The sequence below is a fragment of the Streptomyces albus subsp. albus genome (assembly GCF_000725885.1).
Lineage (GTDB): Bacteria > Actinomycetota > Actinomycetes > Streptomycetales > Streptomycetaceae > Streptomyces > Streptomyces albus.
This window is the reverse complement of record NZ_JODR01000021.1, coordinates 114,120-169,619: the sequence shown is the minus strand read 5'-3', so window position 1 is coordinate 169,619 and position 55,500 is coordinate 114,120. Positions and strand designations below refer to the sequence as shown.

Here is a 55,500-nt window from a genome sequence, read left to right as displayed (position 1 = left end):
CGCGCCCGCGCCGAACGCGAAGGGCTCGCCTCCCGCATCACCACCCGCCGCGCCGACCTGCCCGCCGACCTGCCCGGCCTGGGCACCGCCGACCTCGTGTGGACCAGCAACGTCGTCCACCACCTGGGCGACCAGCGCGCCGCACTGGAGACCTTCGCCGGCGTGCTGCGCCCCGGCGGTGTGCTGGCCGTACGGGAACGAGGGCTGCCCACCCGCTGCCTGCCCCGCGACATCGGCATCGGCCGGCCCGGACTCCAGGCCCGGCTGGACGCCGCCGAGGAGGACCGGTTCACCGCGATGCGGGCCGAACTGCCGGGCCACACCCGCACCGTGGAGGACTGGCCCGGCCTGCTGGTGGCCGCCGGACTGACCCCCACCGGCAGCCGCACCTTCCTCACCGACCTGCCCGCACCGCTGGACCCCGTCGCCCGCGCCCACGTACGCGAACGCCTCGCCCGCACCCGCGACTCCCTGGCCGGGGTGCTCGACGCCGAGGACGTGGCCACCCTCGACGCGCTGCTGGACGACGCCTCACCCGACGGCATCCTGCGCCGCCCCGACGTCTTCTACCTCACCGCGACGACGGTCCACACCGCCGTGCGCGCCTGAACCCCGCCGCGGACCGCCTGTTGACCTTGCCGTGGCGGCAACGTTTCTACTGAGCCCATGCGGATCGGAGAACTGGCCGCGCTCGTGGGTGTGTCCCCGCGTACCGTGCGCCACTACCACCACCAGGGCCTGCTGCCCGAGCCCCCGCGCAGAGCCAACGGCTACCGCGAGTACCGGCTGGCCGACGCCGTCCGGCTCGCCCGCGTACGCCGCCTCACCGCGCTCGGCCTCGGCCTGGACGAGGTGCGCGACGTCCTCGCCGACGACACCGGCACCGAACTGCGCGAGGTGCTGACCGAACTCGACGCCGAACTGCGCCACCAGGAGGAGGAGATCCGCGACCGCCGCGCCCGCCTCGCACAGCTGCTGCGCCAGGCCGAGGAGGGCGCCCTGCCCCCGAACGCGCCGCTCTCCCCGGAACTGACGGAACTCCTGGGCCGGGCCGCGGCACCCGCACCCGGCCCGGCACCCGGCGGTGTCTCCGCCAAGGACGGCGAGGTCCTCGCCCTCCTGGAGACCTCCGCGCCGCCCGAGGCGCACCGCGAGGTGGTCGCCCTCGCCGGTACCCTCACCGCCGACGCGGCCTCGGCCAAGCGCACCCGCGAGGCGTACGCGCTGCTCGACGGACTGGCCGACGCCGCACCGGACGACCCCCGTGTCGCCCGCGCGGCCCGTGCCGTCGTCGACTGCGTACCGCGAGCGGCGCTGCGCCACATGCCGCTCGGCGCCTCCATGCGGGACCCCTCCCTGCCCGCCGTCTTCGCCCAGGCCCTCTACGACGATCTGTCCCCCGCCCAGGCCGAAGCCGTACGGCAGGCCGTCACCCTGCTGACCGAACGCGCCCGCGCCGCCCGGGAGGAGCGGTGAGCCGCGCCCTGCGGGCAGCCCGCCGGCTCGCCGCCCACGAGGCCCGGTCCCTGTCGAGCATCCCCCTGTGGCTGGCCCGCCGCCGCGCCGGAGTGGGCCCCGGGGACCTCGCCGCCCCCTACTCCGCGGCCCAGGCCGCCACCCTGCTGGGGCTCGGATTCGTGTGCGTCGTCGAGACGGTCGTGCTGGCCCTGCTCGTCACCTCGCCGCCGGTCCACGCCGTGCTGCTGGTGGTGGACGGCTACGGCCTCCTGACGGTCACCGGACCGCACGCCGCCTGCGTGGTCCGCCCGCACGTCGTGCACCCCGACGGCTCACTGCGCCTGCGGTACGGGGCGCTGCTGGACGTGGCGATACCCGCCGGGCTGATCGCCTCCGCGTGCGTCGACCGGCGCTTCGACGGAGGGCAGCCGGCCGTGTCCGAGGAGACGCTGACGGTGCCGGTGGGCGGCCAGACCTCGGTCACCGTACAGCTGACCGGACCGGTCACCTTCCGCCGTCCGCTCGGGGCCGTCGGCACCGCCCGCACCCTGCGCCTGCACACCGAGGAGCCCGACGCCATGGTGCGGGCACTGCTCCGCGGCCGGGCCCGGGAGAGCCGTCCGGTGCCGCCGGGCGAGCGCTGACCAGCCGCCCGCGGCGCCGGTCCTACGGCACCGGGGGGTGCTCGGCGGGATCGGCGGCCAGCTCCTCGTGCAGGCCCTCCAGCGCGGTGCGGTCGTCGTCGTTGCCGGTGTGCGGCGCCTCGAACCATTGCGCGTACTCGACGATCTCGGAGAGCCGCCAGTCGAGCGCGAACAGTTCGAGCATCTCGGCATCGGAGTCCAGGCCGTCCGCACCGGCGGCGAGCAGAGCGGTGTGGTCCCGTTCGCGCGGAGCCAGGGCCAGGGACTCCCAGTCGACCAGCTTCAGCCCGTCGGGGCCCACGATCTGATTGGCGAAGTGCGGCTCCCCGTGGGTCGGCACCCAGGTGTCGCGGGCGGAGCGCGCACGTTCCGCCAGCCGCAGATACCGCTGCGTCCAGCGCGCGACGGCGTCACAGTGCTCGGCGAGCGCCGTCCTGGCCTCCTCCGCCAGCGGGCCCGAGGACCAGGGGCGCGCGGTGCGGGCTCGCAGCTCGTCGGCGAACGCCGGGCCGACCTTCGGGGCCCAGCGCGGCAGACCGTCCGGCGGCGTACTGCGGTGCAGTGCCGTCACCGCGGCGACGACCTTGTGCACATGGCCCGGCTCGCGGGCCTCCTCCTGGCCGGGGGAGCGCCCCTCCAGCCACGGTGTCGCACTCAGCAGGCCGGTGCCGATGTCCACGGTGAAGCGCCCGGTGGCCGCGGGCACCGGCGCGCACACCACTTCGAGACCGGCGGCGGCGAGCGCGGCGGCCCCCGTGTAGGCGGCCTCCAGCGAGGCGGCGGTGTGCCGGGGCGAGGGCTCGTCGAGCGTCACGAACAGCGTGCGCCCGCCGCCGTCCGCCCGCCAGTGGTGTGCGCCGAAGCCCCAGGGCAGATGGGTGACTTCGACGGACCCGGCCGCGGTCAGCCAGTGCGCGGCGACCGCCCGCGCGATCGTCTCGTCGGTCGTGGAAGCGGGACGGGTGAACACGGGACCCGATCCTAGGGCGCCCGGGGCGTGCCCGTCCGCCCTACCGCAGGGTCTTGCCGAATCCGCTCGCCAGCGGCATCCGCAGCCCCAGTGGCGGGGGCGCGGCGAAGGCGTCGGCCAGTGGCCGGCAGAAGTCGCGGGCGCACAGGGTGCCGAGGGCGAAGTCGCAGGTGAGGGCGGCGACTTCGGCGGCGAATCCGCGCAGTCCGTGCCCGTCGGTGTGCACCTCGAACCGGCACACCTGCGCGTTGATCTTCTTGGCGCGCTCCGCGAAGCGGAAGGACAGCTTCGGCTCGGTGCGGGAGTCGTCGGCGCCGTGCACCAGCAGCACATGACGGCCCAGCAGTTGCCGTACCGGTTCCGTCTCGGCGCCGGCGTCGTCGGCCAGCGCGGGGCCCAGCGCGGCGACGGAGGCCACCGCGGGGTGCCCGGCGGCGCGCAGTGCGGCCCGGCCGCCGATGTCGGTGCCCACCAGGCACACGGGGATGTCGCCGTAGCGCCGTACCACTTCCCCGACGGCCCACTCGGCGTCCCGCGCGGGGTGGGCGGCCTCGCCGTGCCAGCCGCGGTACCGGTAGTGCACGACGTGCGCCACCAGCGGATCGTCGCGCGAGGCGGCCCGGCCGAGCCGCCTGGCCAGCGGCACCGCCATGGCCGCGGCCAGCGCCGAGCCGCGCCGGGCGCTGCTGGTGGTGCCGCCGCCCGGCAGCACGAGGACGACGGCGTGCGGGGCCTGCCCCACGGCCCCGTGGGGCCGTCCCAGGCGTGGTTCCCTTGCGGGCAACGCTCGCTGAGCCATGGCGCAACAATGGCACGACGCCGCGCCGCAGGCAGGGGGTTGGGGCAAGGAGGCTGGGAAACGACAGCGGGCCTCCTGCCTTCTACGCGCGTAGGCGCTACAGTGCCGAGATGGTAAGCGAAACCGAGAACACCGTCCCCAAGGGCACCGTTCCCGCACGTGCCGTCCCCACCCCGGACCAGATCCACCGCGCCCCCAAGGTCCTGCTCCACGACCACCTCGACGGCGGCCTCCGCCCCGCCACCATCGTCGAACTGGCCCGCGAGACCGGCTACGACGCGCTGCCCGAGACCGACGCCGGCCGGCTGGAGACCTGGTTCCGCGAATCCGCCGACTCCGGCTCGCTGGAGCGGTATCTGGAGACGTTCACGCACACCGTCGGCGTGATGCAGACCCGCGAGGCCCTCTTCCGGGTCGCCGCCGAGTGCGCCGAGGACCTGGCGGCGGACGGCGTCGTCTACGCCGAGGTCCGCTACGCACCCGAACAGCACCTGCTGGGCGGCCTGACGCTGGAACAGGTGGTCGAAGCCGTGGACGCGGGCTTCCGCGAGGGCGAGCGCCGCGCCCGCGCCGCCGGGCACCGCATCCGCGTCGGGGCGCTGCTGACGGCGATGCGGCACGCCGCCCGCGCCCTGGAGATCGCGGAGCTGGCCAACCGCTACCGCGACCTGGGCGTCGTCGGCTTCGACATCGCCGGCGCCGAGGCCGGCCACCCGCCCACCCGCCACCTGGACGCGTTCGAGTACCTCAAGCGGGAGAACAACCACTTCACCATCCACGCCGGCGAGGCCTTCGGGCTGCCGTCGATCTGGCAGGCCCTCCAGTGGTGCGGCGCCGACCGGCTCGGCCACGGTGTGCGCATCATCGACGACATCCAGGTCGCCGACGACGGCGCCGTCAAGCTGGGCCGCCTGGCCTCCTACGTCCGTGACAAGCGCGTCCCGCTGGAGCTGTGCCCCAGCTCCAACCTCCAGACCGGCGCCGCCCCCTCGTACGCCGAGCACCCGATCGGGCTGCTGCGCAGGCTGCACTTCCGGGCGACCGTCAACACCGACAACCGCCTGATGAGCGGCACGAGCATGACCAACGAGTTCACTCAGCTCGTCAGGACGTTCCACTACACGCTCGACGACATGCAGTGGTTCACCGTCAATGCGATGAAGTCCGCGTTCATCCCTTTCGATGAACGTCTCGCCATGATCAACGATGTCGTCAAGCCGGGCTACGCCGCCCTCAAGTCCGAGTGGCTGTTCCAGGACACCGCCGACTGACCCCCGGTGACCAGCGGTTCGGCCGCCGCCGCGCACCCCGCGCGCGGCGGCCGGCCGTCCTCGCGGCCCCGCCGCCGCCCGCCGCCCCGCCGCGACGGGCGACACGGCCGGGGTGTTTGCGACCGCTCGGAATTCCTGGCTACGTTCGCCGGACCGCTCAACCCCTCCGGGCTGCCAAGCCCCTCCCCTGAGCTGTTCACAGCCCTTCCGGGCTGCGCGAATCCCCCGTTCCGAGGATGTGGACACTGATGATGCAGGTAGCCAAGAAGACCCTGGGCGCCGTCGCGACGGGCGCCGCCCTCGTGCTGGCCGGCGCCGGCACCGCCGCCGCGGCCCCCACCGACGCGCTGGCCGCCGCCCCGGGCGGCCAGGCGCTCGGTCCGGTCACCGAAACCGCGGGCCGCACCGTGGGCAACCTCCCGGTCCGGGAGGCCACCCAGGGGCTGCCCGGCGGGCTCTCCCAGCCGGTGGGCGTCGCCCACGAGGCCCTGACCTCCGCCCTGACCGGCACCCCGCTGGACGCCAGCGAGACGGTCGCCGAGAACGCTCAGAAGTCCGCGAAGGGCAAGAAGTCCTCTCCGGGCGGCGGCATGCTCGGCGGCCTCCCGCTCGGCCAGGTCCTCCCGGTCGGCGGTTCCCGCTGAGCGGGGCCTCCACCGGGCGGACGCCGAGGAGCGGACGCGGCCGGCCGGCGCGCTGACGGACGCGCCGGGGACGGCGAAACGGCGGCGGGCACCCCCTGGTCCGGGGGTGCCCGCCGCCGCGTCATGTGCGGGTCACCAGGTGGACGTGCCGCCCGGGCGCTCGTTGGGCAGCAGCACCCACAGGGCGAGGTAGAGCAGGCACTGCGGCCCCGGAAGCAGGCACGAGGCCACGAAGAGCACCCGCATCGTGGTCGGTGTGGTGCCGAAGCGCCGGGCGAGGGCGGCACAGACGCCACCGATCATCCGGCCCTGGCTGGGGCGGGCAAGCGTTGCGGCCATGGAGGGCTCCTTGTCTCATCCGGTCCGCCGTCCGCCGGTCCGCCGGTGCGGATCCGCGGCGGCTGCCGGGCCGGGGCCGTTCTCCGGCTCCCGGGGTCGGCTTCCTGTCTTCGACGGTAGACCGGATCAACAGGACAAACATCCCACTACGGGGCCGTACCGACCCTGGTCGTTCTCGGGGTCGTCCCCCCGGCGCTCTCCTCCCGCAGACGGACCCCGGACGTACGGGCCTCAGCCTTGCGTTCCACGGCGGCGCCCCGCCCCGAGGCCGCGTCCCGCTCCCGGCGGCTGCCCCCGAGCCGGCTGCCGTACCCGCCGTCCCGGTGCCGCAGCCAGCGGCGGACCGGCGGGAAGACGAGCGCCACCGCCAGCGCGACCCCCATGGTGTTCAGCAGCACCGAGTCGACGTCGACGACCCGGCCCGGCACCCCCGTCTGCGCCAGCCGGAGCAGCACCGAGAGCATCGCCCCCGCGAACACCGTCCGGGCCACGGTGCCCGGCAGCGGCCGGTGCAGCCGCCCGGTGGCCAGCGGCAGCAGCACCCCGAAGGGGGCCAGCATCAGCAGATCGCCGCCCATCCCCTCCAGCGCGGCCCGCGGCCCGTCCGCCAGGTCGGAGCGGATCGTGGCGAGGGGGTGCAAGTTGGCGGGCGCCACCCATGGCACCGCGAGCGGGCGCAGCGTCAGCCAGCCGACGAGACACAGGTGTGCCGCCAGCAGGAGAAGTCCCGCGAGGCGGATTCGGGAGGCGGAGGACGGTCCGCCGGAGCCAAGGCGCTGCACGTCCCTAAAGGACGCCGCCGCATTCCGCCGTGGTTCCGGCGGCAGTGTGCCCAGCAGGTCAGGACTGTGTCACACGCGTGTCCCGGCATTCCCCATGAACACCGTCAACACCACCGGCACCACCCGTACCGGACATCCGTGCGCGAACCGCCCCGGCACCGTCCCCGGACGGGAGCGGCGCGCGCCTTGCGGGTGCGCCCCGGGCGGCCGTCGCGACCTCCCGCGCGTGGTGCCGAGGTTCAAGGCCCGGCGCGGGCCGTCACGCCTCGGTGCCGGAGCCCACGGCCTCCTCCGGGCTGGTACGCAGCGCCGCGTTGCACTCGTAGCGCTGGAGCGGGGCCGCCGCCCGGTCCGCCCCAGCGTCCCCGTCGTCGCCGTCGTCACTCCGCGAGCGGCCGTCGCCGGCCGGGCCGCCGAGGATCACCCCGTCGTCCGCGTCGGCCACCGCGGTGTCCGCGTAGGTGCACACGAGCTGCGCCAGCGCGAACGGCGGCAGCTCGCCCAGCGGCCGGTTCAGCCGCAGAGCCTCATCCGGGTCGCCGTCCGCCGCTCCGTCGACCGTCAGATCGTCCGGCACCGCCGTCTCGAACCCGGCGGCCTCCTCGGTGGCACGCGGCTGCCGCTTCAGCTCCGCCAGCAGCTTGCGGGCCACCGGCAGCCGCTCGGCCGCCGAACGCCCGCCCGGCATCCGCACCTCCCGCTCGACCGGCGAGACCCGCGACCCGCACACCAGATAGACGCGTACGAACGCGTCGCCGTCACCGCCCGGCGGGCTCTCCTGGTCCGTCGGCAGCACGCAGCCGACCCGGGAGGGCGCAGCGCCCGCGTCCACGGGCACCGACGTGGCGCGGATACCGCAGCCGGCCGCCAGTGAGGCCAGCACGCACAGCAGGGCCAGCGGCCCGGCCCGGCGCATGGAACGGCCGGCGGCCCGGCGGGGACGGGAGGGGCGGGCGGGAGCGGAGGGGACGCCCGGGGTGTCGGCGGCGTCCTGCACCGCCCGGCGGCGCGGCGACCAGCGGCTCATCGTCCCCCTCCCTTCGTCCCGTTCCCGTTCCCGTCCTGGTTCTCGTTCTGGGTCTCGTCGCCGTCGCTGCCGTCCTGTTGCCGGCCGCTCCCCCCGCCGCCGGGGTTCCGGCGCCGGCCGCGCCAGCCGGTCCTGCGGCGCTTACGGACCTTCTCGCCGCCGTCGCTCCCGTCGGAGCCGTCGGAGCCGTCGGAGCCGTCGGAGCCGTCGGAGCCGTCGGAGCCTTCGGGGTCGGCGTCCGTCTCGCCCTCCGGGCCGTCGCCCTCGGGGTTCTCGCGCTCCTCGGCGACCCGGCGGGCGTCCCGCGGCAGGACGAGGGTGAAGACGGCGCCGCCCTCGCCCTCCGGGGCGTTGCGGGCGGTGATCTCCCCGCCGTGGATATGGGCGTTCTCCAACGCGATCGACAGCCCCAGACCGCTGCCCTCCGAACGGGGACGGGAAGCGCTGGCCTTGTAGAAGCGGTCGAAGACGTGCGGCAGGACGTCCTCGGGGATGCCCGGGCCCTGGTCGGTGACCTCGATCACCAGTTCGTCGTCGAAACGGTCCTCCCCGGCACCGCCCTCCCGCTCGCGGGTACGGACCGAGACCCGCACCGGGGAGCCGCCGTGCTTGAGCGCGTTGCCGATCAGATTCGCCAGGATCACATCGAGCCGGCGCGGATCCAGCCGCGCCATGATGCCCCGGTCCGCGTCCAGCTCCACCGCGTCCAGCCAGGCCCGCGCGTCGATGCAGGCGGTCACCTGATCGGCCACGTCCACGTCGTCCAGCACCAGCTTCGCCGTGCCCGCGTCGAAACGGGTGACCTCCATCAGGTTCTCGACCAGATCGTTGAGACGCCGGGTCTCACTGACCACCAGCTGCACGGCCGGCGCGATCATCGGGTCGAGGTTGTCCTGCTCCTCCTCCAGCACCTCGGTGACCGCGGAGATCGCCGTCATCGGCGTCCGCAGCTCGTGCGACATGTCGGCGACGAACCGCCGGCTGGAGGCCTCCCGCGCGCTCAGCTCGGCAACCCGCTGCTCCAGCGAGGCCGCCGCGTCGTTGAACGTCCGCGACAGCTGCGCCAGCTCGTCCGTGCCCGACACCCGCAGCCGCGTCTCCAGCTTGCCCTGGCCCAGCCTGCGCGCCGCCTCGCCCAGCCGCCGCACCGGCCGCAGCACCGTGGTGGCGGCGGCCTGGGCCAGCAGCATCGCGCCGATCAGCGCCAGCCCGGTGGCGATCCCCAGCGACCAGGCCAGCGAATTGAGGTCGTCACGCTCCGGCGCCAGCGACTTGAGCAGATAGCCGGTCGGCGTCGGCTCCTCACCGATCACCTTCGCACCGCCGACGAGGAACGGATCGCCGTCCAGCGTGATCCGCTGCCAGTACAGGTGGTACGGATGCTTGTTCTGCTTGGTGACCGGACGCTTCTTCGCGACCGCGCTGCGCAGCCGCTCCGGTACGTCCGCCAGGGAGAAGTCGTCCACGTTCGAGGCCGCGGCGCAGCGCCTGCCGTCCGCCGTCTCGCCGACGAGCAGCACCTGGTAGTTCTGCGAGCTGCGGGACATCCGCGCGGCGGCCTCGCGCAGCTCCTGGCAGTCCACCTTGCGGGGCAGATTGCCGGCGTTGTCCTCCATCGCCTTGCGGAAGTCGTTCAGCGCCGCGTTCTGGGCGCGGGTGAGAACAGCGTCGCGGTTGAGCCAGTAGGCGATGCCCGAGGCGGAGACGGCGGCCGTGAGCGCCACCAGCGCGAAGACGACGACCAGCCGCAACCGCAGCGAGGGCAGCATGCCGGCGAGCCGGGCGCGCAGGCGCTCACCGGCGGAGGGCGCGTCGGTCACTCGGCTGTTCCGTTCTCCGTACTCGGTTCTTCCTCACGGGGCACCCCCGCACCCGGACGGCCCACCAGGCCCGTACCGGGGAAAGCCGCGTGACCGCGGCACCGGGCGCGCGGCGGACCCGCGCTCACTGCGGCGGATCCAGCCGGTAGCCGACGCCGCGCACCGTGCGGATCAGAGTGGGGGAGGAGGGCACGTCCTCGACCTTGGCCCGCAGCCGCTGCACACACGCGTCCACCAGCCGCGAGTCGCCCAGATAGTCGTGCTCCCACACCAGCCGCAGCAACTGCTGCCGGGAGAGGGCCTGGCCCGGGCGGCGGCTCAGCTCCAGCAGCAACCGCAGCTCCGTCGGGGTCAGTTGCAGATCCTCGCCGTTCTTGGTGACCGTCATCGCCGCACGGTCGATCACCAGCGAGCCGAACGTCGCCGCATCGTTGGACTCCCGCTCGCCGCGCCGCATCACCGCGCGGATCCGCGCGTCCAGCACCCGGCCCTGCACCGGCTTGACGACGTAGTCGTCGGCGCCGGACTCCAGCCCCACCACGACGTCGATGTCGTCGCTGCGTGCCGTCAGCAGGATGATCGGCAGCTGGTCGGTGCGGCGGATGCGGCGGCACACCTCGAAGCCGTCGATGCCCGGCAGCATCACATCCAGCACGATCAGGTCGGGGCGCTGTTCGCGCAGCAGTTTGAGGCCGTCCTCACCGGACGCGGCGGTCACCACGCGGTGCCCCTGGCGGGTCAGACCCATCTCCAGGGCGGTACGGACGGCGTCGTCGTCCTCGATCAGCAACAGGAAAGGCACGCGCGCCATTCTGGCCCATGGCGCCCCCATACTTCGACCGGCGGTCCGCGCCCGGCAACGACACGCCCGTTGGCCTGGGCATTGTGTGACCCTCCAGCCCTTGTGACACCGCTGTGACAGACGGGGGACCTCGCCATGAAATCGGGACGGCAGGGTTGTCGTCATCAAGCAAGCGACCGGGTCTGCTCCGAGGGGGCGCGAGATGAACACACTGCACGGAACCAACACGAGCGCAGTCCTTCACACGCGTCTGCACGTCCCTTCGGTTCCCGCTCAGACCTGGCCGGAGAAGTCCGGTGTCGTGAGCGGGCGGGGGTGCGCTCGCGGCACCGGACGGATGCGTCCGCGGACCGTGTTCGGCCCCGCGGTCGAGGGGCTCAGGGGAGAAGCCCCGCAGGGGGAAACGGGGGACCGGGGGGAAACGGGGAACACGGGGGACCGCGGAAGCGAGGGGGACTTCCGCACGAGTGGCGAACACAGGGAGGCGGCAGCGCTGGGACCCGTCGAGGAGACCGGCACCGCCGAGGTGGACGCGGACGCCGAAGCGGCGTTCACCGCGTACGTCCGCGAGCGCCGCGCCTCCCTGTACGCCACGGCCTACCACCTGACCGGTGACCGGTACGAGGCGGAGGACCTGCTCCAGAGCGCGCTGTTCTCCACCTACCGTGCCTGGGGCCGCATCAGCGACAAGGCGGCCGTCGGCGGCTACCTGCGGCGCACCATGACGAACCTGCACATCAGCGCCTGGCGCCGCCGCAAGCTGAACGAGTACCCGACGGAGGAGCTGCCGGAGACCGCCGGCGAACAGGACGCCATGCGCGGCACCGAACTGCGGACCGTGCTGTGGCAGGCCCTCGCCCGGCTGCCCGAACTCCAGCGCACCATGCTGGTCCTGCGCTACTACGAGGGCCGCACCGACCCGGAGATCGCGGACATACTCGACATCAGCGTCGGCACCGTCAAGAGCAGCATCTGGCGCTCCCTGCGCCGCCTCCGCGACGACGAGGTCCTCAGCTTCGGGCGCAACCAGGAAGAGAGCTTCGACGAACTGGTCGCCTGACACACACGTCCACCTGACCCCTCGGGGACATGGGGCACAGGGGGATACGGGGGAAACGGGGACAACGGGGGAACGGGGAAAGAGAGCGGTTCCGCCAGGACAGGGGGTCCTGACGGGACCGCTCTCTTGTGTGCCGGGGCCGTCGCGCCTGGGGGGGGGGCGGGTCAGTTGCCTGCGAGTTCCCGGAGGTGACGACGCCCTTTTTCGGTGATCGACAACCAGGACAGCGCCCCTCGTGGTTCCCAGTCGTAGGATTCGAGATCGGCGAGGCACCGGTCAACGGCTTCCAGGGGAGGAAGGTCCCATGGCCTGAAACCCTCCTCGGCAAGGTCGCCGATTTCCATCAGGTCTTCCCCGAGAAGGGTCGTGAGGAATTGCTTCGTGACGTCCTCCGGCGCCGTTCCCGAGGCCTCGGCGTGTTCCAAGGCGTAGGCGACCACGCTGTCGACCATTACCCAGTCTTCCTCGCCGTCCTGGAGGATCTCCCTTGCGAGGGGAGTCAGACGCTCGCTCATCCCGCACTGTTCCTAGGTTCCGTCATCGATGTGCACCTTCTTCGGTTTCGCCTTGCCCGGGTGTTTTTCTGGAGTCTCATTCTCCGTCCCCCGGCAGAGTTCACGGTGACGTAGCTATCGTGAGGTCGGGCGTTCGCAGGGGGCATTGATTGTCTTCCTGCGGAGAGGAGGCGTCGAGTGCGTCGAGCTCCTCCAGGAAGCGCCGGATGCGGCGGGTAAGTTCGTCTTCTGTCAAGTCGCCGGGTTCGGCCAGAGCAGGCGTAGGCGGGAAATCATCCACAGTGGTGAACACCAGGTCAAGAATCCTGGCCAGGTGTTTATGGGTCCTTTCACCGTCTTGCGCGGCTGCGCGTCGTTCGGTAAACCAGGATGTCGAGAACTCGTAGGGATCGATATTTCCCGCTGCCAGTTCCCTCATAAGTCCGATCTGCCGGGCCGTATGGCTTCCAGGATCCACTGCTCCAGGGGTTGCCCAAGCGGCATGGCTCGGAAAGAATTGGGTTGCGACATTCGGGAGGTTGGGCCACCGCCCGGCCAGTCTCCGTGCGTACCTGCTGAACCTCGCCCGTGCGGTGTCGACCCCTTCGGGACACGCCTTTTCGAGGAAGGGGGAGGTTTCTCCGAGTACGGCATGCCCCGGAGAGGTGAACAGCAGCGCACCTGAGAAGTCCTGGGCTGCCGCCAGAAGTTGCGGCGGCTGTCCGGCAAGGTGGGATTCGAGTACCTCCTCGGTGGCTGGTAGCGATGGAAGCGCCTGGCCTGGCTGCTCTCCGTCAAGGCGGGTGATGAGCACGTGGTTCACCCCGGCGTTGCGGATACCCAGGTAGAAGCGGTTGATCAGACCAGAGTCGAGTTTCATGCCCACCGGTACCGGAAAGTTCGGTGGGTGGGAGTTCCCCTCCCAAGATTCATGATGAAGTGTATTGCCGTCCGCCAGAAGGGATCTGACTAGGTATTCCCGGTCTGGGAAATACACACGGTCCTCCTGCTACAAGAAGCTACGAGGGCCGCACCGACCCGGAGGTTGCGCGGACATACTCGACGTCAGTGCGGGCGCCGTCAAGAGCAGCATCTGGCGTTCCCAGCGCCGCCTCCGCGACGACGAGGTCCTCAGCTTCGGGCGCAACCAGGAAGAGAGCTTCGACGAACTGGTCGCCTGACACACACGTTCACCTGACACCTTGGGGGCATGGGGCACGGGGGGATGCGGGGGAACGGGGAGAGAGCGGTTCAGGCAGGACAGGGGATCCTGACGGGACCGCTCCTGCCTTCTGCGGCGCAATGATGATCAGTTCGCCGGCAATGTCTCAGTGTGTTGGTGAGTCGATATTCAACCGGAGGGTGATGTGGGAACTGGTGCTGAAGCATGCGACATTTGTTTCCCTGTCGAAATCGAGGCGTGTGACCGGGTTGGACTGCTCGAAGTAAATGAGCCATCGGATGTCATCATTCGAGTCCACTCTCGCAGCGAAACCTTCTGACCCGTAGGATCCTTCACCGCCGCACAAGGCTCCTCCGTCGGGGAGGCAGAGGCGATTCGTTTCCATTAGCGAGGTGATCTCGTCCGGACGTCTGGACAAGAATTCGGCGAGATCGAACCCGTGTAAAGTGCGAAAACCGGCCCGTGTGTCTGCGTCCAGCTCGACCCTCAATGAGGGACCATCCGTCCGATGAAGAACGTCGCAGATGGGAAGTTCTTCGCGGTGCCAGAAATGGTTGATTGTTGTCAACCTTTGCGGCCTTTCGTGGCGTGGGTAGGGCGGTTATCGGTTCCTCTGCGCGGAACTGCCCCTCCCGCTTTTATTTCTAGGATCATTTGAGGTGCTTGTCGAATTCCTCTCGCCAGGTGATTCCCTTTGTTGAAGGGGGAGACGCCGTTTTCGGATCCACGCGTTCGACAGGGACAGGTTTTCCTATTTCAATGCGCTGTGTCCAGTCTACGGTTGTCGAAAGTCACAATCTGCCCATCGACTTCCACTACGCGCAGCGCACTGCCAAGTTGGCGCCAGTCCCACCCCGGTTCGCCCTTGAGACCCCAGGGGCCCGGCCATGTCAGAGGATTGTGGACGTGAACATGGTTGTTTGGCCCCGGTTCCAGGCTGGTCGGGTCCGGTGTCAGGTACCGGGGCGTAGTGCCGGAAGTAGGTGTAGTGGAGGCCGGTTTCCGGGGCGGCGTATTGGCTGAGAAGCGGAGGGGGCATGTGTGCTCGTCCCCCTGGCCCCGGTGACCGCCATGAGGCGGAGGAGCTGCTCCAGGGTGCGTTGTTCTCCACCTACCGTGCCAGGGGGTCCTGGCAGGACCACACCTTTGTGTGCCGTGATTTTCTCCGGCGAGCTCCGAGCGACGATCATTGTGTCGCTGTCCGAATTGGGTGCCGGGTGCCGACGTGTGGAGCTATGCGACCGACACATTTTCCAGGAATTCCTGGAGCCACTGCTGGAACTGTTCTTTGCTGTGCATCGGAGTGTCCGGGTCCAGCATGAGATCAGCACCGCTGAGCTGATCCAGGGCGTGCCAGACATTTTTGTCCGCGAGCTCCGGCGCATCTCCCTCCATGACCGACAGAGCCCACGCCGCAGCCTCTTCCCGAGAGCCTTCCCCCGCTGCCAGCGCCCGTAGCCTGTCGGCCACTTCCTGTGTGATTCCCATTGTCTCCCTCCGTGTCCGCCAGCTGGCGGGGGCCTGTCCGCATGCGGTTCGGGGAATTGCAGACGACACTGCCTTCTATTGGCGAGCGGACCTTGAAGTCGCTCATCCAGGTAGGGAGTTCGACGGCGGTGTTGTTGAAACTGGGGACGGTTCCATCGTGAGATTCTCCGCCCGATGGGTGGCGTACCGGGAAGGACCCATTGTTGACTTCTCCCCGAGGGGCATTCACCTCGTGATTCATTCATTCGAGATCGTTTATTGCTTCTCGGGCTTCTCTGAGGGTATCCGCCATCTCCGCGACTCCGTAGTAGGGGGCGCCGCAGCCGGGCCGGTAGAGGGCGAGCGGCTCTGTCAGTTCTTCGAATACGCTCGTCTCCAGATAGTGGTCGACAAGGATTCCTTCAATTTCGTTGACCAATCGCATCGATTGGTCTTTTCCCTCGATGAAGGCGTCAACCAGTTCGAGGAGCCTGGCCTTCTGGCTCACGGCACGTGCACCTCCTTCGGAATCATCACGGTCACCACATGGTTCGGGTCCGTTGCGCTCACTGCGACATACGGTTTACCCGGCAGATTCATTGCTCTGACCTGGATGGTTTGTCGGATAGGGTCGTATTTCACTTTCGTTCCATTATCCAGGATGTGGTCGACGGCCCGAAGGCTTGTCGGGGGGCGGCCAGGGCCGGTTCCGGCCACCCTTTCGGCCGCATGCCAGGAGAGCGTTCGTCCCCGCGGGGTCGTGAGGTCGGGGAGATGCTTCCCGTTCTTCTGCCGGTTCGCAAAGCCTGGGTTGTAAGGCGCTACTTCTTTTCCTGGCTGCCGTCCGGCAGAACCTGGCGCACATGTCGGTGCAAGCCCCAGGGGGTCGATCCACAGGTGCGGGTTATCGACATACGTGGTCGGATTGGGTGCGGGTGCCAGGCCCAGCGGGTCCGGTGTCAGGTACCGGGCCGTCTCCGGGTCGTAGTGACGGAAGTAGTTGTAGTGCAGGCCGGTTTCCGGGTCGGCGTATTGGCCTGGGAAGCGGAGGGGGCAGGTGTGGTCGGCGGCCGGGGTGGTGCCGGGGAGGGGGGTGCCCCACAGGGTGGTGCGGTGCTGCCAGGTGATCTCGCCGTCGGGAGTGATGAGCTCGGTGGGGGTGCCCGTCAGGTCGGTGAGGACCGACTGGAAGCGGGGGCGGACGGCGGTGGGTTCCGTGAGTTTGGTGAGGAGGGAAGCGCCCGGTTCCTGGACGAGCGGGGTGTGGTCCGTCTGGGCGACGGGGCGGTGGGTGCCGGGTGCGTGGTCCCAGGTGGTGGTGCGGCCGTCCGCGGTGGTCTGCTCGGCGAGGCGGGTGCCGTCCCAGGAGAAGAGGATCTTCTCGCCGTCCGGTCCTTCCTTGAATATGCGGCGGCCCAGCGGGTCGTAGGTGTAGGTCCACAGTCCGCCGTCCGGTGTGGTGACCGAGGTGAGCTGGTCCTCCGCGTTCCAGGTGTATGTCCAGGTGCGTTTGCGGCCGTTCAGCAGGCGGACTGTCTTGGATATGCGGCGGCCTGCCGCGTCGTGGGTGTAGGAGGTGCGCCCGGCGCGGTGGAGGAGTGTTCCCTCGATCGTGCGTTCGCCGGGTGCGGGGTGGTCGGGGGCCTGCGCGGTGGTGATGTTGCCGGCCGTGTCGTAGGCATACGTCTCGTGCCAGCCGTGGGCGCGGACGCCGGTGACGCGGCCGGAGGGGGCCAGGGTGAAGCGGCGGGTGCCGGTCGCCAGTTCGCGGATCTCGGTGAGGTGGCCGTCGGGGCGGTAGGCGTAGTCGCGGTGCTGGAGGAGTGCTGATCCGGCGCGGGCGACCTGGCTGGTGAGCCGGTCGGCGCGGTCCCAGGCCTGGCGCAGTACCAGTGCCCCGGCGCGGCGTTCCGTCTCGCGTCCCGCCGCGTCGTGGGTGAAGGCGAGGGCGCCGTGGTCCGTCACCAGTTCGGCGGGGCGTCCCTGGGCGTCGTACCGCCAGGAGGAGGTGAGGCCGGAGGGCGTGGTGCGGGTGGTGCGGCGGCCCAGTGGGTCGTAGGCGAAGGTCGTCGTGCGGCCGTTGACCGTCTCGGAGAGGACGTGCCCCACGGCGTCGTACGACAGTTCCAGCTCGGCGTCGGGGCGGGTGGCGGCGGTCAGCTCCCCTGCCGCGTCGTAGGTGAAGGTGGTGACCTCGCCCGTGGTCTCGTCGCGCTGCTCCGTGACGCGGCCGAGCGCGTCCCGCTTGTAACGCAGCGTTTGTCCCTCGGCATTGGTGCGGGCAGTCAGCCGGCCGGCGGCATCGACCTCGTAGGTGAGCCTCGCGCCGTTGAAGTCGGTTTCGGCTACCAGGTTTCCTGCCGCGTCGTACTCGTACACCCACTCCCGGCCCTGCGGGTTGGTGACCCGGGTGAGCCGCATCTCGGTGTCGTAGGAGAAGGCGTAGCGGGCGCCGTCGGGTTCGGTGCGGGTGGCCGGTGCGTCGAACGGGCCGGCGGTGTGGCAGGTCGTGCCGCCCGCGGGGTCGGTGTGGCGGATGAGGTTGCCCTCGCCGTCCCACTCCCAGGTCTCCCGTGCGCCTTCGGCGTCCTCCCGCCAGCTCGGTCTGCCCTCCGTGGTCCACCCCATGCGTGTGGGGTGACCGAGCGGGTCGGTGAGTTCGACGACGCGGCCGAAGGGGTCGCGGCGTACGTGTGTGGTGTGCCCGAGCGCGTCGGTCACGGAGACGGGGAGGCCCGTGGCTTCGCTGGTGAGGTGCTGCGTGTGGCCGAGCGCGTCGGTGACGGTGGTCAGGTGGCCGCGCTCGTCGTACCCGTAGCAGGTTGTGGCGCCGGTCGGGTCCGTGGTCCGCGTCAGGTTGCCGAGCTCGTCGTAGTCGTGCCGCCACACGGAACCGTCCGGCTCGGTCACCTCCACCGGCTGGTTCAGGGCGTTGTACGCCGCGGACGTGCGGGTGCCGTCCGGGTGCTCGACGGCGGTGAGGTTGTCCTCCGCGTCGTAGGCGTAGCGCGTGGTGTTTCCGAGGGGATCGGTCACCGACAGCGGGGCGGTGCCGCGGTCGTTCCACTCGGTGCGGGTCGTGTTGCCCAGCGGGTCCGTCTCCGCGACGACCTGGCCGTCGGCGTTGCAGCGACAGACGGTGCGGTGGCCGAGGGAGTCGGTGTAGACGGTGGTTCCGGCCGGCTCGTCGTAGGAGAAGGCGCCGTCGTAGATGCCGTCCGGGCCGGTGGTGCGCACGACGCGGCCGGCGGTGTCGTACTCGTAGCGGAAGGTGGTGCCGTTGCGGTCGGTCCACGAGAGCATCCGGCCCTCGTCGTCGTAGGTGAAGCGCAGTGCTTTCCCACTGGAGTTGACGACCTCGGCGAGGTTGCCGGCCTCGTCGTAGCCGTAGCGCATCACGAGCGTGCTCGGCACCGGGTCGCCGGTCTCGGCGGCGTACGGGTCGGGCCGCTCGTGCAGCAGCCGCAGTGCGGTGACGCGTTGGTTGTCGGTCTCGACGCTCAGGTGGTAGCCGCCCGAGTGGCGGACGGCGACGGGGGTGCCGTACGGGCCGCGGTCGATCTCGATGCCGGCGCCGTTGCGGTTCCTCAGCGTGGCGAGGGGGAGCTGGGCGGCGCTGGGGTCGCCGCAGGGCTGCGGGTCGGCGAAGGTGCGGACGAGGCCGCTCACCGGGTCGGTGATGGTGATGGTCCCGTCCGGCTTGCCGTCCCACTCCATCGGCCAGCGGGGGCCCTTGGCGGGCAGGACGGGCTGGTGCGCTTCCGGGACGGGGTAGACCAGGCGCATGCCGTCGGCGGCGACGAAGACGACCCCGTCGGTGTCGATCTGGACGCGCTCGTCCAGCGTGGAGGTCCAGCTCGGCCCGAAGCAGATGCCCGCACGGTACGAGGACAGATGGGTCCGGGAGACGACGAGGGGCAGGTCTCCGGGCAGTGAGAGGTCCGTCTGCTCCATCAGCATCGTGCCCGTGGCCACATCGACCGGTTCCCCCTTGGTGGGGGTGCGGCCCGGCGACCGGGAGACGAGTCCCTCGTCGATGAGGCTCGGCCGCAGGGACGGGGCCTGGAGGGAAGGCGGTGTCTTGGGCAGGAACATGCGGCCCGCGCCGAAGACACCGCCCAGCAGCATGCCGTCCTCGGCGGCCCTGTTGACCTCGTCCAGGCTGATGCCCTTCTGCTGTCCGGCCAGGATGCGGACCGGCTGGGCCACGGCGAGGTTCAGTGTGACGCTCTCGACCCCGCCGAACGCCGCTCCGACCAGCGCACTGGCCACAAGCCGCGCGGCGGTGGACGAGATGGCGATGCTCAGCGTCTCCCCGAGCGCGATGATGCCTTCCGCCGCCGCGCCCGCCGCCACGTCGGAGATGCCGAACGTGGGGCCGGTCAGCACGATCCCGGCGACGATCACCGTGGCGCTCGCGGCGATCTCGGTCCAGAGCCGCTCCTTCGCGTTGTCGATCTCCTCCGCGAGGTCGTCCAGGGCCTTGGCCATGGACCGCGCCGATTTCGGCAGGTCCTTCAGCCACCCCTTCTCGCCCCTGCCCACGTAGCGGGACCAGAACTTCTCGAAGGCGTCGACGGCCTCGCCGCTGTTCACCTCGATGAGGGTGCGCGCCCTGTGGTCGGTCTCCCGCTTCACCTCGTCGCACGTCTTGGCGAAGGCCCGCCACGCCTTCGCGGCCTCCCGCAGTTTGTCCGGGTCGCCGTCGGGCCAGTGCAGCCCCATCTTCTCCAGGATGTGGCGGGCCTCGTCCTTGACGCTCATCCGCCGTGCTCCCCGCCGTCACCGTCCCGCGCGGCCTTCTTCGGGGCGACCTTGGTGAAGATGCCTTTGATGACTTCTTCGTTGTCGACGTGACCGTCCTTCAGGTCGTCCATCGCCTCGTGGATGCTGACCAGCCCGAGAACGAGCGTTCCGGCCGAGCTCTCGATCGCCCGCTGGTTGGCCTTGTAGCGTTCCTCGAACTGTGCTCCGGCGTCCTTCCCCCACGGTTCGCCCAAGCCGTCCAGCGCGGTGATCAGCGTCGTCAGGGCCCCGCTGAGTTTTCTGGCCTGCGCACCGAAGACCGGGGCGGCCAGTTTGAGTTCGGGGACGGCGATGCCCAGGACGGTGCCGCCCTTGCCCGCGCCGGCCCCGTAGTCCGAGCTGGTGGTGTGGTTGATCCGGGTGTGCACGGAGCCTTCCGGCTCGGGCATCGGTCCTCCCCCTAGAGGCGCGGCGCGTCGTCGGAGCCGCCGGTGGCGGGCGTCCGAGTGTAGTCAGCCGATTACCCGAAAGCATATGTGATTCATGCATCTGCCCTCGGCGCGGGCGCAGCCGTCGTGCGGAGCCGGGTGATGCGGGAGGCGGCCTCTTCGTGGGTGCAGGGGTGGGCGCCCAGGGAGCGGTGGCGGGCCACCAGGGCCGGCTCGGCGCGCAGGAGGCGCCAGCCGCGGCGGAGCAGGACGGGGAGGGGCTTGCGGGATTCGCGGATGTCGCGCAGGAGGCGGCGCCGGAAGGTGGTGGTGGGGCGCTCCCGCAGACAGATGGCGTCGGCGAGCAGGCCGAGGGCGGCGCAGCGGGCGGCGATGTCGGCGGCGAAGATGCCCTCCGCGATGAAGAGGGGCGAGCCGGCGAGGTCCAGGTGTTCGTGGCCGGTGCGGGCGCTGCGCGCGATGTCGTAGCGGGGGGTCGTGGCGGTGCCGTGGTGGCACAGGTCGCTGATCGCGCGGAGGGCGGCGTCCGCGTCCCAGGAGCCGGGGGAGTCCCAGTCGACGGCGGTGCCGAGGCGGGGGAGGGTGGGGTCGTCGCCCTCCTTGTAGAAGTCGTCGAGGCGGAGGACGGGCAGTCCGCTGCGGCCGGCCAGCCGGGTCTTGCCGGAGCCGGACGGTCCGGTGAGCAGGACGACCCGGGCGGTGGCCGCCCCGGCGGCGGAGAAGGAGGATGCCGCAGCGGCGGAGACTGCGGAGACGGCGGAGATGGCGGACGCCGCGGTGGCGGAGGCCGCGGCGGAGGTTGCCCCGGCGGCCGGGACGGCGGATGCCGCCGCGGTCGCGGTGGCGGACGAGGCCGCTGTCGCGGTGGCGGTGGAGGCCGTGGTGGCGGACGAGGCCGTGGCCGCCCCGGCGGCGGAGGCCGTGGTCGCGGCGGTCGCGGGGAGGGGCCGGGCCGGCGGGGCGCTCAGGGGTGCGTCGCGAAGGTCGCTGGAGTCGGTCACGGGCAACGATTGTCCGTCATGGACCCCGCTCGTTCGAAGGTGCGTGCGGAAGTGGAGGGCGGCTTCCGGCTGCGGCGGGGCTACGGCGGCACCCCCGCAGAACCTCGGCGGGCCCTCGGCGGGACCCCGGCGGGAAATCGCCCGGCGCGGCCCGCACCCGCCCCTCCCGGAAAGCGCCCCTGGACAGGGAGAATGGCGCCTCGCGCCCGAGGGGCACCAAGCACCCGAGGGACCCGATGCATCGAGTGGAAAGGGAGGCCCTCACGTATGGCACAGGAAGTACGCGGGGTCGTGGCGCCGGGCAGGAACGAACCGGTGCGGGTCGAGACCATCGTCGTGCCCGACCCGGGGCCCGGCGAGGCCGTCGTCCAGGTGCAGGCGTGCGGCGTGTGCCACACCGACCTGCACTACAAGCAGGGCGGGATCAGTGACGACTACCCCTTCCTCCTCGGGCACGAGGCGGCGGGTGTCGTGGAGTCGGTCGGCGAGGGGGTGACCGATGTGGCCCCGGGCGACTTCGTGATCCTCAACTGGCGTGCCGTGTGCGGCCAGTGCCGGGCCTGCAAGCGCGGCCGGCCCTGGTACTGCTTCGACACGCACAACGCCGAGCAGAAGATGACCCTCAAGAGCGACGGGCGGGCTCTGGAGCCGGCCTTGGGCATCGGTGCGTTCGCGGAGAAGACGCTGGTGGCGGCCGGCCAGTGCACCAAGGTGGACCCGTCGGTCTCCCCGGCGGTCGCCGGGCTGCTGGGCTGCGGCGTCATGGCGGGCATCGGTGCCGCGATCAACACCGGGCACGTCACCCGGGGGGACACGGTGGCCGTCATCGGGTGCGGCGGTGTGGGGGACGCCGCCATCGCGGGTGCGCGCCTGGCGGGCGCGGCGAAGATCATCGCGGTGGACATCGACGACCGGAAGCTGACCACGGCGGAGAAGATCGGCGCCACGCACACGGTCAACTCCTCTACGGCCGACCCGGTGGCCGCGATCCGCGAGCTGACCGGCGGCTTCGGCGCGGACGTCGTCATCGAGGCGGTGGGCCGCCCGGAGACGTACAAGCAGGCGTTCTACGCCCGTGACCTGGCCGGCACCGTCGTTCTCGTGGGCGTGCCGACGCCGGAGATGAAGCTGGAGCTGCCGCTGCTGGACGTCTTCGGGCGGGGCGGCGCGCTCAAGTCGTCCTGGTACGGGGACTGTCTGCCCTCCCGGGACTTCCCGATGCTGATCGACCTGCACCTCCAGGGTCGGCTCGACCTGGGCGCCTTCGTCACCGAGACGATCGCGCTCGACCAGGTGGAGGAGGCGTTCGACCGGATGCACGCCGGTGACGTGCTGCGTTCGGTGGTGGTGCTGTGATGGCCGCCCGTATCGACCACCTCGTCACCAGCGGCGTCTTCCGCCTCGACGGGGAGACCCACCAGGTGGACAACAACGTGTGGCTGGTCGGGGACGACGACGAGGTCGTCGTCATCGACGCGGCGCACGACGCCGACGCCATCGCCGAGGCGGTGGGCGGCCGGACGCTGCGCGCGATCGTGTGCACCCACGCGCACAACGACCACATCGACGCGGCCCCCGAGCTGGCGGAGCGCACCGGCGCCCCGGTGCTGCTCCACCCCGACGACCGGGTGCTGTGGGACATGACGCACCCGGACCGCGCCCCCGACGGCGAACTGGCCGACGGGCAGCGGATCACCGTCGCCGGCACGGAGCTGACCGTGCTGCACACCCCGGGTCACGCGCCGGGCGCCGTCTGCCTGCACGCGCCCGGCCTCGGCACCGTCTTCACCGGTGACACCCTCTTCCAGGGCGGTCCCGGCGCCACGGGGCGCTCCTTCTCGGACCATCCCACGATCGTCCGTTCCATCAGGGAGCGGCTGCTGACGCTGCCGCCGCAGACGGTGGTGCGCACGGGGCACGGCCCGCAGACGACGGTGGGCGAGGAGAGCGCGAACGTGTGAGCCGGCCGCTGGTGCCCCGCCGCGGGCACCAGCGGTCCGCCCGGCCTACTGCCGGTAGCCCTCCAGGAAGCGCCCGATGCGGGAGATGGCGGCGTCCAGGTCGTCGGCGCGGGGGAGGGTGAGGATGCGGAAGTGGTCGGGGCGGCCCCAGTTGAAGCCGGTGCCCTGGACGACCTGGATCTTCTCGCGGAGCAGCAGGTCGAGGACGAAGCGCTCGTCGTCGTGGATCGGGTGCACGTCGGGGTCCAGCCGCGGGAACGCGTAGAGGGCGCCCTTGGGCTTGACGCAACTGACGCCGGGGATCTCGTTCAGTTTCCGCCAGGCCACATCGCGCTGTTCGTGCAGCCGGCCGCCCGGGAGGACCAGCTCCTCGATGGACTGGCGGCCCCCCAGGGCGGCCTGGATGGCGTGCTGGGCCGGGGCGTTGGGGCACAGCCGCATGGAGGCGAGCATGCCCAGGCCCTCCAGGTAGTCGCGGGCGTGCTGTTTGGGGCCGGAGACCAGCAGCCAGCCGGAGCGGAAGCCGGCCACCCGGTAGGCCTTGGACAGCCCGCTGAAGGTCAGGCACACCAGGTCGGGGGCCAGCGCTCCGACGTGGTGGTGGACGGCGCCGTCGTAGAGGATCTTGTCGTAGATCTCGTCGGAGAAGACCATCAGCCCGTTGCGGCGGGCCAGGTCGAGGATGCCTTCGAGCAGTTCGCGCGGGTAGACGGCGCCGGTGGGGTTGTTGGGGCTGATGATGACGACGGCCTTGGTGCGGGACGTGATCTTGGCGGCCATGTCGTCGAGGTCGGGCAGCCACTCGGACTGCTCGTCGCACACGTAGTGCACCGCCTTGCCGCCGGCCATCGTGGTCACGGCCGTCCACAGCGGGAAGTCCGGGGCGGGGATGAGGACTTCGTCGCCGTCCTCGACCAGCGCCTGGACGGCCATCGAGACCAGTTCGGAGACGCCGTTGCCCAGGTAGACGTCGTCCACGTCCGCCTCGGGGAAGCCGCGCTGCTGGTAGTGCTGGGCCACCGCGCGGCGGGCCGGGAGGATGCCCCGGGACTCGGTGTAGCCGTGCGCCTGGGGCAGCATCCGCACCATGTCCTGGATGATCTCCTCGGGTGCCTCGAACCCGAAGAGCGCGGGGTTGCCGGTGTTGAGCCGCAGCACGCTGTGTCCGGCCTCCTCCAGCGCGTCGGCCTGTTCGATCACCGGACCGCGGATCTCGTAACAGACCTCGCTGAGCTTGTTCGACTGCCGGAACTCCATGCTCGCCCGCCTCCTGGTCCACGTTGGTCACTTGGTTCTACCAAGCCGGCACTTGGAAAGTCCAACCACATGTCTACACTGGCGCGCATGCCGACGAGCCACGCGAGCGAGAACAGCCCGACGGGCGGCGCCGCCACCGGCGACGCGACGGAGCGCGCCACGGACGACGTGTCCGGCCGCGCCACAACAGACGGCGCACGCCGCGCCCCGTCAACCGGACGCGCCACGACGAACGGTGGAACGACGAACGGCGCGACCACGAACGGCGCGACCACGAAGGGGGCGACAAGGGGGACGACGAGCGGCGCGGACACCACCGGCGGGACGGGAACGGGGGCGGGCACGGGCGGCACCGCCGGCAGATCCGGGGGAGGACGGTCGTCCCGCCGCAGCTACGACCAGTTCTGCTCCGTGGCCCGCGCCTTGGACGCCGTCGGCGACCGCTGGACGCTGCTCGTCGTGCGCGAACTGCTGGCCGGACCGCGCCGCTACACCGATCTGCACGCCGACCTGCCGGGCGTGAGCACGGACGTCCTCGCCGCACGGCTCAAGCACATGGAGGCCGAGGGACTGACCGCGCGCCGCCGTCAGCCCCGGCCCGCCTCCGGCCACGTCTACGAACTCACCGAACGCGGGCGCGCCCTGCTGCCCGTCCTGACCGCCCTCGCCACCTGGGGAGCACCCGCCCTCGGCACCCCCCGCCCCACCGACGCGGTCCGCGCCCACTGGTGGGCCGTACCCCTGCACGCCGTGCTCTCGGCCGAGCTGGCGGACCGGATGGGCCCCGTGGACGTCGCCCTCCCCGAGGGCACCTTCCATCTGCGGCTCGGCCCCGGCACCGCAGGCGGCCCCGCCTACGCCGAGGGCCCCGCCCCCGAAGGCGCCGGGCTCCGCCTCGAGTTGGACGCCACCGCCTGCGCCGCCCTCGCGGACGGCACCCGCACGCTGGCCGAGGCGGTACGGGACGGCACCGTGCGGGTGACGGGCGACGGCGAGTTGCCCCAGGCCCTGCGGAGCGCGTGACCCGCGGCGGGACGGCACCCGGAGTGGAGCGACACGGCGAACCCGCCCGGCACGAGTGAGGGCCCCCGGCCAGCCGTGCGGCCGGGGGCCCTCAGCCCCGGAAAGGGAATCCCGGCAGGTCGCCGGGGGCGCCGGTGCAGGCGGCCGGGGCGCCCGTTCAGGCGCCGACCGGGTGCCAGACCGTCTTGGTCTCCAGGAAGGCGGACATCCGCTCCAGACCGGGTGTCGCGGACCAGTCGCCGGAGCCGGGCCGCAGGACCCGCTTGAGGTTCTCCGCCGCGCTCGCCTCCAGTTCGGCGGCCAGCTCGGGCCCGGCGCCGGCCAGATCGACGGCGTTGACGTCCTGGTGCGCCGCCAGCGGACGGGCCAGCTGAGCGGTGTCGCCGGAGAGCACGTTGACGACGCCGCCGGGCAGGTCCGAGGTGGCCAGCACCTCCGCGAGGGAGAGGGCCGGCAGCGGCGCCGTACGGGAGGTGACCAGGACCGCCGTGTTGCCGGTGACGATGACCGGCGCCAGGACGGAGACCAGGCCCAGCAGCGAGCAGCGCTGCGGGGCGAGGACGGCCACCACACCGGTGGGCTCGGGCGTGGAGAGGTTGAAGAAGGGGCCGGCGACCGGGTTGGCCCCGCCGAGCACCTGCGCGATCTTGTCGGACCAGCCCGCGTACCACACCCAGCGGTCCACGGCCGCGTCCGCAAGGGCGCGGGCCCGGTCCTGGGACAGCCCCTCGGCCGCGGCCACCTCGGCGGCGAACTGCTCGCGCCGGCCCTCCAGCATCTCGGCGACGCGGTAGAGGATCTGGCCCCGGTTGTAGGCGGTCGCCCCCGACCAGCCGGGGAACGCCTTGCGGGCCGCGACGACCGCGTCCCGCGCGTCCTTGCGGGAGCCGAGCGGGGCGTTGGCCAGCCACTGGCCCTCAGCGTCGGTCACCTCGTACACCCTGCCGCTCTCGGACCGGGGGAACTTCCCCCCGATGTACAGCTTGTAGGTCTTCAGCACGGACAGCCGGGCGCCGCCGCGCGTCCCGGAGGTGTTCTCAGGCGTGCTCAAGGTAGCCCTCCAGACCGTGCCTGCCGCCCTCGCGGCCGTAACCCGACTCCTTGTAGCCGCCGAACGGGGAGGCCGGGTCGAACTTGTTGAAGGTGTTGGCCCACACCACGCCGGCCCGCAGCCGGTCCGCCATCATCAGGATGCGCGAGCCCTTCTCCGTCCAGATGCCGGCCGACAGCCCGTAGGGCGTGTTGTTCGCCTTGGCGACCGCCTCGTCGGGCGTGCGGAAGGTGAGCACGGACAGCACCGGGCCGAAGATCTCCTCGCGCGCGATGCGGTGAGCCTGCCCGACGCCGGTGAAGACGGTCGGCGCGAACCAGTAACCCCTCTCGGGCAGTTCACAGGGCGCGCTCCAGCGCTCGGCGCCCTCCTGCTCGCCCGAGTCGGCCAGCTCGGAGATACGGGCCAGCTGCTCGGCGGAGTTGATGGCGCCCACGTCGGTGTTCTTGTCGAGCGGGTCGCCGACGCGGAGTGTGGCCAGCCGCCGCTTGAGGGCGTCGAGCACCTCGTCGTGCACCGACTCCTGGACCAGCAGCCGGGAGCCGGCGCAGCACACCTGGCCCTGGTTGAAGAAGATGCCGTTGACGATGCCCTCGACGGCCTGGTCGAGCGGAGCGTCGTCGAAGACGATGTTGGCGCCCTTGCCGCCGAGTTCCAGGGTGAGCCGCTTGTCGGTGCCGGCGACCGTACGGGCGATCTGCCGGCCCACCGCGGTGGAACCCGTGAAGGCGACCTTGGCGACATCGGGATGGGCCACCAGCGCCGCGCCGGTGGCGCCGTCGCCCGGCACGATGTTGACGACGCCCTCTGGCAGCCCCGCCTGACGGCAGATGTCGGCGAAGAAGAGCGCCGAGAGCGGCGTCGTCTCGGCCGGCTTGAGCACCACCGTGTTGCCGGTGGCCAGCGCCGGGGCGATCTTCCAGGCCAGCATCAGCAGGGGGAAGTTCCACGGGATGACCTGCGCGGCGACACCCAGCGGACGGGGGTCGGGGCCCAGCCCCGCCCAGGACAGCTTGTCGGCCCAGCCGGCGTGGTAGAAGAAGTGCGCCGCGACCAGGGGCAGATCGGCGTCGCGGGTCTCGCGGATCGGCTTGCCGTTGTCCAGCGTCTCCAGGACGGCCAGCTCCCGGGACCGCTCCTGGATGATGCGGGCGATGCGGAAGAGGTACTTGGCGCGTTCGGTGCCCGGCAGCGCCGACCACGGACCGAAGGCGGCACGGGCGGCGCGGACGGCCGCCTCGACGTCCTCCTCCCCGCCGTACGCCACCTCGCTGAGCACTTCCTCGGTGGCCGGCGAGAGCGTGGTGAAGGTCTTGCCCGAGGCGGCCTCGCGGAACTCGCCGTCGATGAACAGCCCGTAGGAGGGCGCGAGGTCGACGACGGCGCGGGACTCGGGCGCCGGGGCGTACGCGAACAGCTGTGAGGGGGCCGCGGCGGCCGGCTGCGACGGTTCGGTCATGGCTCAGTCCACCGTTACGTAGTCGGGGCCGGAGTAGCGGCCGGTGGTCAGCTTCTGCCGCTGCATCAGCAGGTCGTTGAGCAGGCTGGAGGCGCCGAAGCGGAACCAGTCGGGGCTGAGCCAGTCGCCGCCCGCCGTCTCGTTCACCAGCACCAGGTACTTGAGCGCGTCCTTGGCGGTACGGATGCCGCCGGCCGGTTTGACGCCGACCTGCCGCCCGGTGGCCGCCCGGAAGTCGCGGACCGCCTCCAGCATGAGCAGGGTGCCCGGCGGCGTCGCGTTGACGGAGACCTTGCCGGTGGAGGTCTTGATGAAGTCGGCGCCCGCGAGCATCGCCAGCCAGGAGGCGCGGCGGATGTTGTCGTAGGTTGCCAGCTCGCCGTTCTCGAAGATCACCTTGAGGTGCGCGTCGCCGCAGGCCCGCTTGACCTCCTGGATCTCCTCGAAGACGGCGAGGTAGCGGCCGGCCAGGAACGCGCCGCGGTCGATCACCATGTCGATTTCATCGGCCCCGGCGGCGACCGCGTCCCGGGTGTCGGCGAGTTTGACCGGCAGCGCGGCGCGGCCGGCCGGGAAGGCGGTGGCGACGGAGGCGACGTTGATGCCGTCCGCGCCCAGGTCGGCCAGCGCCCGCTTGGCGGTGGCCGCCATGTCCGGGTAGACGCAGACCGCCGCGACGCGGGGCGCGGTGCGGTCGGCCGGATCCGGGCGGGCGGCCTTGGCGCACAGGGACCGGACCTTGCCCGGGGTGTCGGCACCCTCCAGCGTCGTCAGGTCGATCATGGAGATGGCCAGATCGAGCGCGTACGCCTTGGCGGTCGTCTTGATTGAGCGGGTTCCCAGCGACGCTGCCCGGGCCTCCAGCCCGACCGCGTCGACACCTGGGAGCCCGTGCAGGAAGCGGCGGAGAGCGGCGTCGGAGCTCGCGACGTCGGAGAGGGTGCCCCTCCCCGCGTCGCGAGGGGCCGCATCGGTTGGCATGCTCACCAGAGCACCATATCTACGCGCGTAGTGACTGTCACCCCTGACGACGACGCCCACCCCTCGCGGGGCCCCGCAGGAACGGCGGCCTCCCCACGCCGCCCACCGTGAGTCCCGGGCCCTCCCCGCCACACCCTCACTCCACGACGCCCGCCCCGCCCTCCCCGGCGGAAGAAGGGAGGCCCGGGAGGCGGAGCAGCATCACGTCATGCACCACCGCCCCCGGCCAGGGCCGTGTCGAGCCCACCTTCTGATACCCCCAGGAGCGGTACGCGGCGACGGCGGCTGCGCTGTCCGGGCGGATGTTGAGCAGCACCCGCTCGGTGCCCGGCCCGTCGAGCAGCGCCGCGTGCAGCCGGCGTGCGACACCCTGCCCGCGCCGGCGTTGGCGCACCGCCAGTTCCATGAGGCCGAACGTCCGGCGCCCGTCCTCGTGCCGCATCGCGTCGGACACCGGCTCGCTCATCCCCTCCCACCAGCGGGTGTCCGCGGCCGGCGGGTAGCCGTACGCCATGCCGACGGGTTCGTCGCCGGGCCCGCGGGCCAGAGCGGCACGGAAGCCGGGTTTCCGGGTCTGTGACCGGAACCGCCGGAAGGCCGCCGCGACCGCGTCGCCGGTCTCGCCGTACGGAGGCTCCGCGAACACCTCGGCGTAGACGCTCCGGGAGGGTCCCTCGTCCCGCGCGGCACCGGCCCCGTCCAGCCGCGCCACCGTCACGGCTCTCGACTGCGTCATCCCGCGCCCCCTTCCGAGGCGATCCGCCCCGGCCGGTGGCCGGCACGGTGGCTCCCTCCGGACCGCGGCGACGCCCCCCTCCCATGGTGACGGCCGCCGTCGCGCGGGGTGCCGGGATGTGCGTCGGCAAGGGCGAACCCAAGGGTGTTTCGATGCCGTACCGCAATGTCCGCCATGCGGACGGTCGGGCACAATCGTTCGCATGACGAGCGAGGACAAGCGTCAGGAGCCGGACGGCGGGGCGGACGGGAGCGGGGGCGGGCAGTTTCCCGACCGGGTCTACCGGTCGCCCGCCGGCATGGCCGGCGGGATCGTCCTGCTGGCCATCGGGGTGTGGCTCGCCGCTGACGCCGTCCTCGGCGGTGAGGGCCGCACCCCCTGGCTGGCGCTCGCCGGGCTGCTGCTGGCCGTGCCGCTCGTCGTGGCCTTCACCCTGCGGCCCGCCGTGTTCGCGGGGGAGCGGCGGCTGCGGGTGCGCAACCCGTTCCGCACCATCGTCGTGCCGTGGGGCGCTGTCGAGGCGGTACGGGCCGGCTACTCCAGCGAAGTGATCGCGGACGGCGTGAAGTACCAGCTGTGGTCGATTCCCGTCTCCCTGCGGGCGCGGAAGAAGGCGACGCGGCACAACGAGCGGATCGACGCGGGGCACCCGCCCGTCGCCAGGGGCGGTCTGTTCGGCGGGCGTGGTGTGCCCGACCTTCCCGCCGGCGAGGAGGCGCAGCACAAGCGTGCGCCCTCCGACCGGGCCGTCGACGAGCTGCGCGAACTGGCCGAGACCCACGGGAGCGAGGAGGAGGCCCAGGGCAAGGTCTCCGTCCGCTGGTCGTTCGAGGTGCTGGCCCCCGCGGTGGCCGGCGCCGTCCTCCTCGCCCTGCTCCTGGCCACGGGCTGACGCCCGCCCCGGCGCGGCGCCCCGCGGCCGGCCGGCATGCGGCTTGCTGAGTACGGCAACTCATGTGCCGCCCCCGGCGACCGCCGTACCGTCCGAGGACCGACGAAGAACCGTTCCGCCGCACATCCCGGCGTCCCGGAGGAGGTCCGATGCCGACGACCGTCGCAGTGACCGGAGCCGGCGGGTTCTGCGGCTCGTACGTTGCCGCCGCCGCGGCGGCCCGCGGGGCCCGGGTGCTGAGTGTGGGCCGCCGCGGCGGGCCCGTCGGCCGGCACGTGCCGTGGGACCCGGCCTCCGGGAGCGCCCCCGACCTGGCCGGTGCGGACGTGGTGATCCACTGCGCGGGCGCCGTCGGTGACCCGCTGCCCGGCTCGCCCGCCGCCGCACTGCTGCGGACGGTGAACGTCACCGGTACGGCCCGGATGCTGGAGGCCGCCGCCGGCCGGCCCGTCGTCTGGCTGAGCAGCGCCGTCCTGTACGCGCCCGCCCCGGGACGGGACCGCGTCCGCGAGGAGCACCCGCTGGACGACCGGCTCGGCGTGTTCGGGCTGACCAAGGCGGCCGGCGAGGCACTGGCCCTGGCCGCCGGGGCCGTCGTGCTGCGACCGCGCGCCGTCTACGGCGTCGGCGACGGCCACCTGGCACCCCGGCTGCTGGCACGGGCACGGCGCGGACTGCTGCTCCTGCCGGGCCGCGACACCGAACTGAGCCTGACCGCCGTGGAGAACCTCGCCGACGCCTGCCTGTCCGCCGTGGACGACGCCGCGCCGTGGCCGCCCGGCGCCTACAACATCGCGGACGAGAGCCCCTACCGCCGGGACGAGGCGGTGCGCACCCTGCTCGCGGCTCACGGGGTGCACGCGCGGGTCGGCCACCTTCCGCTGCTGCCCGCCCGGACGGTGGCGGCGGCAGTCGAAAAACTCTCCCTGCTGCGCCGCCGTGCCGAGCCGTTCCCGACCCGGCACGCCGTGGACGCACTCGCCCGCGGCGTGGTGCTGGACGTCACCAAGGCCCGCAGGCAGGGCTGGACCGCCGCGCGCACACTGGCCGGCTACGCCGAGGCGGTGGCGGCCGGCTCCGCACGGCGCCGCTGACGGCTCAGCGGGCGCGCTCGGCCCGTTCCGTCCGCTCCACCAGGAGTTCCGCCTCCGCGTCGGGCAGATCCTGGCCGAAGGTGTCGGCGAGCACCTTGGGCAGTTCGGCCGGCTCCAGCAGGCGTTCCTCGTCGGGGGAGAGACTGGTGGCGGCCGTGGTCGTCCACGTCAGACCGTCGAGTTGGTCGGTGCGCTCGGGCCGGATGCGCTGGACGAAGGGGCGGGAGACGAACGGCGAGTGGGAGCTGGTGGCGATGAAGTGGTTGCCGACCCGGTAGTCGGCCGGGTACTGGGGGTTCTCCGTGAAGGTGTGGCGTGCCGTCCAGCCGCCTCCGGCGTCCCGGTGGTGCAGGACCCAGCCGTCCGCGCCGGGGGTGATCTCGGTGCGGCGCAGCAGGAACCGCCGGCCGTCGATGACCGGCTCGTTGCCGTCGGTCAGTTCGATGACGTCCAGCGGGCTCGCGCCGAAGCCGATGTCGCTGAGCCAGCGCCGGCCGTCCACGGTGACGAGCAGCATCGCGTGCGTGGCCGGGAGGATCTTGTCGGTCCCCATCCGGATGCGGCCGGAGACGCCGGTGAAGGTGAAGCCGAGCCTCTCCAACGCCGCCGCGTAGAGCAGGATGTGTTCGAAGCAGTAACCGCCCCGGCCCCGGCGGATCAGCTTGTCCTGGATGTCGGCCAGATCCAGGGACACGGACCCGCGCAGGAAGGCGTCGAGGTTGTCCCAGCGCACGGTCAGCACATGGGCGCGGTGCAGGGCGCGCAGCGTCTCCAGGGTGGGCGCGCGGTCGCCCTCGTACCCGAGGTGTGCGAGGTACGCGTCGAGGTCGAGCTGGTCACCGTGCCACATGGTCGCGCCTTTCCCTGGTTCCGTTCCGCGGTCGCACGGTCCGGCAGCGGACGCACGACCACACCTCGCAACAACCCGTGACAAAAGGCGGCTATTCCGGTGTCCGACAGTCGAACACCGGAACAGCCGCCTGTTGCCGCCGGGAGCCGATGGGCCTCCGGCGGTGTGCGCTCACAGCCCCGTGGCCTGCTTCAGATCGTCCTTGAACCGGGCGAGCACCGCCGCGGCGCGCTCCCGCGCGGCACCCAGATCGGCCGGCCCGTCCACCGGGGCGACGACCTCCAGATAGCACTTGAGCTTGGGCTCGGTGCCGCTGGGACGGACCACGATCCGGCCGCCGCCGATCCCGTCGGCGCCCGCGAGCCGGTACCGCAGCCCGTCGGTGGGCGGCAGCTCGGCGGAGCCCTGGCTCAGATCGTCGGTCTCGGCCACCTCCAGCCCGCCGAGCGAGACCGGCGGCCGGCCGCGCAGCCGTTCCATCGCGGTGGGGATCAGCGACAGGTCCGCGACCCGGACCGAGAGCTGGTCGGTGGCGTGGACGCCGTACTCGACGTCCAGGTCGTCCAGCAGGTCGGTCAGGGTGCGCCCGGCCGTCTTCAGCTCCGCGGCCAGCTCGGCCACCAGCAGCGCGGCCGTGATGCCGTCCTTGTCGCGGACGCCCTCGGGGTCCACGCAGTAGCCCAGCGCCTCCTCGTAGCCGTAGCGCAGCCCCTCCACCCGGGCCAGCCACTTGAAGCCGGTCAGCGTCTCCGTGTACGGCAGCCCGGCGGCCTCGGCGATACGGGACAGCAGCGACGAGGAGACGATGGTGGTCGCGAACGTGCCCTTGGCGTGCTTGTGGATCAGATGGGTGGCCAGCAGGGCGCCCACCTGGTCGCCGCGGAGCATCCGCCAGCCGGCGTCGGCGGCCGGGTCCGGGACGGCGACACCGCAGCGGTCGGCGTCCGGGTCGTTGGCGATGATCACGTCCGGCCGTTCGCCGTGCTCGGCCTCCCAGGCGCGGGCGGTGGCGAAGGCCCGGTCCATCGCGCCGGGCTCCTCCGGGTTGGGGAAGGCCACGGTGGAGAAGTCCGGGTCCGGCTCGGCCTGCTCCGGCACCGGCACGGGCGCGGGGAAGCCGGCCCGCTCGAAGGCGAGCTGCGCCGTACGGTGGCCGACACCGTGCATCGCCGTGTGGACGATACGCACCTGCCGCGGCGATCCCTCCGTGAGGACGGCACCGGTGCGCGCCAGGTAGGAGTCGAGCACGTCGTCGCCGAGCACCTCCCAACCGCTGTCGGCGAGCGGCACCCCGGACAGCGGACCGACCGCGGCGATCTCGGCCGCGATCTCGCCGTCCGCGGGCGGCACGATCTGCAGACCGTCACCGAGGTAGACCTTGTAACCGTTGTCCCGGGGCGGGTTGTGGCTGGCGGTGACCATGACCCCGGCGGCGGCCCCCAGATGGCGTACGGCGAACGCCAGCACCGGGGTGGGCAGCGGCGCGGGCAGCACGGCGGCCCGCAGCCCCGCGCCGACCATGACGGCGGCGGTGTCGCGGGCGAAGTCGGCGCTCTTGTACCGGGCGTCGTACCCGACCACGACGAGGGGCTGCTCCCCGTCGGCCTCGCGGGCGCGCAGATGGGCCGCGATCCCGGCCGCCGCCCGGATGACGACGGCACGGTTCATCCGCATCGGACCCGCGCCCAGTTCGCCGCGCAGACCCGCCGTGCCGAACTGGAGAGTGCCCGAGAAACGGTCCCGCAGCTCGTCGGTGCGGCCGTCCTCGATCAGCGCGGCCAGCTCCTGACGGGTCTGGGGGTCCGGGTCCTCGGCCAGCCAGTCACGGGCCCGGGCCAGCAGCGCCGCGTCGGCGTCCGCGGTCGCCTCCCGCGCGTCGGTCACGTCGTCCCGCAGGCCGTCGCTCATGGTGTCTGTCCTGCCTTTCGCGGTGGGAAGGGAAGGGGGCGAGGCGGAGGTCAGAGCCGCTGGAGCACCTGCGCGAGCAGGGTGCCCATCCGGGCGGCCGACTCCCGGCCCGCCTGGAGGACCTCCTCGTGGTTGAGGGGCTCACCGGTCATGCCCGCTGCCAGATTGGTGACCAGCGAGACGCCGAGCACCTCGGCCCCGGCCTCGCGCGCCGCGATGGCCTCCAGGACAGTGGACATGCCCACCAGGTCACCGCCGATCGCCCGGACGAAACCGATCTCCGCGGGGGTCTCGTAGTGCGGCCCGGGGAACTGGACGTAGACGCCTTCCTCCAGCGTCGGGTCGATCTCCTGGCACAGCGCCCGCAGCCGCGGCGAGTACAGGTCGGTCAGATCGACGAAGTTGGCGCCGACGATGGGGGAGGTGGCGGTCAGATTGATGTGGTCGCTGATCAGCACCGGCTGGCCGGGCCGCATGCCCTCGCGCAGGCCGCCGCAGCCGTTGGTGAGGATGATCGTCTTGCAGCCCGCCGCCACGGCCGTACGCACCCCGTGCGCGACGGCCGCGACCCCGCGGCCCTCGTACGCGTGCGTACGGCCGAGGAAGACGAGCGCGCGCTTGTCGCCCACCCGGTGCGAGCGGATCTTGCCGGCGTGACCTGCGACGGCCGGCGGCGGGAACCCCGGCAGTTCGGTGACCGACAGCTCGTGGTCGGCCACCCCGAGCGCGTCGGCGGCGGGCACCCAGCCGGAGCCCATGACGAGGGCCACGTCGTGGGTCTCCTCGCCGGTCAGGGCCCGCAGCGCGGCGGCGGCTTCCTCGGCGGAACGGTAGGGGTCATCGGGGATGTGCGTCGTGGCTGATGCGTTCACGCGACGAGGGTAGCCCTTTTTCGCCTACGCGCGTAGACACCGGGTGGAAGTCCGGACGAACACACGGACGACCCCACCCGGGCCACTGCCCCGTGTGTGCGTTCCACCGGCTAGCAGGGCCGCTTGCGCAGCCCCATCACATAGTCGTGCGGCGCCCCCGCCGACTCCGCCGCATCGGCGATGTCCCCCAGATAGCGCGCCGAGGGCAGCCCGCCCTCGTACCCGTTCAGGACGTAGCACCAGGCCGCCTCCTGCCCCTCCAGCGTGTCCACCCGCACCCGCATCCGCCGGTACATGTCCAGACCGACCCCCTCCCAGCGGTCCATGGACTCCTCGTCCGGCGGCGCGATGTCGTACAGCGCGACGAAGACCTGCGACCCAGGCGCCTCCACCATCGTGGCCAGCGCCCCGTCCCAGCCCATGTGCTCGCCTCCGAACGTGAGCCGCCAGTCGGTGATCCAGCCGGTGCCGTGGAGGGGGCTGTGAGGTGCGCGGCGGGCCATGAGACGGGCGTCGAGGTTGGCCGCGTACGCGGCGTAGAGCGACATCCCCCGAGCCTAAGCGAGCACCCCCCACTCCCTCCCCCTCACCGAACAACACCTCACCCGTCCTGGCACCTACCGCTTGGTACCCCAACGGAAAGCAACAACGAACATCAACGGAGTCACCGGCCTTACCAAGGTCGTCCGCCGCAGGGCGGGGCTCTTTCACGTCCACGGGCTTGCGCTCTTTCGGCCGGGGGTCCTAGGGGGCGAAGCCCCCTAGCGGGGGGCCGTTGGGGGGCGGAGCCGCCCCAACGCCCGTCCGGCGAGGACCGGGGGTCTGGGGGCGGAGCCCCCAACAAATGGGGGATCACGGGGCCGGAGGCCCCAGCCATGGGGATGAGGGCCCCACCACAGGGGGGAGCCACGGGGCGGAGGCCCCAGCCAAAGGAATGAGGGCCCCACCCGACGAGGGAGAACAAGGGCTGGGCCCCACCCACAGGCCCCAGGGGGCGAAGCCCGGCAGCCGGGGAGCGGGCCCCCAGCGTGCCGCCCCCGCATGGGGTGCGGGACAATGGTCCCGTGACTCGGATCGTGATCATCGGCGGCGGCCCCGGCGGATACGAAGCGGCCCTGGTAGCCGCCCAACTCGGCGCAGAGGTAACCGTCGCCGACTGCGACGGCCTCGGCGGCGCCTCGGTACTCACGGACTGCGTTCCGTCGAAGACGCTGATCGCCACCGCCGAGGTGATGACGAACTTCGACTCCTCGTACGAGGAGCTCGGTATCCGCGTCGAGGACAAGACGTACGACCCGAGTGATCCGGCCCGCGTCGTCGGGGTGGATCTGGGCAGGGTGAACCGCCGGGTCAAGCGCCTGGCGCTGGCCCAGTCGCACGACATCACGGCGGCGGTCACCCGTGCGGGCGGCCGGGTGATGCGGGGTCGGGGCCGGCTGGAGCCGGGTCAGGCCCCGGACGGTTCGCGGGTGGTGACGGTGACGGCGGCGGACGGCAGCCAGGAGCGGCTGACGGCCGACGCGGTTCTGGTGTCCACCGGCGGGCATCCGCGGGAGATACCCGATGCCCGTCCGGACGGTGAGCGCATTCTGAACTGGACGCAGCTCTACGACCTGGAGGAGCAGCCGGAGGAGCTGATCGTGATCGGCTCCGGTGTGACGGGTGCCGAGTTCGCGGGGGCGTACCAGGCGCTGGGTTCGCAGGTGACGCTGGTGTCCTCGCGGGACCGGGTGCTGCCGGGTGAGGACCCGGACGCCGCCGCGGTGCTGGAGGACGTCTTCCGCCGCCGCGGTATGAACGTGATGAGCCGTTCGCGTGCGGCGTCGGCCCGCCGTACGGAGGACGACCGGGTGGAGGTCACTCTCCAGGACGGCCGGACGATCACGGGTACGCACTGTCTGGTGGCGGTCGGGGCGATTCCGAACACGTCGGGCATCGGTCTGGAGGAGGCCGGGGTCCGGCTGAAGGAGTCCGGTCACATCTGGACGGACAAGGTGTCGCGCACGTCGGCGCCGGGTGTGTACGCGGCGGGTGACTGCACCGGTGTGCTGGCGCTGGCCTCGGTGGCGGCGATGCAGGGCCGTATCGCGATGTACCACTTCCTCGGTGACACGGTGAACCCGCTGGATCTGAAGACGGTGTCGGCGAACGTCTTCACGGATCCGGAGATCGCCACGGTGGGCTACACCCAGGCGGACGTCGACAAGGGGCTGATCGAGGCCCGGGTGGTCAAGCTGCCGCTGCTGCGGAATCCGCGGGCGAAGATGCAGGGCATCCGGGACGGCTTCGTGAAGCTGTTCTGCCGTCCGGGTACGGGGATCGTCGTCGGGGGCGTGGTCGTGGCGCCCCGGGCGAGTGAACTGATCCATCCGATCTCGATCGCGGTTGACAACAATCTGACCGTGGAGCAGATCGCGAACACCTTCACGGTGTATCCGTCGCTGACCGGTTCGATCGCCGAGGTGGCCCGTCAGCTGCACAACCGTAAGATGGCCGAGCTGCACTGACGGGTGGCCGGGCGGGGACCGCGACACTGTCCTTGTCCCAAACGGACCCCTATACCACGTTCGGTGCCTCCGTACGAACAACTTCTGTTAATCGGCGCATAGCGCTGAAACAAGACGGTCGTCCGCGTTACTGTCAGTTTCGTGTTCGCTGCGGAACGTCGTCAATTGATCCTTGAAATGGTGCGGGCCAACGGTGCCGTCTCGCTCCGGGAGCTCGCCCGTGTCGTCCAGACCTCCGAAGTGACCGTACGCCGTGACGTACGGGCGCTGGAGGCAGAGGGACTCCTCGACCGCCGTCACGGCGGGGCCGTGTTGCCGGGCGGCTTCACCCGGGAGTCCGGCTTCCCCCAGAAATCGCATCTGGCCACCGCGGAGAAGACGGCGATCGCCGATCTGGCCGCGGGGCTGGTCTCGGAGGGCGAGGCCGTCGTCGTCGGTGCCGGTACGACGACGCAGGAGCTCGCGCGGCGGCTCGCGCGGGTGCCGGGCCTCACCGTCGTCACCAACTCGCTGCTGGTGGCCCAGGCGCTGGCCCACGCCAACCGGGTCGAGGTGGTGATGACGGGCGGCACCCTGCGCGGCTCCAACTACGCGCTGGTCGGCAGCGGCGCCGAGCAGTCCCTCCAGGGGCTGCGGGTCTCCCGCGCGTTCCTGTCCGGCAGCGGGCTGACGGCGGAGCGCGGTCTGTCCACGTCGAACATGCTGTCCGCGAGTGTGGACCGGGCGCTGGTGCAGGCGGCCGGCGAGGTGGTGGTGCTGGCGGACCACACCAAGCTGGGCACCGACACCATGTTCCAGACGGTGCCCACGGATGTGATCACCCGGCTGGTGACGGACGAGCCGCCCGCGCACGACGACCGCGCCGAGGGCGAGCTCCAGGCGCTGGCCGACCGGGGTGTGCAGATCGCCGTCGCCTGTGTGGGGGCGTCGGCGGGCGAGCGGACGCGGCAGGACGTTCCGATGCCGACCCCGCGGCGCGGCGCCCCCCAGGGCGGTCCGGCGGGGCCGACCCATCTGCGGTCCGCCGCGACGGGCCCGACACCGCCGCGGGTGGCGGACCTGGCCCCGCGGCGCCGCTAGCCGCGCATACGACGGCCCCTCGGAGGCGTCCATGGTGTCCATGGCGTCCGAGGGGCCGTCGGCGGCTTCCGGGGTGCGAGGCGGTCCCCCGCACCCCGTGGGCCTCAGTCCTTGATCTCGCAGATGACGGCGCCGGCCGAGACGGAGGCGCCGATCTCGGCGTTGAGGTCCTTGACGGTGCCGGCGCGGTGCGCGTTGATGGGCTGCTCCATCTTCATCGCCTCCAGGACGATGATGAGCTCGCCCTCCTCGACCGTCTGGCCCTCCTCCACGGCGATCTTGACGATGGTGCCCTGCATGGGCGAGGCGAGAGCGTCACCGGAGGCCGCGGAGGCGGACTTCTTGGCCGCCTTGCGCCGCGGCTTGCGGGCACCGCCCTCGACGGCGGCCCGCGCCAGCGGCATACCCAGCGAGGAGGGGAGGGAGACCTCCAGCCGCTTGCCGCCGACCTCGACGACGACGGTCTCGCGGGAGGCTTCCTCGGCGTCCTCGTCCACCGCGGCCGGGGCCGCGAACGGCTTGATCTCGTTGACGAACTCCGTCTCGATCCACCGGGTGTGGACGTCGAAGGGCTCGCCCTCGCGGCCGTCGATCTCGGGGGCGAACGCGGCGTCCCGGACCACGGTGCGGTGGAAGGGGATCGCGGTGGCCATGCCGGTCACCTCGAACTCGTCCAGGGCGCGCGCGGCCCGCTCCAGGGCCTGCTTGCGGGTGGCACCGGTGACGATGAGCTTGGCCAGCAGCGAGTCCCAGGCCGGGCCGATGACCGAGCCGGACTCCACGCCGGCGTCCAGCCGCACGCCCGGGCCGGACGGCGGGGCGAAGGTGGTGACCGTGCCGGGGGCGGGGAGGAAGCTGCGGCCCGGGTCCTCGCCGTTGATGCGGAACTCGAAGGAGTGACCGCGCATCGGCGGGTCGTCGTAGCCCAGTTCCTCGCCGTCGGCGATGCGGAACATCTCGCGGACGAGGTCGAGGCCGGTGACCTCCTCGGTGACCGGGTGCTCGACCTGGAGGCGGGTGTTGACCTCCAGGAAGGAGATGGTGCCGTCCTGCCCGACGAGGAACTCGCAGGTGCCGGCGCCCTCGTAGCCGGCCTCGCGCAGGATCGCCTTCGAGGCGCGGTATAGCTCGGCGTTCTGCTCGTCCGTCAGATACGGGGCGGGCGCCTCCTCCACCAGCTTCTGGTGGCGGCGCTGGAGGGAGCAGTCACGGGTGGAGACGACGACCACGTTGCCGTGCTTGTCGGCCAGGCACTGGGTCTCCACGTGCCGGGGGCGGTCCAGGTAGCGCTCGACGAAGCACTCGCCGCGGCCGAAGGCGGCCACGGCCTCGCGCACGGCCGAGTCGTACAGCTCGGGCACTTCCTCCAGCGTGCGGGCGACCTTGAGGCCGCGCCCGCCACCGCCGAAGGCCGCCTTGATGGCGATCGGCAGACCGTGCTCCTCGGCGAAGGCGACGACCTCGTCCGCGCCGCTGACCGGGTCCTTGGTGCCGGCGACCAGCGGGGCGCCGGCGCGCTGGGCGATGTGCCGGGCGGCGACCTTGTCGCCCAGGTCGCGGATGGCCTGCGGGGGCGGGCCGATCCAGATCAGACCGGCGTCGAGGACCGCCTGGGCGAACTCCGCGTTCTCCGACAGGAATCCGTAACCGGGGTGCACGGCGTCCGCGCCCGAGTCCGCGGCGGCCTTGAGGACCTTCGCCATGTCCAGGTAGCTGGCCGCGGGGGTGTCACCGCCCAGGGCGAACGCCTCGTCGGCCACGCGGACGTGGAGCGCGTCCCGGTCCGGCTCGGCATAAACGGCGACACTCGCGATTCCCGCGTCCCGGCACGCCCGGGCGACGCGGACGGCGATTTCGCCGCGGTTGGCGATGAGCACCTTGCGCACGATGGCTCCCTCCTTGAAACAAGCTGAGTTTAGGTACTGGCGACACCTGACGCCGAGCCGCCAAGGGGGGTGAGCTTGCCCACACGGAGCGTCGTCCGCGGGCCGTGCACAACCGGATCTCCCCTCGTCATCCCACGGTACGCCGCATTCGGCGCGCTTTCGTCAGCCTTGCGGGTGTGGGCTGACTCTCGGTCCTGTTCGAGAGCCGGTGACGCCGGTCTTTGTGGAATCCCTACGAGACGGCAAGCGAAATTTTGCTTGCTGTCCGCTCTCTTGCCCCGCGTTGTACCCGTGAGTAGCGTTCGCCGTGCCAACACACGTACCTGGAGTAACCCGGGGTGTCGCGTGACCGGGAGCCGTCAACGGGCGGCCCCCGCACGGCAGGTGCGAGGGACGAGAAGGGGTGGGCGCGGTGGCAGGGCGCAGACGGGCGGTGGCCGCGGCGGGTGCGGTGGTGCTGTTGCTGGAGGCGGCACTGCTCGTGGGGCTCAATCTCTTCCTGGGGAAGGTCGCCGACGCGCAGCAGATGTCCCTGGCCGGCATCGACCCGCACGCCATGACCGTCTCCGCCGTCATCGGCGCCGTCCTCGTGGGCGGTTACGTCCTGGCCTGCGCGCTGGTGCTCCTCCGCACGGCCGTCCGCGACGTGGCGCCGCACGGCTTCCTCCGCGTGCTGCTGATCAGCTGCGCCGTGGTGCACGGCGTCCTCGGCGCGTTCTGCGTCGGGCTCGTGGGCTGGACGGCGTTCGCCGCCATGATGGTCGTCCTGGGCCTCATCGTCTGGTCGTTGACCTGGTACGGCACCGGAGAGCCGCGCCCCGCCGAGGAGGGCCGCCGGCCCGCCGAGCCGGGTCCTCCGCCGTCCGGGGCGCCGCCCGCGCCCGAGGGGTTCAGCCCGCCGCCCACAACTCGGTGACCGACACCCCCAGCTCGTGCAGCAGCCGGCGCAGCGTCGGCAGCGACAGACCCAGCACGTTGCCGTGGTCGCCCTCGATGCCGTCCACGAACGGGCCGGAACGCCCGTCCAGCGTGAACGCGCCCGCCACGTACAGCGGTTCGCCGGTCGCCACGTAGGCCGCGATCTCCTCGTCCGTCGGCTCGCCGAAGTGCACCGTGGTCGAAGCCGTCACCGAGACGCGCGCCCCCTGCGCACCCGACCGGGTGTCGATGACGCAGTGCCCGGTGTGCAGCACCCCCGAGCGGCCCCGCATGTCCTTCCAGCGGGCCGTCGCGTCCTCGGCGTCGGCGGGCTTGCCCAGCGCACGCCCGTCCAGCTCAAGCACCGAGTCGCAGCCGACGACCAGCGCCTCGGACGCCTCCGCGCGCTCCGCGACCGCCGTCGCCTTCGCCTCGGCCAGCACCCGGGCCAGCGCGGACGGAGTGGGGGCGGTCAGCGCGTCCTCGTCCACACCGCTGACGATGACCTCGGGGGCCATCCCGGCCTGGCGGAGCAGCGCGAGACGGGCGGAGGACGCGGAGGCGAGCACGAGACGCGGAGAGTTCATGCGGGCCATCGTAAGGATGGCGGGCCGCGACGGCTCACGAGTGGGCCGAGGACAGCAACAGCAGCATCACCACCGCCGTCACCACCAGCAGCACCCAGCCGAGCCGGTCGAGCTTCTTCTGGGCCCTGCGCAGGTCCGGCGGCGGCTCGTCCCTGGGGTCGGACCACAGCATGCGGTCCATGGTGCGCGGCGACGGGCGCCGGGGCCTGAGTACGCGTACTCAGAAGCGCCGGGCCCGCCCTCACCCGGCCAGGACGGGGCCGCCCCTCATCCCGGCCAGAACGAACGGCGCCACGCACCCGGGCCCGGCGCCGGCGGCGGGCCCGGCACCGTACGGGCCGGATCGGACCACGCGCCCGGCGCGTGCGGTGCCGCCTCCTCCTCGGGCTGCGGGGCCGAGGCCCGCACCCGCACCACCGCGAGGGCGGCGGCCAGCTCCTCCGGCGTCGGATTGCCCCGCACCACCCGGATGGGCGGCTCGGCCGGTCCCCGGCCGCTCTCGTCGCTCGTCATCACGGCCCCTCCTTCCAGTCCTTCCAGTCCTTCCAGTCCTTCCGGTTCTGGCGGTCCTGCCGGCCCCGGCCCCTCACAGCGGGATGTTGCCGTGCTTCTTCGGCGGCAGCTGCTCACGCTTGGTGCGCAGCGCACGCAGCCCGCGGACGATGTGCCGGCGGGTCTCAGCCGGCCGGATCACCGCGTCCACATAGCCGCGCTCGGCCGCCACGTACGGGTTCAGCAGGGCGTCCTCGTACTCCTGCGTGAGCCGGGCGCGCAGCTCCTCGGTCTCCTCCGGGTCGCCGGCCGCGGCCAGCTTCCTGCGGTGCAGGATGTTGACGGCGCCCTGCGCCCCCATGACGGCGATCTGCGCCGTCGGCCAGGCGAAATTGAGGTCCGCGCCCAGGTGCTTGGAGCCCATCACGTCGTACGCGCCGCCGAACGCCTTCCGCGTGATCACCGTGATCAGCGGCACCGTCGCCTCCGCGTACGCGTAGATCAGCTTCGCGCCGCGCCGGATGATCCCGTCGTACTCCTGGTCCGTCCCCGGCAGGAAGCCCGGCACGTCCACGAACGTGACGACCGGGACGTTGAACGCGTCGCAGGTGCGGACGAACCGGGCCGCCTTCTCGCTCGCGTCGATGTTCAGACAGCCCGCGAAGTGCAGCGGCTGATTGGCCACCACACCCACCGACCGGCCCTCGATCCGCCCGAACCCCGTGATGATGTTCGGCGCGAACAGCGCCTGCGTCTCCAGGAACTCCCCGTCGTCCAGCACGTGCTCGATGACGGTGTGCATGTCGTACGGCTGGTTCGCCGAGTCCGGGATCAGGACGTCCAGCTCCCGGTCCTCCTCCGACGTCTCCAGGTCCGCCTCCTCCGGATAGGCGGGCGGCTCCGACAGATTGTTGGAGGGCAGATACGACAGCAGCGCCTTCACGTACTCGATGGCGTCCTTCTCGTCCCCCGCCATGTGGTGCGCCACACCGGACGTCGCATTGTGCGTCCGGGCCCCGCCCAGCTCCTCGAAGCCCACGTCCTCACCGGTGACCGTTTTGATCACATCCGGCCCCGTGATGAACATGTGCGAGGTCTGGTCCACCATGACCGTGAAGTCCGTGATGGCCGGCGAATAGACCGCGCCGCCCGCGCACGGACCCAGGATCAGACTGATCTGCGGGATCACACCGGAGGCGTGCGTGTTCCGGCGGAAGATCTCCGCGAACAGCCCCAGCGCCGCCACACCCTCCTGGATGCGGGCACCGCCCCCGTCGTTGATGCCGATGACCGGACAGCCCGTCTTGAGGGCGAAGTCCATCACCTTCACGATCTTCTCGCCGTACACCTCACCCAGGGCACCGCCGAAGATCGTGAAGTCCTGCGAGAACACGCACACCGGACGGCCGTCCACGGTGCCGTAGCCGGTGACGACGCCGTCACCGTAGGGGCGGTTCTGCTCGATGCCGAAGTTGGTCGAGCGGTGCCGGGCGAACTCGTCCAGCTCGGTGAAAGAGCCTTCGTCCAAGAGCAGTTCCACGCGCTCGCGCGCGGTCAGCTTGCCCTTGGCGTGCTGCTTCTCCACGGCTCGTGCGGAGCCGGCGTGGACTGCTTCCTCGGTGCGGCGTTCGTGGTCCGCGAGTTTGCCCGCGGTGGTGTGGATGTCTGGGCTGGGCGAGGACATCTCGGAGGGCTCCTTACCGTCGCGGGTTGGCTACCGCCCCGTAGGCTATCGGCGCACACCCCGTTACGGAGTGCGTCGTTGACCACACTCCGCTCCGCCTGGGGGTCCCCCCGGACGGAGTCTGGGGGAGGAGCCGCCCCAACGCCCGTCCGGCGAGGACCGGGGGTTTGGGGGCAGAGCCCCCAACAAATGGGGGAGGACGGGGGCTGAGGCCCCAGCCACCGGGATAAGGGCCCCACCCAATGGGGGAGCACAGGGGCGGAGGCCCCAGCCACAGGGGCGAGGGCCCCACCCACAGGGGGAGCAAGGGGCTGAGGCCCCAGCCAAAGGAACAGCGCCCACCCACGGCGCGGCAAGGGGCCGGAGGCCTCATTAGTGTGGCCGCATGACGCCCAGCCGCTGGTCCGACCTGGACCGCCCCCCGCTCAACGAGTCCGCCCTCCGCAAAGCCCTCCTGCACAAGGAGAACTCCCTCTGGACCGGTCTGGAGGTTCTCCAGACGATCGGTTCGACCAACACGGAGCTGGTCCGGCGCACCCGCGCGGGCGAGGCCCGGCCGGGCACGGTCCTGGTCGCGGAGGAGCAGACGGCCGGCAAGGGCCGGCTGGACCGCAGCTGGACGGCCCCGCCCCGCTCGGGTCTCTTCTTCTCGGTGCTGCTGCGTCCGGAGCCGCCCGCGGAGCGCTGGGGCTGGATCCCGCTGCTGGCCGGTGTCGCCGCGGCCGGCGCGCTGGCCCGTACGGCGGGGGTGGACACCGGTTTGAAGTGGCCGAACGACGTGCTGACCATCCGGGACGGTGAGGAGCGCAAGATCGGCGGGATTCTCGCGGAGCGGGTGGACGAGCATTCCGTCGTCCTCGGCATGGGCCTGAACGTCACTCTGCGCCAGGACGAGCTGCCGGTGCCGACGGCCGGCTCGCTCGCGCTCGCGGGTGCGCAGGGCACCGACCGGGATCCGATCCTGCGGGCGGTGCTGCGGGCGGTCGAGGACTGGTACGGCCGCTGGAGCGAGGCCGGCGGCGACCCGTCGGCGTGCGCTCTGCTGGACGCCTACGCGGCCGGCTGTGTGACGCTCGGCAGGACCGTACGGGCGATGCTCCCCGGCGGTGACGACCTGGTGGGGGAGGCGGTCGCGGTGGACGGTGACGGCCGCCTGGTCATCGCGTCGGAACAGGGCGTACAGCATCCGGTCGCTGCCGGTGACATCGTCCATCTGCGCCCCGCGACCGGAGAGTGAGGTAGCGCACAACTGCCGTATGGTGGGCAACCGGCGGTGACATCGGGTGCCATCCGGCGCCGGTGCCGTCCTCCCGGCCGACGGCCGGGGACCGCTGTGAGCAGGACCGGGCAAGAGGAACGGAAGGGCTGTGCGCAGGGACGACGCGAGGCCGCGACACCACGCCGCGGAAGGTGCGGGGAGGCCGCGGTGACCGCGGGAGAGCCGGGCATGCCCGAACGTGAGACGGGCCCGGCGGGCACCGGCGGTGCCCGGGGCGGCGCAGGCGGTCCGTCCCCGGCCTCATCGGGCCCCGCGGCCTCATCGGGCTCCGCATCCTCGGAGGGCTCTTCGCCCTCGTCCGCCTCACCGGGCGCGGCGCCGGCGGAGTCCGCGAGCGGCGCCCAAGGCCCCGCGGGAACCCCGGGCGGGCCCGCGGGGCGGTCCGCCGGCGGCGGCCAGGACGGGCCCGCCGAGAAGGGCGACCCGGACGACGACCCGGACCCCAGTGCGCTGCGCATCGAGGAGCTGATCCTCGGTGCTGAACGCCAGTACACGCCGTTCCAGGCGGCCCGTGCCGCCGGGGTCTCGATGGAGCTGGCGTCCCGGTTCTGGCGGGCGATGGGCTTCGCCGACGTGGGGCAGGCCCGCGCCCTGACGGAGGCCGACGTGCTGGCCCTGCGCCGGCTGTCCGGTCTGGTGGAGGCGGGGCTGCTGAGCGAGCCGATGGCGGTGCAGGTGGCGCGCTCGACGGGGCAGACCACGGCCCGGCTCGCGGACTGGCAGATCGACTCGTTCCTGATGGGGCTGACCGAGCCGCCGGAGCCGGGGATGACCCGCAACGAAGTGACCTTCCCGCTGGTGCAGTTGCTGCTGCCCGAGCTGGAGGAGTTCCTGGTCTACGTGTGGCGCCGCCAGCTGGCCGCGGCCACCGGCCGGGTCGTCCAGGTCAAGGACGACGACGAGATGGTCAACCGCCGGCAGGCGATCGGTTTCGCGGACCTGGTCGGTTTCACCCGGCTGACGCGGCGCCTGGAGGAGGAGGAACTCGGCGAGCTGGTGGAGGCGTTCGAGACCACCGCCGCCGATCTGGTGGCCGCGCACGGCGGGCGGCTCATCAAGGCGCTGGGGGACGAGGTCCTCTATGTCGCCGAGGACGCGGAGACGGCCGCCGAGATCGGGCTGCGGCTGATCGAGACGATGGCCAACGACGCGACGATGCCCGAGCTGCGGGTCGGTATCGCCTTCGGGACGATGACGACGCGGATGGGCGATGTGTTCGGCAACACCGTGAACCTGGCCAGCCGGCTCACCTCGATAGCGCCGAAGGACACGGTGCTGGTGGACGGGGCGTTCCGTGCGGAGCTGACGGCCTCGGGCGCGGCACCGGAGTCGGAGAAGGAGAGCGAGGACCTGTCCGGCTACCGGTACGCGCTGCAACCGCTCTACCAGCGGCCGGTGCGCGGGCTGGGCGTGGTCGAGCCGTGGCTGCTGCGGCGCCGTACCCCGGAAGGTTAGCGAGCGTTATCGTGACGGCCATGGAGCTGAGCGAGGAGACGACGTTCGGGGAGTGGGTGCGCGTCCGCAAGGACGGGCACGTCGCTGAGCTGGTGATGGACCGGAAGGGGGCGATGAACGCCGTCTCGACGGCGTTCGCCGGTGCGCTCGCCGACGCGTGCGCCGCCCTGGCCCAGGACGGTGACGTACGGGTCACGGTGCTGACCTCGACGCACGAGCGGGCGTTCTGCGTGGGTGCCGACCTCAAGGAGCGCAACGCGCTCAGCGATGCGGAGCTGGGCGCCCAGCGTCCGTACACCAGTGCGGCCTACCGGGGTGTGCTGGAGCTGCCGATGCCGGCCATCGCCGCGGTGCACGGCTACGCGCTGGGCGGCGGGTACGAGCTGGCCCTCTCCTGCGATCTGATCGTCGCGGACCCCAGTGCCGTGGTGGGGCTGCCCGAGGTGTCGGTCGGCGTCGTGCCGGGCGGTGGCGGCACCCAGTTGCTGCCGCGCCGGGTGGGGGCGGCCCGCGCCGCCGAGCTGATCTTCACGGCGCGGCGGGTGGAGGCGGCCGAGGCGTATGCGCTGGGGCTCGTCGACCAGCTCACGGAGCCGGGCCGGGACCGTACGGAGGCGCTGGCACTGGCGTCCCGGATCGCCGCGAACTCGCCGGTCGGGCTGCGGGCGGCCAAGCGGGCGCTGCGCACCGGCTGGGGCATGGATCTGCGCTCGGGACTGGAGGTGGAGGAGGCCGCGTGGCGCACGGTCGCCTTCTCCGGTGACCGCGCGGAGGGTGTGGCGGCCTTCAACGAGAAGCGGAAGCCGGACTGGCCGGGTAAGTGAGCATGTCCGGCCGCCGTCCCGGATGCGTTCCGGCGGGGCAGCGCCGTACGATCCGGGCGGGCGGGATCTGGACACGGCTTGTACGGAGAGCGAGGCTCTCCGTAGGGGGTCGCGCGGCAGAACGGGGCGAAGCCTCCTAATCTTGGCCGTATGGGCCGAATACGTAAGGACGGGGAGGCGGACGCGCGGCTGAGCGCCGTCGTCGGACTCTCGCAGGCCATGGCCGCCGCACAGACGTCCGTCCCCGAGACGGCCCGTGCCCTCCCGCACACGGAGGACGACCCGGAAGCCGCCGCCGCGCTCGCGCACCGCGACATCGCGCACGCGGCGGCGCTGGGCGCCTGCGAGGCGATGGACGGCGCCTTCGCGGCGATCGCCGTGTGGGAGCGGGGCCGGGGCAGGCTCCGGGTCCTGGCCAACGTCGGCGACCGGACGCCCGAGGAGGACGAGTTCCCCGCCGACGAGTCCTACCCCGTGCAGGACTTCCCGCGGGTCGCCGAACTGCTCCACGAGCGCTGGGCCGGCGGTGGCCGGGCCCAGGCGTGGGTCGAGGAGGAGGGCCCCGGCCCGGACGGGTCGGCGGCACCCAGCTACCGGCGTGTGGCGGCCCTGCGCCGCCGGGGCCGCGGCTCCTGCGTGATCGCCCCCATCGTGGTGCACGGCCGAGCCTGGGGCGAGCTGTACGTGGCCCGGGCGCCCGACGCCCCCGCCTTCACCCGGGACGACGCCGACTTCGCCGCCGTGCTGGCCGCGCTCATCGCCTCCGGCATCGCCCAGAACGAGCGGCTCGAAGAGGTCCGCCGTCTGGCCTACACCGACCCCCTCACCGGCCTGGCCAACCGCCGTGCCATCGAGTCGCGGCTGGAGGAGGCCGTCGAGCTCCACCGCGATCTGGGCACCGTCGTCAGCATCGCCGTCTGCGACATCAACGGCCTCAAGAGCGTCAACGATCAGCAGGGGCACGAGGCCGGCGACCGGCTCCTGGAACGGTTCGCCACCGTCCTGGCCGACTGTGCGGCCACCCTGCCGGGCGCGCTGGCCGGCCGGCTCGGCGGTGACGAGTTCTGTCTGCTGGCCGTGGGCCCGACCGCCGACGAGGTGGTACGCGCCGCCGAGGAGCTGTGTCACGGTGCCGCCGCGCTGGAGGCGGGCGAGGGTGTGGCCTGCGGTGTGGCCTCCACGGGTGACCCGGTCGGCGAGGTGCGCACCGCTCACCGGATCTTCCGGCTGGCGGACGCGGCACAGTACCGGGCCAAGGCGCTGCGGCTGGCCAAGCCGGTGGTGGCGGGCCGCGAGGGCGGCCCCGACGATCCCACCCTGCGGCTGGCGGCGACCCCCGCCCCGCCGGCCGCCTCCCCGGAGCGCCGCCGCTTCCGCCGCGGCGGTGGCGGACGCCCTGCCTGACGGCCCGTTAGCGGCCGTCCGTGCCCCGGCTGCCCGCATATGCGCCGGGCTGTCCTTCCGCCGGCCCCGGGCACTTAGATAGGTGTATCACACAAATGATTTGCTGAGAGGTGATGAGAGCCCGGGGACCGCAACCCCGGGAGGCATGCGCTAGCACGAAGAAGGACCATGAATCACGTTACTGCCAGCGAGAATTACACCGTCTCGGTCGTGCGACGGCTCTCGGCGAAAGGCGACCGCGACGCGATCGTCGCGGGGGAGCGGAGAATCACCGGCACCGAGGCCGCCGGCGCGGTCCTGCGTTTCGCCGCGGTCCTGCGGGAGTTCGGGCTGCGGGAGGGCGACGGCGTGGCGCTGTTCGTGGAGAACTTCCCCGAGGCGCTGCTGCTCCAGGTGGCCGTCCACTTCGCGGGCTGCCGGCTGGTCTTCGTGCCGCCGGAGCCGGGCAACTCCGAGCTGGAGGCGCTGATCCGGCGCGCCGACGTCAAGAGGCTGCTGTTCGACCCGGACCTGGAGGAGCGGACCCGGCGGATCGTCGAGGGGACGAACGTCCCGCACGTCCTGGCCATCGGCGCGTCCGCGCTCGCTGACGACTTCCTCTCGGCGGCGTCCGGCGTCGGCGGCCTCTCGCTCGACGAGGCCGCCGACGGCCGCCACCTCGCGACGCTCCTCTACACGGGCGGCACCACCGGGGTGCCGAAGCTGGTCGTCCACCGCAGCAGCTTCTACGGCGACTTCGCGCGGGTCGCCGACACATACGCCGACGAGGCGTCGTCCGGCGCCCTGCTGGTGTGCACGCTGTTGACGCACAGCAGCGGCCACGGCGGCTTCCTCGTCGGCATCCTGAGCGGCCACACCGTCGTGCTGCTGCGGACGTTCGACGCCGGAGAGGCCCTGGCCGCGATGGAGCGCGAGCGCGTCACCAGGGTGGTCCTGGTGACGCCCATGCTCTACGAACTGCTCGACCACCCGGACTGCGTCCCCGGCCGTTTCCCCGCGCTGACGACCCTCACCTACACCGGCGCAGCCGCCTCCCCGGAGCGCCTCAAGCAGGCGCTGGCCTGTTTCGGCCCCGTGCTGCACCAGATATACGGGGCGACGGAGGACGGGCGCGTCACCCAGCTCGACCCCGAGGAGCACGACCCGCGGCGGCCCGGGACCCTGACCAGTTGCGGGCGTCCGGCGCCCGGGGTCGAGGTGGAACTGCGGGACGAGGAGGGCAAGCCGGTGCCCGTGGGGGAGCCCGGCGAGCTGTACGTCCGCAGCTCCACGGTGATGCAGGGCTACTGGAACGACCCGGAGCGCACCGCCGAAGTGCTCGACGACGAGGGCTGGTTCCGCACCGGGGACATCGCCCGCCGGGATGAGGACGGCTATCTGTACCTGGTGGACCGGGCGCGGGACATCATCGTGACGGGCACCACCGCCGACAACGTCTACTCGCGGCTGCTGGACGACTTCCTCGCCGCGCAGCCCGGCATCAAGGAGGCCGCCGCCGTCGGCCTGCCGGGGGACGACGACAAGGAGACCGTCAACGTGGTCCTGGTGCCCCAGGACCCCGACGACGTACCGGACCTCGAAGGACTGACGCGGCAGATCGTCGACGCGCTGGGGGATCTCTACGAGCCCGCCTCCTACGTGGTGACCGACGCCCTCCCGCGCACCGTCGTCGGCAAGACCGACAAGAAGGCGCTGCGGGCGTCCCTGCTGAAGGCCGGGTAGGCGGCCCGGCGGTCCCGTCGGCGCGGTCGTCCCCTGCCGTCATGCGGGGGCGGGGTTGCCGACGGGACGCGCGCCCGGGCTAGCGCGCTGCCGGTCCGGCCGCGAGCAGCGTCTCCTCCAGCACCCGGGCGAACGCGGACGGGTGCTCGACACTGCCGAGGTGTCCGCCGGGGAACTGCCGGCACTCCGCACCGACCGCCCCGGCCAGCGTGGTGGCGATGGTGTGCTGGAGCTGGCCGCGGGAGGTCCTGCCGACGCCGACGACGAGCCGGTCGGCGACGGCCTTGAGCGCCGCGAGATCCGGCTCGTGGTGGGTGAACGGCCGCAGCACGTGCCGCAGGAAGTGGGCGCTGCTCGCCTCGACGGTCTCGCGGAGCGCGTCGGGCAGGGGAGCGGGCGCGCCCTCGTCCGCGTCCGGCTCCGTGTCCTCCGCCGGGCCGAGGGCGGCGCCCAGCCGCGCGTACCCGGCGCCGGCCCCCTCCCGGGCCGCGGCCCGCGCCGCCTCCGCGAACCCGGACAGTGCCGCCTGGGGCTCCGGCAGTACGCGGGCCAGCGGCGGCTCGTGCGCGACCGCGAGCCGCACCCGGTCCGGATGGCGCACCAGCAGCTCCACGGCGGTGATGCCGCCCGAGCTGGTGCCCAGCACGTAGCCGGGCTCGTCGGGGGAGAGCAGGTCGAGCAGACGGGCGGCGTCGGCGGCGTGCACCTCGACCTTCTGGTCCTGGCCGGGAACGTCCAGCGGGCTGCCGCTGATGCCCCGGGGCGCGTAGCTCACGACGGTGAACCGGGCGGCGAGCGCGGGCGCGACCCCGTGGAAGACGTCCGCGTCGCCGGCCCCGCCCGGTATCAGCAGGACGAGCGGCCCGCTGCCGCGCACCTGGTAGCGGAGGGTGGCGCCCGGAACGGGCAGGCTGCCGGTGCGCGGCGCCGTGCTGTCGTCGAACCGGTCGGTCATGGGTTACTCGTCTCCTTCTCCGGCTGCTGCGGACCGGCCTGCCGCGGCCAGTTCTCCAGCAGGATGTGCAGGGCCTCCAGCGCGCGGTGCCAGGAGGCGTCGAGGGTGCGTGGGTGGCTGAATCCGGCGCGGCTCTCCAGGTCGGCGTAGCCGTGGAAGGTGCTGCGCAGCAGCCGGCCGGCGTCGGTGAGGTCGGGCTCGGCCAGGCCGTAGGCGCGGAGCATCCCGTGGGTGAGCTCCACACTGCGGCGGTGTCCGGCCGAGGCGGCGGCCAGTTGCGGGTCGATCCGCAGCTGGCCGGCGGCGTAGCGGCCGGGGTGTTCGAGGGCGTAGGCGCGGTAGGCGTCGGCGAACGCGAAGAGCGCTTCCTTGCCGGCCCGGCCTGCGACGGCGAGGGCGATGCGGTCGGTCATCTCGCGGGCGGCCAGGACGCACAGCCGGGTGCGGAGGTCGGCCAGGCCGCGGATGTGGGAGTAGAGGCTGGCGTCCTTGACGCCGAACCGGCGGGCCAGCGCGGAGAGGTTGAGGTGGTCGAGGCCGACCTCGTCCGCCATCTCGGCCGCCGCCGTCACGATCCGCTCCACCGTCAGTCCCGCTCGTGCCATGCACAGGACCGTATTCCTAGAAGTCCTAGGAACAAACCTGTTTACCGTAGGCAGGGTGACGGGGCCGCCGTGACAGACAGCAATTCACTCATTAGGGTTCTTGAATATGACTATGCACACTGTGGTGGTGGGAAGCTCCGGCACCACCCCGGAGGAGGTCCTCGCCGTCGCCCGTGACGGTGCCCGCGTCGAACTGCACCCGGAGGCCGTCGAGGCGCTGCGCACCGCCCGCCGCTTCATCGACGACCTCGCCGCCAAGCCCGAGCCCGTCTACGGCGTCTCCACCGGCTTCGGCGCCCTGGCCGTCCGCCACATCGGCCCCGACCTCCGTGCCCAGCTGCAGCGCAACATCGTCCGCTCGCACGCCGCGGGCATGGGCCCCCGCGTCGAGCGCGAGGTCGTCCGCGCCCTGATGTTCCTGCGCCTGAAGACCCTCGCCTCCGGCCGCACCGGAGTACGCCCGCACGTCGCCCAGACCATGGCCGACGTCCTCAACGCGGGCATCACCCCCGTCGTGCACGAGTACGGCTCCCTCGGCTGCTCCGGCGACCTCGCCCCGCTGTCGCACTGCGCCCTCACCCTCATGGGCGAGGGCGAGGCGGAGGGCCCCGACGGCGTGGTGCGCCCGGCCGGCGAACTCCTCGCCGCGCACGGCATCACCCCCGTCGAGCTGCGCGAGAAGGAGGGCCTCGCCCTCCTCAACGGCACCGACGGGATGCTCGGCATGCTGCTGATGGCCTGCGCCGACCTCGCGCGCCTGTTCACCTCGGCCGACATCGCCGCCGCGCTCACCCTGGAGGCCCTGCTGGGCACCGACCGGGTGCTGGCCCCCGAGCTGCACGCCATCCGCCCGCACCCGGGCCAGGCGGCGAGCGCCGCCAACATGCTCAAGGTGCTGGACGGCTCCGGACTGACCGGGCACCACCAGGACGACGCGCCGCGCGTCCAGGACGCCTACTCGGTGCGCTGCGCCCCGCAGGTCGCCGGCGCGGGCCGGGACACCCTGACGCACGCCCGCACGGTGGCCGAGCGGGAGCTGGCCGCGGCTGTGGACAACCCCGTGGTGCTGCCGGACGGCCGGGTGGAGTCCAACGGCAACTTCCACGGTGCGCCCGTCGCCTACGTCCTCGACTTCCTCGCCGTGGCCTGCGCCGATCTGGCCTCCGTCGCGGAGCGCCGTACCGACCGGCTGCTGGACAAGAACCGCTCGCACGGCCTGCCGCCGTTCCTCGCCCATGACGCGGGGGTGGACTCGGGGCTGATGATCGCCCAGTACACGCAGGCCGCCCTGGTCAGCGAGCTGAAGCGGCTCGCCGTACCCGCGTCGGTGGACTCGATCCCCTCCTCCGCGATGCAGGAGGACCACGTGTCCATGGGCTGGTCGGCGGCGCGCAAGCTGCGGACCGCCGTGGACGGGCTGGCCCGGGTGATCGCGGTGGAGGTGTACGCGGCGGCGCGGGCGGTGGAGCTGCGGTCCACCACGGCGGGGCTGGTGCCGGGCGCGGCGGCCCGGGCCGTGATCGCCGAACTGCGCCGGGCCGGGGTCCAGGGGCCGGGGGAGGACCGCTATCTGGCGCCTGACCTGGGGGCTGCCGAGGCGTTCGTCCGCTCCGGCGCGCTGGTGGCCGCGGCCGAGTCGGTGACCGGGCCGCTGGCGTAGTCACCGGCGGTTTCTAGCGGTCGCCCCTGTCGTCATGTTCCAACCGGGTCACAGAGTCACTGTGGTGGGTGGGATGGTCAGGTTTTTCGGGGGTAGCGTTGGCAGTGGGGACGAACCAGAGGGCGAACAGTACGCCGCCGGCAGCCGCTGCGGTCGCCAGCGGACGGCGATGTGCTGACAGCTTCGAGGGTCCGGCCTCGGACACGAAAAGGCCCTCCTGAGTTGCGTGGGTACGGCGTACGGCTCGGGGTTTCAGCGTGAACTGACCGTACGCAGGCCGATGTTACTGACTGGTGGAGGCGAGGGGGAAGGCATGCTTCCGCTCTTCCGGGGAACCGGGATGGATCTGTCCCGAAGAACCGGGACGGTTCGTGAATGGGTCGGATACGTGTCCTAGACCACAGTTTTACCGAAAGTGGAACCGGTCATAGTCCCCTGTGCGTTCATATGCGTGGAGCTGGGGCGCACATGTCCGTTTTCGGGCGCTGTGGGGGCTACGCAGCTATACCGGGGAGACATGGGGTTCCGAAGGCAAATGGAGAAGCCAGTGATGACGGTGGGGAAGCACCGCAGGGGGCTCGCGGTCACGGCCGTGCTCCTCGGTGGGGTGCTGACACTGAGCGGGTGTGGTGGCGACGACGGCGGCGACGCCGAGAAGTCGGCCGCGAAGAACGACATATCCGCCGAGAAGGACAGCTCGCAGGCCCGAATAAAGATCACCGCCAAGGACGGCGCCACCAACGCGAGCATCAACACCGGGGGCAACGTCTCGGTCAAGGGCGGCAAGCTGACCAAGGTCACCATGAAGGCGGCCCAGAACGGCACCCCCGTTGAAGGAACCCTCTCCGCGGACGGCACGAGCTGGAAGCCCAAGAGCCAGCTGGAGCGCGCCACCAAGTACGAGATCACCGCGACGGCCAAGGACAGCGAGGGCCGCAAGGCGGTGGAGAACCGCACGTTCACCACCGTCTCGCCCGAGAACAGCTTCATCGGCACCTACGCCGGTGAGGACGGCGCCACGGTCGGTGTCGGCATGCCGGTCTCGATCACCTTCGACAAGCAGATCCAGAACAAGAAGGCCGTCCAGTCCGCGATCAAGGTCAGCTCGACCAGCGGCCAGGAGATCGTCGGCCACTGGTTCGGCAACGACCGCCTCGACTTCCGTCCCGAGGACTACTGGAAGCCGAACTCCAAGGTCACCGTCGACCTCGACCTGGACGGTGTGAACGCCGGCAACGGCAACACCGGCGTCCAGGACAAGAAGGTCACCTTCAACATCGGCCGCAAGCAGGTCAGCACGGTCGACGTGAAGAACTACCAGATGAAGGTCGTCCGCGACGACAAGGTCATCAAGACCATCCCGATCTCCGCGGGCAGCCCGAGCAACCCGACGTACAACGGC

General features: G+C 72.1%; 51 protein-coding genes and 1 pseudogene (2 of these 52 running past the window's edge). 22 read left to right on the top strand and 30 right to left on the bottom strand.

Annotated elements, in window-relative coordinates; translation table 11 throughout:
• The 3 genes in view from IO40_RS0124265 to IO40_RS0124255 are tightly spaced (at most 57 nt apart) and all read left to right on the top strand, a layout consistent with a single transcriptional unit that may run on beyond the window.
• On the top strand, positions 1-609 hold the 3' portion of the coding sequence (locus IO40_RS0124265) for a class I SAM-dependent methyltransferase (RefSeq protein ID WP_016469370.1). Its footprint begins 312 nt before the window's first position; 609 of the gene's 921 nt are visible here — the last part of the coding sequence; its start codon lies beyond the left edge, outside the window; the stop codon is at positions 607-609.
• Between the two features lie 57 nt (positions 610-666).
• Positions 667-1,476 carry a MerR family transcriptional regulator gene (locus IO40_RS0124260; RefSeq protein ID WP_031176126.1) on the top strand — a complete coding sequence of 270 codons (810 nt, stop codon included), beginning with the start codon at positions 667-669 and terminating at the stop codon, positions 1,474-1,476.
• A complete protein-coding gene (locus tag IO40_RS0124255) occupies positions 1,473-2,102 on the top strand; it encodes a membrane protein (RefSeq protein ID WP_031176125.1) in 630 nt (209 codons plus the stop codon). Before IO40_RS0124260 ends, IO40_RS0124255 begins: the two co-directional genes overlap by 4 nt.
• 22 nt (positions 2,103-2,124) lie before the next feature.
• On the opposite strand, the gene IO40_RS0124250 is transcribed toward IO40_RS0124255, so the two are convergent.
• On the bottom strand, positions 2,125-3,072 hold the full coding sequence (locus tag IO40_RS0124250) for a phosphotransferase family protein (protein WP_016469373.1): 948 nt from the start codon (positions 3,070-3,072) through the stop codon (positions 2,125-2,127).
• Positions 3,073-3,112: 40 nt separating this feature from the next.
• Entirely contained in the window at positions 3,113-3,871 is a 759-nt protein-coding gene (locus IO40_RS0124245; RefSeq protein WP_031176123.1) for an alpha/beta fold hydrolase, read from the bottom strand.
• 110 nt (positions 3,872-3,981) lie between these two features.
• Between IO40_RS0124245 and IO40_RS0124240 the strand changes: the two genes are divergently transcribed.
• Positions 3,982-5,142 (top strand): adenosine deaminase, encoded by a 1,161-nt coding sequence (locus tag IO40_RS0124240; protein ID WP_016469375.1) that lies wholly within the window; start codon positions 3,982-3,984, stop codon positions 5,140-5,142.
• Positions 5,143-5,390: 248 nt separating this feature from the next.
• Positions 5,391-5,786, top strand: a complete 396-nt coding sequence (locus IO40_RS0124235; RefSeq protein WP_016469376.1) for a hypothetical protein — start codon at positions 5,391-5,393, stop codon at positions 5,784-5,786.
• A gap of 132 nt (positions 5,787-5,918) precedes the next feature.
• On the opposite strand, the gene IO40_RS0124230 is transcribed toward IO40_RS0124235, so the two are convergent.
• From IO40_RS0124230 to afsQ1, 5 genes are all read right to left on the bottom strand, one after another.
• The gene (locus IO40_RS0124230; RefSeq protein WP_016469377.1) at positions 5,919-6,125 is read right to left on the bottom strand and encodes a PspC domain-containing protein; all 207 of its coding nucleotides are present in this window, start codon (positions 6,123-6,125) and stop codon (positions 5,919-5,921) included.
• A gap of 146 nt (positions 6,126-6,271) precedes the next feature.
• A complete protein-coding gene (locus IO40_RS0124225; protein ID WP_016469378.1) occupies positions 6,272-6,907 on the bottom strand; it encodes a VanZ family protein in 636 nt (211 codons plus the stop codon).
• Positions 6,908-7,166: 259 nt separating this feature from the next.
• Complete coding sequence (locus IO40_RS0124220; protein WP_016469379.1) at positions 7,167-7,934, bottom strand: hypothetical protein; 768 nt, start codon at positions 7,932-7,934, stop codon at positions 7,167-7,169.
• A complete protein-coding gene (locus IO40_RS0124215; protein WP_234336572.1) occupies positions 7,931-9,703 on the bottom strand; it encodes a sensor histidine kinase in 1,773 nt (590 codons plus the stop codon). Before IO40_RS0124215 ends, IO40_RS0124220 begins: the two co-directional genes overlap by 4 nt.
• Positions 9,704-9,878: 175 nt before the next feature.
• Positions 9,879-10,556: a two-component system response regulator AfsQ1 gene (gene afsQ1, locus IO40_RS0124210; RefSeq protein WP_027735946.1), complete on the bottom strand. Its 678-nt coding sequence runs from the start codon at positions 10,554-10,556 to the stop codon at positions 9,879-9,881.
• A 202-nt stretch (positions 10,557-10,758) separates the two neighbouring features.
• On the opposite strand from afsQ1, the gene IO40_RS0124205 reads away from it, so the two are divergent.
• Complete coding sequence (locus IO40_RS0124205; protein WP_016469382.1) at positions 10,759-11,616, top strand: SigE family RNA polymerase sigma factor; 858 nt, start codon at positions 10,759-10,761, stop codon at positions 11,614-11,616.
• 164 nt (positions 11,617-11,780) lie between these two features.
• On the opposite strand, the gene IO40_RS0124200 is transcribed toward IO40_RS0124205, so the two are convergent.
• Complete coding sequence (locus IO40_RS0124200; protein WP_031176121.1) at positions 11,781-12,131, bottom strand: hypothetical protein; 351 nt, start codon at positions 12,129-12,131, stop codon at positions 11,781-11,783.
• Between the two features lie 100 nt (positions 12,132-12,231).
• On the bottom strand, positions 12,232-12,990 hold the full coding sequence (locus tag IO40_RS37155; RefSeq protein WP_135567775.1) for a colicin immunity domain-containing protein: 759 nt from the start codon (positions 12,988-12,990) through the stop codon (positions 12,232-12,234).
• Positions 12,991-13,124: 134 nt separating this feature from the next.
• Between IO40_RS37155 and IO40_RS38985 the strand changes: the two are divergent.
• Positions 13,125-13,291: pseudogene (locus tag IO40_RS38985) on the top strand (SigE family RNA polymerase sigma factor); the annotation flags it as partial.
• Between the two features lie 1,235 nt (positions 13,292-14,526).
• On the opposite strand, the gene IO40_RS0124190 reads toward IO40_RS38985, so the two are convergent.
• From IO40_RS0124190 to IO40_RS0124170, 5 genes are all read right to left on the bottom strand, one after another.
• Complete coding sequence (locus IO40_RS0124190) at positions 14,527-14,781, bottom strand: hypothetical protein (protein ID WP_031031746.1); 255 nt, start codon at positions 14,779-14,781, stop codon at positions 14,527-14,529.
• A gap of 241 nt (positions 14,782-15,022) precedes the next feature.
• On the bottom strand, positions 15,023-15,268 hold the full coding sequence (locus IO40_RS0124185; RefSeq protein ID WP_030409195.1) for a hypothetical protein: 246 nt from the start codon (positions 15,266-15,268) through the stop codon (positions 15,023-15,025).
• Positions 15,265-19,524, bottom strand: a complete 4,260-nt coding sequence (locus IO40_RS0124180; RefSeq protein WP_234336570.1) for a DUF6531 domain-containing protein — start codon at positions 19,522-19,524, stop codon at positions 15,265-15,267. The genes IO40_RS0124185 and IO40_RS0124180 overlap by 4 nt, the downstream gene beginning before the upstream one ends.
• Positions 19,521-19,955 carry a WXG100 family type VII secretion target gene (locus IO40_RS0124175; RefSeq protein ID WP_016469386.1) on the bottom strand — a complete coding sequence of 145 codons (435 nt, stop codon included), beginning with the start codon at positions 19,953-19,955 and terminating at the stop codon, positions 19,521-19,523. The genes IO40_RS0124180 and IO40_RS0124175 overlap by 4 nt, the downstream gene beginning before the upstream one ends.
• Positions 19,956-20,047: 92 nt before the next feature.
• Positions 20,048-20,641, bottom strand: a complete 594-nt coding sequence (locus tag IO40_RS0124170; RefSeq protein WP_106967444.1) for an ATP-binding protein — start codon at positions 20,639-20,641, stop codon at positions 20,048-20,050.
• Between the two features lie 582 nt (positions 20,642-21,223).
• On the opposite strand from IO40_RS0124170, the gene IO40_RS0124165 reads away from it, so the two are divergent.
• Both IO40_RS0124165 and IO40_RS0124160 read left to right on the top strand, forming a co-directional pair.
• Positions 21,224-22,312: an S-(hydroxymethyl)mycothiol dehydrogenase gene (locus IO40_RS0124165; protein WP_031176118.1), complete on the top strand. Its 1,089-nt coding sequence runs from the start codon at positions 21,224-21,226 to the stop codon at positions 22,310-22,312.
• On the top strand, positions 22,312-22,917 hold the full coding sequence (locus IO40_RS0124160; protein ID WP_031176117.1) for an MBL fold metallo-hydrolase: 606 nt from the start codon (positions 22,312-22,314) through the stop codon (positions 22,915-22,917). Before IO40_RS0124165 ends, IO40_RS0124160 begins: the two co-directional genes overlap by 1 nt.
• Positions 22,918-22,962: 45 nt before the next feature.
• Here the strand turns inward: IO40_RS0124160 and IO40_RS0124155 are convergent, their stop codons facing one another.
• Positions 22,963-24,174 carry a pyridoxal phosphate-dependent aminotransferase gene (locus IO40_RS0124155; RefSeq protein WP_016469390.1) on the bottom strand — a complete coding sequence of 404 codons (1,212 nt, stop codon included), beginning with the start codon at positions 24,172-24,174 and terminating at the stop codon, positions 22,963-22,965.
• Between the two features lie 411 nt (positions 24,175-24,585).
• Here IO40_RS0124155 and IO40_RS0124150 point away from each other — a divergent pair, with 411 nt between their 5' ends.
• A complete protein-coding gene (locus tag IO40_RS0124150) occupies positions 24,586-25,197 on the top strand; it encodes a winged helix-turn-helix transcriptional regulator (protein ID WP_041968691.1) in 612 nt (203 codons plus the stop codon).
• Between the two features lie 157 nt (positions 25,198-25,354).
• Here the strand turns inward: IO40_RS0124150 and IO40_RS0124145 are convergent, their stop codons facing one another.
• The 4 genes from IO40_RS0124145 to IO40_RS0124130 form a co-directional block, all read right to left on the bottom strand.
• On the bottom strand, positions 25,355-26,248 hold the full coding sequence (locus IO40_RS0124145; protein WP_041968690.1) for an aldehyde dehydrogenase family protein: 894 nt from the start codon (positions 26,246-26,248) through the stop codon (positions 25,355-25,357).
• Complete coding sequence (locus IO40_RS0124140) at positions 26,235-27,707, bottom strand: aldehyde dehydrogenase family protein (RefSeq protein WP_031176116.1); 1,473 nt, start codon at positions 27,705-27,707, stop codon at positions 26,235-26,237. Before IO40_RS0124140 ends, IO40_RS0124145 begins: the two co-directional genes overlap by 14 nt.
• A 3-nt stretch (positions 27,708-27,710) precedes the next feature.
• Positions 27,711-28,688, bottom strand: a complete 978-nt coding sequence (gene deoC, locus IO40_RS0124135; protein WP_016469394.1) for a deoxyribose-phosphate aldolase — start codon at positions 28,686-28,688, stop codon at positions 27,711-27,713.
• Positions 28,689-28,824: 136 nt separating this feature from the next.
• The gene (locus IO40_RS0124130) at positions 28,825-29,424 is read right to left on the bottom strand and encodes a GNAT family N-acetyltransferase (RefSeq protein WP_031176115.1); all 600 of its coding nucleotides are present in this window, start codon (positions 29,422-29,424) and stop codon (positions 28,825-28,827) included.
• A 202-nt stretch (positions 29,425-29,626) separates the two neighbouring features.
• Here IO40_RS0124130 and IO40_RS0124125 point away from each other — a divergent pair, with 202 nt between their 5' ends.
• Positions 29,627-30,316 (top strand): PH domain-containing protein, encoded by a 690-nt coding sequence (locus IO40_RS0124125; RefSeq protein ID WP_016469396.1) that lies wholly within the window; start codon positions 29,627-29,629, stop codon positions 30,314-30,316.
• 149 nt (positions 30,317-30,465) lie between these two features.
• A complete protein-coding gene (locus tag IO40_RS0124120; RefSeq protein WP_031176114.1) occupies positions 30,466-31,410 on the top strand; it encodes an NAD-dependent epimerase/dehydratase family protein in 945 nt (314 codons plus the stop codon).
• Between the two features lie 4 nt (positions 31,411-31,414).
• Here the strand turns inward: IO40_RS0124120 and IO40_RS0124115 are convergent, their stop codons facing one another.
• The 4 genes from IO40_RS0124115 to IO40_RS0124100 all read right to left on the bottom strand — a co-directional run bounded on the left by IO40_RS0124115 (position 31,415) and on the right by IO40_RS0124100 (position 35,588).
• On the bottom strand, positions 31,415-32,260 hold the full coding sequence (locus IO40_RS0124115; RefSeq protein ID WP_031176113.1) for an arylamine N-acetyltransferase family protein: 846 nt from the start codon (positions 32,258-32,260) through the stop codon (positions 31,415-31,417).
• Between the two features lie 171 nt (positions 32,261-32,431).
• Entirely contained in the window at positions 32,432-34,168 is a 1,737-nt protein-coding gene (locus IO40_RS0124110) for a phospho-sugar mutase (protein WP_234335597.1), read from the bottom strand.
• Positions 34,169-34,218: 50 nt separating this feature from the next.
• Positions 34,219-35,040: a purine-nucleoside phosphorylase gene (locus tag IO40_RS0124105; protein ID WP_016469400.1), complete on the bottom strand. Its 822-nt coding sequence runs from the start codon at positions 35,038-35,040 to the stop codon at positions 34,219-34,221.
• A 110-nt stretch (positions 35,041-35,150) separates the two neighbouring features.
• Complete coding sequence (locus tag IO40_RS0124100) at positions 35,151-35,588, bottom strand: gamma-glutamylcyclotransferase family protein (protein WP_016469401.1); 438 nt, start codon at positions 35,586-35,588, stop codon at positions 35,151-35,153.
• 516 nt (positions 35,589-36,104) lie between these two features.
• Between IO40_RS0124100 and IO40_RS0124095 the strand changes: the two genes are divergently transcribed.
• Both IO40_RS0124095 and IO40_RS0124090 read left to right on the top strand, forming a co-directional pair.
• Positions 36,105-37,547 (top strand): NAD(P)H-quinone dehydrogenase, encoded by a 1,443-nt coding sequence (locus IO40_RS0124095; protein WP_031176111.1) that lies wholly within the window; start codon positions 36,105-36,107, stop codon positions 37,545-37,547.
• A 177-nt stretch (positions 37,548-37,724) separates the two neighbouring features.
• Positions 37,725-38,627: a DeoR/GlpR family DNA-binding transcription regulator gene (locus IO40_RS0124090; protein WP_016469403.1), complete on the top strand. Its 903-nt coding sequence runs from the start codon at positions 37,725-37,727 to the stop codon at positions 38,625-38,627.
• 104 nt (positions 38,628-38,731) lie between these two features.
• Here IO40_RS0124090 and IO40_RS0124085 read toward each other — a convergent pair whose 3' ends face one another.
• On the bottom strand, positions 38,732-40,513 hold the full coding sequence (locus IO40_RS0124085) for an acetyl/propionyl/methylcrotonyl-CoA carboxylase subunit alpha (RefSeq protein ID WP_031176110.1): 1,782 nt from the start codon (positions 40,511-40,513) through the stop codon (positions 38,732-38,734).
• 412 nt (positions 40,514-40,925) lie between these two features.
• Here IO40_RS0124085 and IO40_RS0124080 point away from each other — a divergent pair, with 412 nt between their 5' ends.
• Positions 40,926-41,429 (top strand): hypothetical protein, encoded by a 504-nt coding sequence (locus tag IO40_RS0124080; protein ID WP_031176109.1) that lies wholly within the window; start codon positions 40,926-40,928, stop codon positions 41,427-41,429.
• On the opposite strand, the gene IO40_RS0124075 is transcribed toward IO40_RS0124080, so the two are convergent.
• The 4 genes from IO40_RS0124075 to IO40_RS0124060 all read right to left on the bottom strand — a co-directional run bounded on the left by IO40_RS0124075 (position 41,404) and on the right by IO40_RS0124060 (position 44,194).
• Entirely contained in the window at positions 41,404-42,027 is a 624-nt protein-coding gene (locus IO40_RS0124075) for a Maf family protein (RefSeq protein WP_031176108.1), read from the bottom strand. The two genes, IO40_RS0124080 and IO40_RS0124075, sit on opposite strands and share 26 nt — an antisense overlap.
• A 25-nt stretch (positions 42,028-42,052) precedes the next feature.
• The gene (mmpB, locus tag IO40_RS38030) at positions 42,053-42,190 is read right to left on the bottom strand and encodes a morphogenic membrane protein MmpB (protein WP_016469407.1); all 138 of its coding nucleotides are present in this window, start codon (positions 42,188-42,190) and stop codon (positions 42,053-42,055) included.
• A gap of 95 nt (positions 42,191-42,285) precedes the next feature.
• Positions 42,286-42,531 carry an acyl-CoA carboxylase subunit epsilon gene (locus tag IO40_RS0124065; RefSeq protein WP_016469408.1) on the bottom strand — a complete coding sequence of 82 codons (246 nt, stop codon included), beginning with the start codon at positions 42,529-42,531 and terminating at the stop codon, positions 42,286-42,288.
• Between the two features lie 73 nt (positions 42,532-42,604).
• On the bottom strand, positions 42,605-44,194 hold the full coding sequence (locus tag IO40_RS0124060) for an acyl-CoA carboxylase subunit beta (RefSeq protein ID WP_016469409.1): 1,590 nt from the start codon (positions 44,192-44,194) through the stop codon (positions 42,605-42,607).
• Positions 44,195-44,579: 385 nt separating this feature from the next.
• Here IO40_RS0124060 and IO40_RS0124055 point away from each other — a divergent pair, with 385 nt between their 5' ends.
• From IO40_RS0124055 to IO40_RS0124035, 5 genes are all read left to right on the top strand, one after another.
• Positions 44,580-45,431 carry a biotin--[acetyl-CoA-carboxylase] ligase gene (locus tag IO40_RS0124055; protein WP_030409121.1) on the top strand — a complete coding sequence of 284 codons (852 nt, stop codon included), beginning with the start codon at positions 44,580-44,582 and terminating at the stop codon, positions 45,429-45,431.
• Between the two features lie 210 nt (positions 45,432-45,641).
• Positions 45,642-46,928 carry an adenylate/guanylate cyclase domain-containing protein gene (locus tag IO40_RS0124050; protein ID WP_031031785.1) on the top strand — a complete coding sequence of 429 codons (1,287 nt, stop codon included), beginning with the start codon at positions 45,642-45,644 and terminating at the stop codon, positions 46,926-46,928.
• A 20-nt stretch (positions 46,929-46,948) separates the two neighbouring features.
• The gene (locus IO40_RS0124045; RefSeq protein WP_016469412.1) at positions 46,949-47,752 is read left to right on the top strand and encodes an enoyl-CoA hydratase/isomerase family protein; all 804 of its coding nucleotides are present in this window, start codon (positions 46,949-46,951) and stop codon (positions 47,750-47,752) included.
• A gap of 150 nt (positions 47,753-47,902) precedes the next feature.
• Positions 47,903-49,156: a GGDEF domain-containing protein gene (locus IO40_RS0124040; protein ID WP_016469413.1), complete on the top strand. Its 1,254-nt coding sequence runs from the start codon at positions 47,903-47,905 to the stop codon at positions 49,154-49,156.
• 168 nt (positions 49,157-49,324) lie between these two features.
• Complete coding sequence (locus IO40_RS0124035; protein WP_031176106.1) at positions 49,325-50,878, top strand: AMP-binding protein; 1,554 nt, start codon at positions 49,325-49,327, stop codon at positions 50,876-50,878.
• A 79-nt stretch (positions 50,879-50,957) separates the two neighbouring features.
• On the opposite strand, the gene IO40_RS0124030 is transcribed toward IO40_RS0124035, so the two are convergent.
• Together IO40_RS0124030 and IO40_RS0124025 are read right to left on the bottom strand one after the other, a co-directional pair.
• On the bottom strand, positions 50,958-51,833 hold the full coding sequence (locus IO40_RS0124030) for an alpha/beta fold hydrolase (protein WP_031176105.1): 876 nt from the start codon (positions 51,831-51,833) through the stop codon (positions 50,958-50,960).
• Positions 51,830-52,438: a TetR/AcrR family transcriptional regulator gene (locus IO40_RS0124025; protein ID WP_031031794.1), complete on the bottom strand. Its 609-nt coding sequence runs from the start codon at positions 52,436-52,438 to the stop codon at positions 51,830-51,832. The genes IO40_RS0124030 and IO40_RS0124025 overlap by 4 nt, the downstream gene beginning before the upstream one ends.
• A gap of 106 nt (positions 52,439-52,544) precedes the next feature.
• Here IO40_RS0124025 and hutH point away from each other — a divergent pair, with 106 nt between their 5' ends.
• Both hutH and IO40_RS0124015 read left to right on the top strand, forming a co-directional pair.
• On the top strand, positions 52,545-54,098 hold the full coding sequence (gene hutH, locus IO40_RS0124020) for a histidine ammonia-lyase (protein ID WP_016469417.1): 1,554 nt from the start codon (positions 52,545-52,547) through the stop codon (positions 54,096-54,098).
• Positions 54,099-54,648: 550 nt separating this feature from the next.
• A protein-coding gene (locus IO40_RS0124015; RefSeq protein WP_016469419.1) for a L,D-transpeptidase crosses the window boundary here: on the top strand, positions 54,649-55,500 show its 5' portion. The gene runs 378 nt beyond the window's last position; the window shows 852 of its 1,230 coding nt (coding positions 1-852); the start codon lies at positions 54,649-54,651; the stop codon falls past the right edge of the window.

Excerpts from the sequence above, each read along its gene's own strand:
- IO40_RS0124230 (WP_016469377.1), bottom strand. The coding sequence starts at position 6,125 with ATGGCCGCAACGCTTGCCCGCCCCAGCCAGGGCCGGATGATCGGTGGC.
- IO40_RS0124175 (WP_016469386.1), bottom strand. The coding sequence starts at position 19,955 with ATGCCCGAGCCGGAAGGCTCCGTGCACACCCGGATCAACCACACCACC.
- IO40_RS0124160 (WP_031176117.1), top strand. The coding sequence starts at position 22,312 with ATGGCCGCCCGTATCGACCACCTCGTCACCAGCGGCGTCTTCCGCCTC.
- IO40_RS0124090 (WP_016469403.1), top strand. The coding sequence starts at position 37,725 with ATGGTGCGGGCCAACGGTGCCGTCTCGCTCCGGGAGCTCGCCCGTGTC.
- IO40_RS0124055 (WP_030409121.1), top strand. The coding sequence starts at position 44,580 with ATGACGCCCAGCCGCTGGTCCGACCTGGACCGCCCCCCGCTCAACGAG.
- IO40_RS0124245 (WP_031176123.1), bottom strand. The coding sequence starts at position 3,871 with ATGGCTCAGCGAGCGTTGCCCGCAAGGGAACCACGCCTGGGACGGCCC.
- IO40_RS37155 (WP_135567775.1), bottom strand. The coding sequence starts at position 12,990 with ATGAAACTCGACTCTGGTCTGATCAACCGCTTCTACCTGGGTATCCGC.
- IO40_RS0124035 (WP_031176106.1), top strand. The coding sequence starts at position 49,325 with ATGAATCACGTTACTGCCAGCGAGAATTACACCGTCTCGGTCGTGCGA.
- IO40_RS0124065 (WP_016469408.1), bottom strand. The coding sequence starts at position 42,531 with ATGACGAGCGACGAGAGCGGCCGGGGACCGGCCGAGCCGCCCATCCGG.
- IO40_RS0124190 (WP_031031746.1), bottom strand. The coding sequence starts at position 14,781 with ATGGGAATCACACAGGAAGTGGCCGACAGGCTACGGGCGCTGGCAGCG.
- IO40_RS0124240 (WP_016469375.1), top strand. The coding sequence starts at position 3,982 with ATGGTAAGCGAAACCGAGAACACCGTCCCCAAGGGCACCGTTCCCGCA.
- IO40_RS0124050 (WP_031031785.1), top strand. The coding sequence starts at position 45,642 with ATGCCCGAACGTGAGACGGGCCCGGCGGGCACCGGCGGTGCCCGGGGC.
- deoC (WP_016469394.1), bottom strand. The coding sequence starts at position 28,688 with ATGCCAACCGATGCGGCCCCTCGCGACGCGGGGAGGGGCACCCTCTCC.
- IO40_RS0124220 (WP_016469379.1), bottom strand. The coding sequence starts at position 7,934 with ATGAGCCGCTGGTCGCCGCGCCGCCGGGCGGTGCAGGACGCCGCCGAC.
- IO40_RS0124115 (WP_031176113.1), bottom strand. The coding sequence starts at position 32,260 with ATGTGGCACGGTGACCAGCTCGACCTCGACGCGTACCTCGCACACCTC.
- IO40_RS0124155 (WP_016469390.1), bottom strand. The coding sequence starts at position 24,174 with ATGGAGTTCCGGCAGTCGAACAAGCTCAGCGAGGTCTGTTACGAGATC.
- IO40_RS0124260 (WP_031176126.1), top strand. The coding sequence starts at position 667 with ATGCGGATCGGAGAACTGGCCGCGCTCGTGGGTGTGTCCCCGCGTACC.
- IO40_RS0124165 (WP_031176118.1), top strand. The coding sequence starts at position 21,224 with ATGGCACAGGAAGTACGCGGGGTCGTGGCGCCGGGCAGGAACGAACCG.
- IO40_RS0124060 (WP_016469409.1), bottom strand. The coding sequence starts at position 44,194 with ATGTCCTCGCCCAGCCCAGACATCCACACCACCGCGGGCAAACTCGCG.
- IO40_RS0124100 (WP_016469401.1), bottom strand. The coding sequence starts at position 35,588 with ATGTCGCTCTACGCCGCGTACGCGGCCAACCTCGACGCCCGTCTCATG.
- IO40_RS0124075 (WP_031176108.1), bottom strand. The coding sequence starts at position 42,027 with ATGGCCCGCATGAACTCTCCGCGTCTCGTGCTCGCCTCCGCGTCCTCC.
- IO40_RS0124125 (WP_016469396.1), top strand. The coding sequence starts at position 29,627 with ATGACGAGCGAGGACAAGCGTCAGGAGCCGGACGGCGGGGCGGACGGG.
- IO40_RS0124040 (WP_016469413.1), top strand. The coding sequence starts at position 47,903 with ATGGGCCGAATACGTAAGGACGGGGAGGCGGACGCGCGGCTGAGCGCC.
- IO40_RS0124235 (WP_016469376.1), top strand. The coding sequence starts at position 5,391 with ATGATGCAGGTAGCCAAGAAGACCCTGGGCGCCGTCGCGACGGGCGCC.
- IO40_RS0124215 (WP_234336572.1), bottom strand. The coding sequence starts at position 9,703 with ATGCTGCCCTCGCTGCGGTTGCGGCTGGTCGTCGTCTTCGCGCTGGTG.
- IO40_RS0124200 (WP_031176121.1), bottom strand. The coding sequence starts at position 12,131 with ATGAGCGAGCGTCTGACTCCCCTCGCAAGGGAGATCCTCCAGGACGGC.
- IO40_RS0124025 (WP_031031794.1), bottom strand. The coding sequence starts at position 52,438 with ATGGCACGAGCGGGACTGACGGTGGAGCGGATCGTGACGGCGGCGGCC.
- IO40_RS0124130 (WP_031176115.1), bottom strand. The coding sequence starts at position 29,424 with ATGACGCAGTCGAGAGCCGTGACGGTGGCGCGGCTGGACGGGGCCGGT.
- IO40_RS0124045 (WP_016469412.1), top strand. The coding sequence starts at position 46,949 with ATGGAGCTGAGCGAGGAGACGACGTTCGGGGAGTGGGTGCGCGTCCGC.
- mmpB (WP_016469407.1), bottom strand. The coding sequence starts at position 42,190 with ATGCTGTGGTCCGACCCCAGGGACGAGCCGCCGCCGGACCTGCGCAGG.
- IO40_RS0124120 (WP_031176114.1), top strand. The coding sequence starts at position 30,466 with ATGCCGACGACCGTCGCAGTGACCGGAGCCGGCGGGTTCTGCGGCTCG.
- IO40_RS0124110 (WP_234335597.1), bottom strand. The coding sequence starts at position 34,168 with ATGAGCGACGGCCTGCGGGACGACGTGACCGACGCGCGGGAGGCGACC.
- IO40_RS0124140 (WP_031176116.1), bottom strand. The coding sequence starts at position 27,707 with ATGACCGAACCGTCGCAGCCGGCCGCCGCGGCCCCCTCACAGCTGTTC.
- IO40_RS0124030 (WP_031176105.1), bottom strand. The coding sequence starts at position 51,833 with ATGACCGACCGGTTCGACGACAGCACGGCGCCGCGCACCGGCAGCCTG.
- hutH (WP_016469417.1), top strand. The coding sequence starts at position 52,545 with ATGACTATGCACACTGTGGTGGTGGGAAGCTCCGGCACCACCCCGGAG.
- IO40_RS0124205 (WP_016469382.1), top strand. The coding sequence starts at position 10,759 with ATGAACACACTGCACGGAACCAACACGAGCGCAGTCCTTCACACGCGT.
- IO40_RS0124180 (WP_234336570.1), bottom strand. The coding sequence starts at position 19,524 with ATGAGCGTCAAGGACGAGGCCCGCCACATCCTGGAGAAGATGGGGCTG.